Source organism: Bacteroidia bacterium (assembly GCA_037045145.1).
Classification (GTDB): Bacteria; Bacteroidota; Bacteroidia; order AKYH767-A; family OLB10; genus OLB10.
The window spans coordinates 749,731-807,401 of record JBAOIA010000011.1; the positions used below are offsets into that span (position 1 = coordinate 749,731).

A 57,671-nucleotide genomic window follows, 5' to 3' on the forward strand; every position below is an offset into this window, starting at 1 on the left:
CTGTTAGTTATGATACTAATCACCCCACACCAATTGCTAATTATGCACAGTTTTACAGCGATTCAATAATTTCCGATACACTAAATTGGGTGAAAATTGAAGGCGGCTTTGTTGCAGATTCCAATTATACATATTTATCCATTGGGAATTTTTTTGATGATGCTCATACTGATACAACATATATCGTACCTAGCTCTGTGGCTTACTATTACATTGACGGTATTACTGTGAAGCAGAATATTTCGAATGTGGTAATTGAGCCATTACAGAACAATGAAATTAAAGTTTATCCAAATCCATTTATAGAAGAAGTGAATATTCAATTTGATAGAGCTAAAACAAATTCAATTGCAATTTATGATTTAAAAGGGAAACAACTAGTTGATGTTGTGTATCCAATCAATTCTCAAAATTCAATAGCCACCATTGACCTAAGTTATTTACAGGTTGGTGTTTACTTGTTAAAATTAATTCGAAAAGATAATAGTTCAAAATTTTATAAACTTATAAAAATTATATAATATGAGAAATATAACATTTATAATAAATTTATTAGCTATAGTTATTTGTTCCAAATCTTTTGGACAAGCTACTGTGACTCCAAATAATTGGATTGCACAGACTGATTATTTAGGTTGGGATATTACACCCAATGGTCCCGATTTAAACATCAAACACGAACTAGACCAACCCATCCATTTTTACACCAATGCAGGGGCGGGTACTTTTAACAACAGAAAAATGAGCATCATGAGGCGCACTATTAATGGCATTGAGCGTGCAGGCGTAGCCATACATGAGCGTGGTACAAATCCCATAACCCTTCCTCGCAGCATACTGCATCTGGGCAATAATTATTTTACCTCAGGGGTAGCCGGCTGGCGCACCTGGATGGATATTGGCACATTCACCGGGCTGCAAACAGACTTTGCTTTTTTCGGAATCATTCCCTTAGATGGAGATACTACCGATAATCAACAAGATCATAATGATGCCGCAGTAGTGTGGGGCGATAATATTAACCCTGCTGCTGAAGGTGCAGATAATCTACGTTTTATTTTTTCAGGCCCCATGAATCAAACAGCCAATGACCAGTCAACACAATATTCAGCTTTGGAGGTGGGGCGGTTTGCACCAGAGGGAAGGTTAGGCATTGGCAATTTTACAGGTAATGCCTTTGGCGGTGGTTCAGGTATTCAGCCTATGAGAAGACTTGAAATTTATGATGAAAGTCTTAATGAAATGTTTCATCCCGCCCCGCAGCTTCGCCTAACTTTTACCCCCGATGGCAATGTAAATGCAGGCGTGAATACCGATTTTCAGTGCACCCACAGAGGTAATCTTATTATCAATACCCGATCCGATGGAGCGGTACGTTACACAGGTATAGGCAATTTTAATGTTTTGAATGTAGAGCCATCACGCAGGCTCGAAGTACTAGATATGGGTGAGCAGGAACCTCAATTGCGCCTCACCTACACCCCCGATGCCAATGTCAACAACGGCATCTGGACCGATTTTCAAACTACCGCTACTGGGGATTTGTTTATTCATCCTTGGAGAAATGGCAACAATCAATTTGTGGGTATAAATACAAGTAATCCGACCAATACACTGGAAATAAATTCAAACACACCTTATGTGGCAGGCGCTACAGGAAATAGCGGCTTACGTTTTACCAATTTGCGATTTGGATCTCTTGAAAATAGCAGCTATACAGGAAAAGTGTTAAGTGTTGATAATAATGGGAATGTCATTTTAGTTCGTGATATAGGTGGCGGTAGTGTCAACAGCACCTGTACCACACAGGATATTGTAGCCCGGTTTGACAATACGGGCAATGTTATTCAATGCAGCGATATTTACAACAATGCATCAGCCACACTCAATAACCGCATTGGATTGTTTACCACTACGCCACAGTATAAATTTCAGGTGGAAGGCACGGCACTGTTTACACGCAATCATATAACCACACCATTTGGATTAACGGTGCATGGTCAAAATAATCCACCTGCGGTGATGATAGAATCAAAGGACGATGAAGGACTTTCTATACTTCACAGCGCCACAACAAGTCCCAATGTAAAAGACCAAATGAAAATATATGGCGATGGCAACCGTCAATATCACCTGCGTATGGTAGGAACACCCACGGGCAATAGCACTCCCAACAGCATCACATTTGACCATGAGGACAATGGCGGCAGTGTGAACAGTTGGATGGGTTATAATACCTTATCAAGAATAACTGTAATGAAAGATGATTTTAATAGCAATCCTGTTCCTGCATCACCAGCGGGCATAGTTTTGGGATATGCGGTTTACGCAAGCAAATTATTTGTTGAAGCACAAACTCCTACCTATGCAGGAAACTATATGGTATATGGATTAACGGCAGGTAACACCAATTCAAACAGCGAAAAATACCATGCCGGAGTATTCGGCTACAGTAGTGGCAGCAGAATTGGACAAGTTTCCAACAAAGGAGCAATGTTTTATGCTACGGGAGCATCGGGCAGCAACACAAGCAGTTTGGGTTCTAATATAGGTGTAGAAGCAAGAGCAATATCAACCTCAACATTTACCGATAGCTATGGAGTATATACTACAGCCTTAGGAGGGCAACATACTAATTACGGTATCTATTCGCTGGTTAAAGGGAGTAGCTGTGCAAACGGCAACTGTACTTCAGCAGCAGGATTTTTTAATGGAGCAGTTTACACTACACAAAACACCTATTTTACCAGTGATTCATCGCTTAAGCAAAACATTACACCTATAGGTCTTAAAGACACATTGCTGAATCACATTCCGGTATATTCTTTTAACTATGATACGTTAAACAACTACGGTTTAAATCTTGAAACAGGAACACACTATGGAGTTTTGGCACATGAGGTTAAACAAGTGTTACCTCAAATGGTGAGAAACTTTATACAACCTGCGGAATATGATAGTTCAGGAACAATAGTATCACAACAAAAAAACATTCAGGCAGTAAACTACACGGAGTTTATACCACTGCTGATAGCAGGCTATAAAAGTCAGGCTAAGGAGATAGACACATTGACCAATCAATTAACCACACTGCAAAGCAGACTCGATTCGTTGGTGATGGCAGTAGCCTCATGCTGCAATGCACCCTTGTTAAATCAAAACAATAGCAGCAATCATCAAACCATAGAGCTGGATAACACTCCTGCCATCATATTGGGCAATGACCCCAATCCGTTTGCAGAAAACACCACCATCAACTGGAACATTCCACAACAGGATACAGAAACCCTAAATGCCATGCTTGTTTTTTACAATCAGAACGGCAGCATATTAAGGTCTGTTAAGATACATCAGGCAGGAGCAGGCTCGCTGTTGGTTTATGGCAACAAATTGTCGTCAGGCACCTACTCCTATTCGTTGGTGATAAACGGAAAAACCATTGAAACCAAACGCATGATGAAGGTGAAGTAGAGCAAAATCGTTTTTCGGCTATTGGGTAATGTCTCACACAAAATAATAAAGTGAATTTAAGTCAAGAGCATAAAAAAAACAGCCGGAATTTCCGGCTGTTTTTCATTAGTAGTATTAAATCTTATTTACTGTGCCAGCAGCTTTTCAATGGCTGCATCTAATGCCTGTCCTCGCAAGTTGCTTCCCACAATGTATCCGTTGCCATCAATAAGCCAGTTGGCAGGTATTGAGTTTACTCTGTAAATCTGTGCTGCTTTGCTGTTCCATCCGGCAAGGTCACTCACATGGCTTGGCCAATCTAATTTATCTTGTTTGATGGCATTCATCCAGCGGTTTTTATCCTGATCAAGCGATACTCCATAAACAGTAAAGCCTTTAGCACCTTTAAATTTTTTGTCTTTATATTTATTATAGGCAGCAACAACATTAGGATTTTCCATCCGGCAAGGGCCGCACCATGATGCCCAAAAATCTATCAATACAATTTTTCCTTTCAGTGATGAAAGTGCAATGGTTTTTCCTTCGGGTGACGTAAATGCCAGTTCAGGTGCTTTGTTACCTATGGCAATGCCTTCAATCGGCTTTTGAGCCTGTGAAAAAAATGCAGTGCCGATGATTGCCAGCGATAAGAATGTTGCTTTAAGTGTAGTTGTCATATTTTTAATTTTGTTTATGGCTGCCAACTATCATACCACAGTGACAAGCCTTCATTTGTTTTTTATTAAACGCTAAAATATTAAATTGTTTTAAATCCTTTTGATATGGGCACCAAGTTTTATCAATCTTTCATCTATTCTTTCATAACCACGGTCTATCTGTTCAATATTGTGGATGATACTTTTGCCTTTTGCAGAAAGTGCTGCTATGAGCAAGGCAACACCCGCTCTGATGTCAGGTGATGTCATTTCTATTCCTTTGAGTGAATGTTTGCGGTTAAGCCCTATGACTGTTGCACGGTGTGGGTCGCATAAAATAATCTGTGCCCCCATATCAATCAGTTTATCTACAAAGAACAAACGGCTTTCAAACATTTTTTGATGTATGAGTGCTGTGCCGTTTGCCTGTGTTGCTGTTACTAAAATTACACTCAGCAAATCAGGTGTCAATCCGGGCCAGATGGCATCTGCAATAGTCAGAATAGAACCATCAATAAAAGTATCTATTTCATAATTTTTTTGTGCAGGTACGTAAATATCATCCCCTTTAATTTCTAATTTTATTCCAAGGCGTTGAAATGTAGAAGGTATAATACCTAAATTGGCAACACTACAGTTTTTTATTGTTATTTCAGACTGAGTCATAGCAGCCAAACCAATAAAACTTCCTACCTCAATCATATCGGGCAACATGGTATGCGTGCATCCTGTCATTTTGGAAACACCTGTTATGCTCAATAGATTTGAGCCAATGCCTGAGATTTTTGCTCCCATACTGACAAGCATCTTGCAGAGTTGCTGTATGTAAGGTTCGCATGCTGCATTATAAATGGTTGTTGTTCCTTCAGCTAAGGCAGCAGCCATAATGATATTGGCTGTTCCGGTAACCGAAGCTTCGTCAAGGAGCATATATGCACCTTTTAGTTTTTTAGCCGAAACGCTGAATATTTTGGTATGAGAATCAAAATCAAATTTAGCACCCAGGTTCTGAAAACCTATGAAATGCGTATCTAAACGTCTGCGACCAATTTTGTCACCACCCGGTTTAGGTACACAGGCAATGCCAAAGCGTGACAGCAATGGACCTGCTATCATAATAGAACCTCTTAAAGATCCTGCCTGACGAATAAAATCATCTGTCTTTAAAAAATCGAGATTTATATTGTCTGACTGAAAAGTATAGCTACCGTGTTTGAGTTTTTCAATAAGCACACCCAAACTGCGTAGTAAGTCAATCAGTTTGTTTACATCTCTGATATCAGGAATGTTGTGAATGGTAACTTTCTCATCGGTCAGCAATACGGCACAAAGAATCTGTAATGCTTCGTTTTTTGCTCCCTGCGGTTCTATTTCACCTTGTAGCTGTTGCCCACCTGTAATTTCAAAACTGTTAGCCATTATTAATTAATGTTGTGACGATTTTTTCTTTTTCTTTTTCTTTTTTCCACCACCATTATTATTCATGGGTCGAACATCAGCAATATATCTTAATCTGACATCTTCTTTCAGCGAAAGTTTTCCATTGGAAATTTTACGAAGATGCTCAAATATTACTTCATCATTTACATTGTCGCGGTTGTAATTAACATACGACTGTTTCATAAAATTGGCAATCATCAAAATCACCTGCTCTTTCTGCGGACCATCTTCCATTTCGCAGGTTTTTTCTATCATGTTATAGATAATAGAGCCGTAGTGTTTGAATTTGATGCTGTAGGTAGGGTATGGAACTCTTTCAGGAGTAAGTTTTCTTTTTTCAGGCGAAGGCATAGGATAAGGAGAATCACATTGTAGCTTATAATCAGACATGATAAACAGATGATCCCAAAGTTTTATTTTGTAATCATTATATTCTCTGATTTGCGGATTCAGCACAACCATTGCATTAACAATTGCATTTGCTGCTTTTGTTCGTTCTTCCTGGCTTTCGAGTTGAATGGCATAGTCAATCATTCTTTGAATGTTGCGTCCATATTCCGAAATAATCAACTCAGGACGTTTGGTATTATACTCCATAAAAATTAAGGCTAATTACCGAAGTGTAAAATTTTCAATATAAAATTTTACTTAAAACTTCAATTTTAAAAATCAGGGTGAAAGATGGGGCTCGAACCCACGACCCTCAGAACCACAATCTGATGCTCTAACCAGCTGAGCTACATTCACCATTAGAAAACAAATGGGCTTAACACACATTTGTAACGAGGCGCAAAAGTAATGCAAAAAAACATTTAGACAAATGATATTTTAATTATGTTTCTTTTAATGAAGATTGTCTAATTAAAGTCATGTTCAGGAGATATTTTCAAAGAAAAACATTTTTAAATTTTTAAAACAAAAAAAGCTATTACCTTTGTCCGATTAATCATGTAAAAAATTAAATTAAATAAACAATGAAAAAAGGTTTACTCATTACACTTGCTTTAGGTGCAGCAGCTACGCTGAATGCTCAGGAAGCAACAAAAAAAACAAATAAGCTTGAAGCCATAGATAATGGCGTGAAGCTTAATGTTTCTCAGCGTGTGCATGGCATATCAGGTACAACATTTACTGCAGGATGTGAAACCACTTTAGGAAGTTCTGCCAACAGTTTTACTGCAATTAACGGTGGTCGCTCCAACCTGATTTATAATCCATCGCTTAATACCATCGCTTTCATTCACCGTGGTAACCCATCAGGTGGTGTAGGTACAAACTCAGGAGATCTTTTCTGGGATATCTCTACAGATGGTGGTGCAACATGGAACATCAATCAGGGGCCTGTATATCAACCTGTAAATTCAAATCTTGCTCGATATCCGATGGGGGCTATCTACAACCCTGCAGGAAACACAGATCCTGCCAATGCATGGGTTGCCGGTTTTGGTTCAAACACCGGTGGTAGCGGTTGGATCAGCCAATCGCACTGTACTTCTAAATTAGATGGTACCAATGCCAATCAAGAAGTTCAGGATTTTGTACAAGGTGGTTTCATGGGCGATATTCCAAGTAGCATGGAGAGTGATAACGTTGGTAACGTTTGGGTTGGCGATTTTCAGGATGATGCAGTAGGTTCTCAGGCTTATAGCAATATTAACCTGTGGCTTACTAAAGGTGTATGGAATGGTGCTGCCAACAAGTATGATTATACAAACATTGCAGTACCTTTTGTAGCGGATCTTGACCCTAATGACGGAACTGCATTGTTCCAAAATGAAGTAAGAAGTGTATGGTCTGCCAACAGTCAGACAGGTTATTTATTTACTATCTCTCATTATGGCGATCCAAACTTTACTTACAGCCAAAATGCCTACATGCCATGCTTCTTCAAAACAACTGATGGTGGTGCTACTTGGACAGGACCTACAATGGTAAGTCTAAACAATATGGACACTATATTGGGTACTCCGCAAACAGGTTATGTTTGGTCAATGTTGTTTGAATTTGATGTGGTATTAGATAATAACGACAATCCACACTTAATAAGCAATGTGTTTATGCTTGATCCTGTAGCCGGTCAATACCTTGCAGGAGCAGGAGCGTTTGGTGTGTGTGATATTTACTCTAATGACGGTGGTACCAGCTGGTTTGGTAAATTCCTTTCTACAACTCAGACTTATCAGGGTGTGTGGGATGACAATGCCGGTTCAACTGCTGCCGACAGAACACGTCCTGCCTTGAGCAGAAATGCTGCCGGTGATAAAATATTCTATGTGTATTTTGACACAGATACTATTGCCAATCCGGGTTCAGAAAACGTATTGCCTGATGCATGGTGTATAGGTTATGACTTGACAAGTGGTCTTGAAACACCATTGATGAACCTTACAGCCGGTTCATTGGCAGAGTCATCAGTAATCATAGGTAACGTTGCAATGATTTCTCAAACCAATGGAACAACTACATCTATTCCAATTACCTATCAGGAATTGTCAAACGGTACTGCCGGTACACCAAGCGTTGGAACACCTGTAACTCATAAATATGTTTGCGGACAGGTTGATGATGCAGCATTTACAGAAGTTATTGATCCATTAAGAATTACTCCACTTACAACAGTGACTGCTGTTAAAGAAATAAATAAAGTTGATGTTGGTGTTGCTTATCCAAATCCAACAAATGATGTTCTTAACATCCCAGCAAACTTCAACACTTCTTCAAATGTAACAGTAGAAGTAACTAACTTGATGGGACAGAATGTTGCCAGCTATAATTTTGGTAAATTAAGCGGAATCCAAACATTGAAACTTAACGTTTCAAATATTGCAGCCGGTACTTATCTATACACTATCACCACAGAAGGTGCAAGAGTTACCAAACTTTTCGTAGTGAAATAATAACTAAGTAAAATCATTGAAAAAGGCGACCGTTTGGTCGCCTTTTTTATTTGCATTGATCTGCTGAAAATTTTGGTTCTATATGTTCAAGAATCTTAAATCAGCGTTTTTAAATCATGAATACCGGTAATACGGCTGAACAAGAAGCCCTCTGCATAATCAACGCCAATTAACCTACCAAACTCTGCCGGACGTGATTTGAGAGAATCTATAAACTCAGGACTGGAAATGTAGGTCTGTGGTTCCTTAGAAGAAATATCGTGAAACTGCGACTTATAAGCAATTATGGCCTTCATCCTATCCTCAAAAAAATCTGAAATATCAACAACTATATCTGGTTTAAAGTAACGATCCTGAATGTAGTGGAGCACCAACTTGGGCCGCCAAGGCTGTTGTTCACGGTCTTCATAAGAAGTATTAATTTTTCTGAGCCCGGATAAAAAACAGGAGTCAGAAACCAAATTACAGCCACGACCATGATCCGGATGACGGTCTGACGGTGCATTGGTAATAACAATATCGGGCTGAAAATGACGTAAAATTTCAATAACTTTAATCCTGTGATGTTCGTCATTTTGAAAAAAACCATCTCTGAAACCAAAAAAATGACGCGTTTCAAGTCCCATAATTTCTGCCGCTTTCATTGCTTCAGAACGTCTTAATTCGGGGTTTCCACGTGTGCCTAACTCACCATCCGTAAGGTCTGCCACACCGGTTTTATGACCCATTTTTTTATGTTTTGCCAGTGTTCCGGAGCAGGCTAATTCTACATCGTCCGGATGGGCACCAAAGGCTAAAATATCGAGTTTCATTGATAAAAAATTTGCCCGAAATTAAGTTAAATAAGGTGTTCAATAACTTTTCAAAACTATAATTGCTTTTTAGGTATTCTTTTCTACTTTTGCAGCCGTTTTGAAAGGGGGCAATAAGCCTTAATGTTACAAATGAAAAATCTGAATATACGCATCCTCATATCCGCTATCCTGCTTTGGCTGGTTCCTTTTGTTTCTTTTGCTCAGGAAACACATGATTCATTGAGTACTGCAACAACTGAATCTGTAGAATCTGCAGAGTTTGATGCAGGAAAGATGATTATGAGTCACATTTCTGATGCACATGGCTGGCACTTGTGGGGTGAAACAGAAATTCCATTACCTATCATTATTTATTCGCCAGAAAGAGGTCTTTCTGTATTTTCTTCCGGTCGCTTTCATCACGGACACAGCACCTATAACGGTTATATGCTTAAAGAGCAAAAAATTGCCGCTGTTGACGAAATGGAAGAAACCGATGCTCACCATGCTACCCTTAACGAAGCACTCACCGCTAACCTGTATGATTTCTCTATCACAAAAAATGTTTTTGCTCTTTTCGTTAGTCTTATTTTGATGATATGGCTGTTTACTTCAATAGCCAAAGCATATAAGACCAGACCCAATCAGGCACCTAAAGGACTTCAGTCGCTTATTGAGCCTTTAATCATTTTTGTTCGTGACGATGTCGCTAAATCAGCCATCGGACCCAAGTATCAGAAGTATATGCCCTATTTGCTGACTGCGTTTTTCTTTATCTGGATAAATAACATGCTTGGTCTAATACCTTTAATTCCGGGAGGAGCTAACCTGACAGGCAATATAGCCATAACCATGTCGCTGGCAGTGATGACACTCATCATTACTGTTTTCAGTGCCAACAAAAATTATTGGGTACACATTTTTGCTATGCCCGGTGTGCCAACATGGGTTTTGTTTTTGCTCACACCTATTGAAATACTAGGATTGTTTCTGAGACCATTTGTATTGATGATTCGACTTTTTGCCAACATGGCTGCCGGACACATCATTGCACTTTCATTCATCAGTTTGATTTTTATTTTTGGTGAAATGAGTGCAGGTGCCGGAATGGGCGTTGGTGTGGTATCGTTAGCCTTTATGGTCTTCATGACGTTTCTGGAATTGTTAGTAGCATTTCTGCAAGCTTATGTCTTTACACTACTTTCTGCAATTTATATTGGTGCAGCTGTTGAAGAACATCATCATGATGCCGAACATCAGGATGCTAAGGTAGAGGAAGCTTTAATTATATAATTGATTTCTAAATTCTAAATAATAAATAACATGTTATCAACCATCTTATTAGAAGTAGCAGGCAACCTGGGAATAGGTTACGGTGTGGCTGCTTTGGGTGCCGGACTTGCAGCATTAGGTGCAGGTGTAGGTATTGGCCGTATTGGCGGCAGTGCTGTAGAAGCTATTGCTCGTCAGCCGGAAGCATCAGGCGACATTCGTGCCAACATGATCCTTACCGCTGCTCTCGTTGAAGGTGCTGCCTTCTTCGCAATGGTAGTTGGATTGCTTGTAGTATTCAAGTAATTCATTACAACATTTCCTGTGCAGGTAACGATTGGTTGTCTGTACAGGAAAATTTAAATTAAAATTAAAACAAAAAAGAAATATACATGGAACTGCTAAAGCCCGCATTTGGTTTAACATTTTGGATGGTACTGGGATTCCTTATCGTCCTGTTTCTGCTTACAAAATTTGCATGGAAGCCCATTCTTAATGCACTCAACGAACGGGATAAGTCTATCGAAGATGCTTTGAATGCTGCCATAAAAGCAAAAGATGAAATGGCAAACCTTAAAGCTGACAATGAAAAATTGTTGGCAGAAGCACGTCAGGAAAGAGATAAAATTCTTAAAGAAGCACGTGTAACCAAGGATAACATCATTAACGAAGCTCGTGACAAAGCAACCGCAGAAGCCGATCGTTTATTGACGCTTGCACGCGAAGGTATTCATAACGAAAAAATGGCTGCTATCACCGATTTAAAAAATCAGGTGGCTTTGCTTTCTGTTGAAATTGCAGAGAAAATAATGAAGCAGCAACTTGCAGACGATGGCAAACAAAAAGCCCTCGTTGCCGATTTGCTGAAGGATGTAAAAATGAATTAATCGAACAGCAATGGAAACAAAAGTTGCCGGACGTTATGCCAAATCACTACTTGGATTGGCAATAGAGCAAAAAACCGAGCAGAAAATTTATGCCGATATGGAGCTGGTGGTTTCGACAATTTCGTCAAGCCGCGAACTTGCCTTATTGCTCCGTAATCCAATTATCAACACAGACAAAAAGCAAAATATTCTCTCTTTGATTTTTAAAGGTAAAGTATCTGATGTTACCTATGCTTTTATGAACATCATCGTTGCAAAAAGAAGAGAAGGATATCTTGAAGATATTACACGCCAGTTTATCAGTCTTTACAAAGCGCATGTAGGAATAGCTACAGCAGTTGTTTCAACACCATTTAAATTAGATGACACATTGCGCGCAGAAATAATGAAAATAGTTTCTGCCGAGGCTAAAGGTAAAGTTGAATTGGTTGAAGAAATAGACAAGGATTTGATTGGAGGATTTGTGTTGAAGATGAATAATAAGCAGGTTGACACAAGCATAGAAACAAAACTACGTGAAATTCGCAGAGAATTAAAGATTAACCTTTACGAGAAAAATTATTAAAATATTCTATAAAATTTAAAATTCAAAAACAATGGTAGAGATAAGACCCGATGAGGTTTCAGCAATTTTGAGACAACAACTTTCTGGATTTAAAACTTCTTCCGACTTACAGGAAGTTGGTACCGTATTGCAGGTTGGTGATGGTATTGCACGTATATATGGACTAACCAATGTTCAGTCAGGTGAGCTGATTGAATTTGAAAACGGACTTAAAGGTGTAGTGCTTAACCTTGAAGAAGATAATGTAGGTGCCGTATTACTTGGTACTTCATCAGATATTAAAGAAGGTGATACAGCAAAACGTACAGGCCTGATTGCATCAATAAATGTTGGTGAAGGCATGCTTGGTCGCGTTGTTGATACCTTAGGTAATCCTATTGATGGTAAAGGACCTATTCAGGGCGAAACATTCGAAATGCCATTGGAGCGTAAAGCACCGGGCGTAATTTTCCGTCAGCCTGTAAACGAGCCATTACAAACAGGTATCAAAGCTATTGATGCTATGATTCCAATCGGACGTGGTCAACGTGAGTTGGTTATCGGTGACCGTCAGACAGGAAAAACAGCGGTGTGTATTGATACCATTATTAACCAAAAAGAATTTTATGAAGCAGGTAAACCGGTATATTGTATCTATGTAGCCATAGGACAAAAAGGTTCTACTGTTGCAAACATTGTAAAAACATTAGAAGAGCGTGGAGCCATGCCATATACTGTAATCGTATCGGCCTCTGCTTCTGAACCTGCACCTATGCAGTTTTATGCTCCGTTTGCCGGTGCTGCCATCGGAGAATATTTCCGCGACACAGGTCGTCCGGCTTTGATTATTTATGATGACTTATCTAAACAAGCTGTTGCATATCGTGAGGTATCTTTGTTGTTGAGAAGACCTCCGGGACGTGAAGCATACCCCGGTGACGTATTTTATTTACATAGCCGCTTACTTGAGCGTGCCGCAAAAATAAATGCATCAGACAGCATTGCTCAACAAATGAATGACCTTCCTGATTCATTAAAAGGAAAAGTGAAAGGCGGTGGATCGTTAACAGCACTTCCAATCATCGAAACACAGGCAGGTGACGTGTCAGCATATATTCCAACCAACGTAATTTCTATTACTGATGGTCAGATATTCCTTGAGGCAAACCTGTTTAATAGCGGTGTACGTCCTGCTATTAACGTGGGTATTTCTGTATCACGTGTTGGTGGTAATGCACAGATTAAATCAATGAAAAAAGTTGCAGGAACATTAAAACTCGATCAGGCTCAATATCGCGAGTTGGAAGCGTTTGCAAAATTCGGCTCTGACCTTGATGCTGCTACTAAAAACGTATTGGATAAAGGTGCCCGTAACGTAGAGATTCTTAAACAAGGACAGTACTCTCCATTGCGAGTTGAACAGCAGGTTGCCATAATTTATCTTGGAACAAAAGGTTTATTACGTAATGTTGATGTAAAGAAAGTAAGAGAGTTTGAAACCAATTATCTGAGCCTTCTTGAAGCAACACAAAAACCTATTCTCGATAGATTGAAGAAAGGTGAATTTGATGACAGTATCACCTCAGTATTAGAAAAAGTGGCTGCAGACTTAGCACCAAAATATTCGTAATAAAGTAAAACTAAGAAATCAATAATATTCTGAATTCTTAATTCTGAATTATATAAATGGCAAATTTAAAAGAAGTTCGACTGCGCATTGCTTCGGTAAATTCTACTCAGCAAATTACCAAAGCAATGAAAATGGTTTCTGCCGCAAAGTTGCGCAGAGCTCAGGATGCAATTTTGCAAATGCGTCCTTATGCTGCCAAACTGAGAGAGATACTTGAAAATCTTTCACAAAGTTTATCATCAGACGGAAGCCCATTTACCAAAGTTCGTGCTGCAAATAATATCCTCATCGTTTCAATTTCTTCAAACCGTGGTCTTGCAGGTGCATTTAACTCATCGGTAATAAAGGCAACATCAAGATTGCTTAATGAAACCTATCAGAAACAAACAAAAGAAGGAAAAGTAAAAGTTCTTGCCATTGGTAAAAAATCAGGAGACTTTTTTGCAAAGAATCAAAATGTTTATGCAGGCAATGAAAACAGTTTATACAGTGCATTGAATTTTGCAAACACTGCTCAAATTGCTGAACGTATTATGGATGAGTTTGCAAAAGAAAAATGGGATAGAGTGATTTTGGTTTATAATCAGTTTAAAAATGCAGCTGTACAGATATTGCAGACCGAACAATTATTGCCAATAATTCCTCCTGCTTCGCAAGAAAAAAGCAAAACTGTAAGCGATTATATCTTTGAACCCAATAAAGAATCTATCGTTAGCGAACTGTTACCTACAGCAGTAAAAACGCAGTTGTTTAAAGCTGTTCTTGATTCTCATGCAAGTGAGCATGGTGCCCGAATGACAGCTATGAACAAAGCCACCGACAATGCAGGTGAATTAATTAAAGACCTTCGTCTGCAATATAATAAAGCCAGACAGGCAGCTATCACCAATGAGATTCTTGAGATTGTGGCAGGTGCAGAAGCACTTAACGGATAAAATTCTTTTAAGAAATTTGAAAACCGCAGCAATGCGGTTTTTTTTTGCCTTTATCTTAAAGTGACGATTTAAATTTTCCTATCCTTACATTTGCCTATGCTTTTTTTGTTATTGATTCCTGCAATGTATTTTTTTCTGACCTTCAGATGGATGATTGGCTTTAATGTATTAGCAAATAAGCAACTTCCGGTTAATCAGAATCAAATCAATAATTTTTTTTCAATAATCATTGCTGTACGTAATGAACAAGCCAACATAAAACGATTACTGAATTCATTGGCAGAACAGAGTTATAATAAATCAAATTTTGAAATTATTATTGTTGACGATCATTCTGAAGATGAAACTGTAACAACTGCTAAACATTTGTTTGACTTGCTCAAGTTAAATGGTGCCGTATTTTCACTTCAGAATTCAAATGGAAAAAAAGCTGCTATTGCAGAAGGAGTTAAAGCAAGTAAAGCAGAAGTAATAATTACAACTGATGCCGATTGCGTTTTTAATCATGATTGGCTATTGACAATAAATAACGAATTTAATTTTTCGAAGCCCGATATGTTAATATTGCCTGTTGTTTTACAAGGCAAAGGGGAATTATCAAAAATTCAACAGACAGAATCATTAGGATTAGCTGCATTAACACTTGGGTCATTAGCTATTGGAAAACCATTAATGTGCAATGGTGCCAATTTGGTTTTTAAAAAGAATGCCTATCTGCAAATAAATAATGCTGAATTGCGGCATGATGTACCTTCAGGAGATGATACTTTTTTTATGTTGTCATTGTTTGCAAAGAACAAGCAAAGCATACAAGCTTTAGCTTCCGATAAAGTAGTTGTAACTTCTGATGCTCTTTCCGGTTTATCAGCATTGATAAATCAGCGAATAAGATGGGCATCAAAAGTGAAACATTACAAACAACAGTATATTAAAACAACCGGTTTGTTTGTTGCAATATTTTCTGTATTGCAATATGCTGCTGTTTTTGGTTTGATAATTTTGCCAACAGTGAGTCAGCTTTGGTTGGTGTCAGCAGTAACATTAGCAACAAAATGGATATGTGATTTTATTTTTATTCAGAATGTATCATCAAAGCTTAAACAGAAATTTTATCCCGGTGCTTACGTGTTAATGCAGTTGCTCTATCCTGTCTATACTTTTGTTGTTGGTGTTTTAAGCCTGTCAAATCATTATCAATGGAAGGGAAGGTCATACCCTAAAGATTAATTTTTTTTGTTGGCAGACAATTTCATTTTATTGAATGGTAGTTGTAGTTTTGAAGAAAAATATTTCATGGCACTGATAAAACCTGTTAATGGCATACTGCCGAAATTTGGGAAGAACTTTTATGCTGCTGAAAATGCCACAATAATTGGGCAGGTGGTGATGGGTGATGATTGCAGTGTTTGGTTTAATGCAGTAGTAAGAGGTGATGTACATTCAATTACAATTGGCAATAAAGTAAATATTCAGGATGGCGCTATTATTCACTGCACCTATCAGAAAGCACCAACTGTTGTGGGTAACAATGTTTCAATCGGTCATAATGCCATTGTTCATGGCTGTACACTTGAAGATAATGTGTTGATAGGTATGGGCGCAATAGTAATGGATCATGCCATCATTAAAACAAATGCAATAATTGCAGCAGGCTCTGTTGTGCTGGAAAATACTGTGGTAGAATCAGGTTGTATCTATGCAGGAGTTCCTGCAAAAAAGGTAAAAGAAGTGAGCCCTGAACATTTCAAAGATTTGAACGAGCGTATTGCCAATAACTATGTTATGTATTCCGGCTGGTTTAAAGAAGATGCTAATTAAAAATAAGTAATATGTTGTTGTTCCGGTTAGTTATTATCAGTTTTCTTTTTTCTTCTTGCACACCGTCAACAGAAAAAAAAGAAATTGCACAACAAGTGGATTCCTCAACTGTAGTACAGACGCATTTTACAAAGATAAAAGCAGAACCCGGGAAACTTCTTTCCAGCATCAAGGCAGAGAGTAACAGTAGTGTATTGTTTTCTGTATATACACCTTCTGAAAGTAACGATACAACACCACTTCCTGTAGTTTATTTTTTTGACCCTCATGCAGATGGAAATTTGCCATTAGAAAAATACAAATCAATTGCTGATGCTTTTAAGTTGATTATGATTGGCTGCAATAGTATTGAAAACGGAATGCCTTTTGATCAATCACAGCAAATCGCCAGTGCTCTTTTTTCTGATTGTCAAAACAGATTGCCTGTAAATACACAGCAACAAATTGTTGCAGGTTTTTCAGGAGGTAGTAAGGTTGCCTGTAATCTTGCAATGAGTCAACATTTTTTTTCAGGATTGATAGCTTGTTCAGGAGCCATGTTTGAGAATGGTAGGTTTGATAAAAATATGAGTGTGGTTTCAGTTGCAGGCATCAATGATTTTAATTATCATGAAATGGTTGCATTAGAAAAATCTGTTGATGTAACACACCATGCATTTATTGAAACAGATAGCTCGCATCAATGGCCTGGCATAAGTGATATGCATGATGCCATTCTCTTTACTATAATGAATATGGTGAAACAAAATAAGTTACAGATGCAGACATCTGTTGTAGAAGACTATTATCATAACTGGTTAAAGAAGATTAATAGTTCGGTAAACAAAGCATCACCGGGTAAGCGATTTGCGCAGCTGCAATTCGGAATTATGTGCTTTGAAGGTTTAACGGATGTAACAAACTTAAAAAGTAAACTTAAAGAAATTGAAAACTCGGATAACTTGCGTAAGTGGCGTATTCGAAGTCAGAATATGCTTTATCAGGAAAAGGAAATGCAAAAAATGTTGAGGGATGCTTTTTCAAATCAAAATCTGGCATGGTGGCAAAAAGAAATTACTGATTTGAAAATTGCAGCTTCAAATAGTCAAGACAAAATGATGGCAGCCATGAGTAACCGCCTATTGGGATTTATTGGTATTGCCTGTTATTCTTTTGCCAAGCAGTTAGTAGGTGAAAATGCTCCTGAATCAGATAAAGTTCTACAAATTTATCAGATAGCTGAACCGAATAATTCTGAGGCATGGTTTCTTTCGGCTGTTTATAAAGCCAACAATAAGCAACCCGAAAAAGCTTTGTCAGATTTTAATAAAGCTGTGCAGAATGGTTTTAACCAAACATCACGTATTAATGAGTATCCTGCACTGCAACAGATTGTAGCACCGTGATTTGAATTTTCATTTTGGAGTTATTCATATTGACATGTTTATAATTCAGAGAAAATAGAATTATAAAAGGATTTATTGGGAATAATTTTACGTCAAACAAAAACTGAAAAATAAAATGAAAAGACTAATGTTATTTGCAACAGGCATGTTCTTGTGTCTGACAGCCGTTGAGGCTCAACCGTACAAACAAGCAGGCGGAGAAAACAACCTCCAATTATTGTTTGCACCATTTGGAAGTACACCACTATCATTGAATGAAGGAATCACTTATCGCAGATTTCTAAAAGATGGAAAGCTTGCTGCCAGACTAAGTATTTCTATTAGCAGTTCAAAAAGCACAGATGTTATCATGCAGGCAGATGATACGCTTGCATTCCCGACAACAAAAACCGTGTTTCATGCTGAAGGCGGAGGTGGTTATATACAATTAACTACAGGAATGAATCCACAAGCAGATATGGTAAGTAAAACTTCTGGTTTTAGTTTCCGTCCGGGTATTGAAAAGCATTTTGAAGGTACAGACAGGTTATCACCATATATTGGTGCAGAGATTAGTTTCAGCAGTTCAAAAACAAAATTCACACGCGACACAATATTGCCAACAGATTATACGTCACCAACGTTTTATGATACTACATCAACAACAGTTATTGTTTCTGCACCTTGGACTACTAAGTCTTTAAGTGGTTCATCAGGCAGCAAAACTTTTGGTGTAAATCTGATTGCAGGTATGGATTACTATTTCAGTAAAAACCTTTCCTTAGGTGCTGAATTTGGCTTTGGTTTCTACAGCACTAAATATGATGATTTAAAATCTGATTACTTAGATGTAAAAACGCCATGGATAGAGTCTGAGCCAGATGTGAATAATGTTAGCACTATAACTGCAGCACAAACAACCACCACAAAAAGTAACCCATCATTAAAGCAAGGAAAAGATTCCGGCTTTGGACCAAACGTTACAGCTAAAATAAAATTAGGCTGGTTGTTCTGATAGGAGAACCACCCAAAAAAAAGGCTGCTCATTTGAGCAGCTTTTTTTGTTATAGTAATATTTTTTTACTTCAGCAATTCTCTTGCAATAACTAATTTTTGAATTTCGGAAGTGCCTTCTCCTATGGTGCAAAGTTTGCTGTCACGATAAAATTTCTCTACCGGAAAATCTTTGGTGTAACCGTAGCCACCAAAAATCTGCACAGCTTCTGTGCTAACATAAACTGCCACTTCCGAAGCATAATATTTTGCAAAAGCCGATTGACGGGTAACTTTTTCACCACGGTTTTTTAGATCAGCTGCTTGTAAAATTAAAAGCTCAGCTGCTTCAATCTTTGTTGCCATTTCGGCCAACTTAAAACCTATTGCCTGAAAGTTTGCAATGGGCTGCCCAAATTGTTGTCTTTCTTTTGCATATTTAACCGATGCATCAAATGCACCCTTTGCAATTCCTAATGATAGTGCGGCAATAGAAATGCGTCCACCATCCAATATTTTCATGGCTTGTTTAAAACCGTCACCTACTTTACCTAAAATATTGGAAGCCGGAATTCTACAATCCTCAAAAATCATTTCAGCAGTTTCGCTGCATCGCATTCCTAATTTATTTTCTTTCTTACCTGCTTTAAATCCTGGTGTTCCGCGCTCAACGACAAATGCTGTGATGCCATTGGAATCGAGCAATTCACCGGTGCGGGCAAGCACTACTGCCACATCGCCACTTTTGCCATGGGTAATCCAGTTTTTTGCTCCATTAATAACCCAACTGTCGCCATCTTGCTTTGCCACACATTGCATGCGCATGGCATCGCTGCCTGTATTAGCTTCTGTTAGCCCCCAAGCACCTATCCATTGTCCGGTAGCTAATTTAGGTAGCCATTTATTTTTCTGCTCTTCGTTTCCAAATGCTAAAATATGTCCTGTACATAATGAGTTATGCGCAGCCATTGACAAGCCTACAGATCCACACACTCTTGCCACTTCTACAATGGCAGTAACGTATTCAAAATAACCTAAACCAGCGCCTTGATATTGCTCCGGTACCAATATGCCCATTAGACCAATATCACCCATTTTTTTAAAAACATCAACAGGAAAATCCTGAGCTTCATCCCATGTCATCACATTGGGTCTGATATGTTTTTCGGCAAAATCTTTTACCGTTTGTGCAATCATTTGTTGATTTTCTGTAGCTGCAAATTCCATCCTCTAAGGTGTTTTTGTAAATTGAATTTTTTTTTCAGAAGTGTGCAAAGATAAAAAAACAAACCCATTGTCCGGATGATATTTTATTATCCCTGTAAATGAGTAAACTTGCATTGTTAACTCATATTTTCTGAATACTTTCGAAGCAAATTTTTGACTGAAATGATGCAAGCTACAATTGAAAAAGGGGCATATTCTGCTTCTGATATGGCCGAAACTTTAATTGGTTCGGAAATTATAAAACTCGCTGGCGAAGTAAACGAGCAAATTAAAAAAGGTAATAAAATTTTTAACCTGACCATTGGCGATTATGACCCAACCATTTTTCCAATTCCTGATGCGCTAAAAAATGAAATTATTAAAGCTTATAAGGAAGGTTACACCAATTACCCTGTTGCCAACGGTCAACCGGAGTTGCGCAATGCTGTTGCAGGCTATATTAATAAACTGCAAAAGTTACAATACAGCAGCAATGAGATTTTAATTTCCGGTGGTGCACGACCTCTCATTTATGCATTGTATAAAACAGTTGTAAACCCCGGAGAGAAAGTTGTTTTTCCGATTCCATCATGGAATAATAACCACTACTGCCATTTATCGCAGGCAGAAGCTATTGCTGTGGAAACATTGCCTCAGAATAATTTTATGCCTTTGGCATCGGAGCTCAAATCACATCTTTCATCGGCAGCATTGGTTGCGCTTTGTTCTCCATTAAATCCTACCGGAACAGTTTTTGGCGGTAAGCAATTGATGGAAATTTGTGAATTGATATTACAAGAAAATAAAAGAAGAGAAGGCAAGAAACCATTGTATCTGATGTACGATCAGATTTATATGGCTTTAACCTTTGGAAACACAAAACATGTTGATCCTGTTTCATTACTTCCTGAAATGCGGCCTTACACAATTTATATTGATGGACTTTCCAAAGCTTTTTCTGCAACAGGTCTGCGAGTAGGTTGGGCGTTTGGCCCGGCAGGAATTATTGATAAAATGAAATCTATTCTTTCGCATGTGGGAGCATGGTCACCTAAAGCCGAACAGGTAGCAACAGCACATTTTCTGACACAGGAGAAAGAGGTAGATGCATTTTTAAGTCATTACAAATCAAAAGTGGAAAAAAGACTGAGCGCATTTTATGATGGCTTTTTGAAAATGAAAAATGATGGATTACCTGTCAATGCCATTGATCCGCAAGCAGCCATTTACCTCACCGTTCAGTTTGATATTTTGAATAAGGTGATGCCGGATGGTAAGCGGATAAACAATTCAAATGATATAACATCTTTTCTCATTAACTATGCCAAGGTAGCCTTGGTGCCATTTTCCGCGTTTGGTGCAGCAACAACTTCAAATTGGTTTCGTCTCTCCATTGGAACTGCACATTTAGAAGATATTGAACAGATGTTTGTTTCTTTACGCAAAGCATTAGCCTTGCTCGGAGATTGATTTATCTCTGACCCTGTATTGCATCAGACTATGAATGAATACAGAACTGATGACAATGACTGCGCCAATGTAGAAACCGTTATTGAGCAATTCATTCTCTTTAAATAAAATTATTGCCAGAACAATACTGTAAAGCGGTTCAAGATTTACGGAGAGGTTCATGGTGAATGCACTTACTTTTTTTAGCGCCTCCAATGAAAGGGTGAATGCCACAGAAGTACAAACTACACTCAACAACAACAGCCATACCCAATCAATAGTAGAAGGTATTTGAAAGCTAACATTAAAAGCCGGTAAAATGAGTGGAAGAAGAATGGATAAAAACACAAACCCGCTGAGTAATTCTATGAATGTAACCGGTGCAGGCTCATCATTGCTTACAAATATTTTATTCAGAATAGTAAACAAGGCGCCCAACAGTGCACTGATTAATGCCAGAACAATACCCATAGCATATAACTGTTGAAAAGCAAAAATGATGTAGATGCCAACGAGTACAAACAATGCCAGGATGATGTTTTGCTTATTTATTTTTTTGCGATAAAATAATGGCTCAAGCAATGCAGAGAATAATGAAACAGAAGCAAAACAACTGAGCGCAATAGATACATTCGAAGCTTTTATTGAAGCATAGAAAGTGAGCCAGTGCAGACAAACTACAAAACCTGTGATGATAATGGACGCAAACCTTTTTTTATCAGGTAATATAAACTGTTTATGCTTTACCATGAACGGTATCAATGCCACTGCACTGATGATCATTCTATACCATACAATCATGATGGCATTCATCTCAATTGCCTTACCGAATATGCCGGTAAACCCCCACAACAAAATGGAAATGTGCATTTGCAGATAAGCCTTTCGCATGACTAAAAATTTATTAATTGCTGATAAACTTTTCTTGTTGGCAATCCCATAACATTATAAAAGCAACCGTTAATTTTTTCTATACATGTCAGGCCAAACCAATCCTGAATACCGTAAGACCCTGCTTTGTCATAAGGTTTAAAGTTGCTAATGTAATAGTGAATATCTTCAGTTGTGTAGTTGCGAAAATAAACTTCACTCTTGTCATAGAGCAATTCTTTTTTGTTGATGGAAGCAATGCAAACTCCGGTATAAACTTCATGCATGCTGCCTTTAAGAGCAGTGAGCATTTTAACAGCTTCATTATAGTCTGCCGGTTTATTCAGCACTTTATTCTGATGTACAACAATGGTGTCGGCACTGATGAGTAATTCGTTTTCTTTAATCTCATTTTCAAAGGCAATGGCTTTTTTTGAAGCGAGATATAAAACTATCTGTTCGTTCTGCAAATGGTCTGGATAATCTTCACCTGTTTCTTTAGTTCTTACTTCAAATTCAATACCCATCATTTGCAAAAGCTGTTGTCTGCGTGGTGAACGTGAAGCCAGAATTATTTTTTGTTTGAGTTGGTTCATTGCATCAGAATTGAGGTGCGAGAGAAAATAGTTTTAGCGTTATATCGTAATTTAATAATGTTGCTTTATAATGTTAGTGTAAAATTGAGTTTTAAAACGCTTATGTGTATTTATTTAATCAATAATTTTTTTAAATCTTTTTTATTACCATTAAACACATTGGCATCATAAAATGAGTTTGAACCCGGAATAGAAACACGGTCGGAGTGTTGCCAAAAAAGCCATTTTACCGTTTTCTCAATTTTTAATTCATCTTCATAATAGTGTGCAATCCAAAAATTGTAGTCAGGGAAATCATCAGCCAAATAGTCTTCAATAAAGCTAATATTGGAATAAAGAATAGGTTTAACTTTATATTGTTTTTCGATGATTACAATAAATTGTTTTAGTTTTTTTACCAATTCTTTTTTTGTAAGACTACCTTTTTCTTCTACATCAATTAAGGGAGGCATATCACCTTTTTTTAATTTTACACTTGAAATAAAATTTTTTGCTTGTAAAGAAACATCAGCATTGGGAAGGAAATAATGATAAGCTCCACGAATAATATTATTTTTTTGTGCACTCTCCCAGTTATCAATAAATGTAGGGTCTTCAAGCAATATTCCCTCGGTGGCTTTAATAAATGCAAAACTGAAATTAATGGTATCTCCATTTAGGTCAGCAGCTTTTAATTTACTCCAGTCAATGTCTGTCTGCCATCGTGAAACATCAATGCCATGTACTTCATAGCCTTTTGGAAAACGTATTTTTGTTGCAGAACCGGTATTTTTATCAAACAATCTTTTTTCAAGGCGCCAGGCTTTATAGCCATAACGGATTATTTGATTACGATAAAAAAATGCAAGAACTGCTATACCACAAAACAGCAGTGTAACTAAAACTATTCTTTTTCCTAATGATTGTTTCTTCGCCATTGTACCGTAACGAATAACGCAAATACTTTTTAATTGTGTAAATTATTTATACTTAAAAATAAAAAATCAGGTTCACTGAACCTGATTTTTTTAATTTAATGAAATTAAACGGAATTTATTTTATCACCTTAACAGTCATTCTAATATCTTGCAAAGGTCGGTTTTGAGCATTGGTAGCCTCTGCTGCAATCTTATCGAGCACATCCATGCCGGAAACCAATTCACCAAAAACAGTGTAGTCCATATCTAAAAACGGAGTGCCGCCAACGGTTGTGTATTCTTTGCGCTGCTCAGGAGTATATTTCATGTGCTTTGCATTTTCCATCATGGTAAGATCGTTGTCGGAAGCAGGTTTTCCTTGTACAATGTAAAACTGACTACCAGAAGATGCTTTTTGCGGATTTACCTGATCACCCAGACGTGCAGCTGCCAACGCACCTTTTTTATGGCATAATGCAGCATTAAATTCAGCAGGTATTGTATATCCGGGACCACCATTACCCAACATAGCTCCGGCAGCAGCATTTTTAGATTGTGGGTCACCACCCTGAATCATAAAACTTTTAATAACACGATGAAACAACGTGCTGTCGTAAAAACCTTCATTGGCAAGTTTAATAAAATTATCGCGGTGCAATGGTGTTTCATTGTAGAGTTTAAAGCGCATTGTACCTAAATTGGTTGTAATTTCTACCATAGTTTCTTTGTTTTGACTTTTTTCTGCCTGAAGTTTTGCCTGACTTTTATCGGTTTGTGACAGTGCCATCAGGGGAAGGAATGTTGCAATAATACAGATGATTTTTTTCATTTCTATTTTTAATTACTTTTGAGCTGATAAAACATTTTATAATACTGTTCGTAAAAACAGGTACAAGAATAATAAATTTCCATTCGCATGAAAAGTAGTTTTCACAAAACTCATTTAGTTTTAACTTCACTGATAGTAATGACTGTTCTTTTTACTTTTTCCTGTAAAAAAGAAGGACCTTGCGAAGCTATTATTACTATTACTGACAGTGCAGGAGTTGCTGTGAGAGGTGCAACTGTAATTTTAAGACAGGATGCTGTTGTAAATCCAACCACAGGTGTACAGGCCAATGTATATCAGGAAGGTGTTACTGATGGATATGGTAAAGCCTCTTTTGAGTTTAAGTTAGAAGCAGTTTTAAATATTGAAGCCAGCAAAGGCCCCAAAACAGGCAAAGATTACATCCGTTTGGAGCAATCAAAAACTGTTTACCGTACAGTAATCATCAAATAACCTCACTTTTTTCAAGTTCATAACCATCATCCTCAAAATAGCGGATAATATTGATTTTCAGTAATAAATCCTGCTCTTTTAGAGGCATTTGAGGTAATGTCTTTATTTTTTCATACTGTGGCCATCCATCGGAATCTACTCCTGTAAGCCGGTAATAACCATCATGGCTAAGCAGTTTGCAGGTGGCAATATGCATTAAGTCCTGTTTTTCTTCCTTGGTAAAGTTCTGATAGCCTTTTCCCAGTTCCTGTACTCCTATAAGGAAAATCATACCCTGCAAATCGGGCTTTTCACCAAAGGATACATCCATTTGCCGTAAAAGTTCGCCCCACTTATGCTTGATTTTCTGAATATTTGTTTCGTTCATAAACAATAAAGTGTTCAAAAGTACCAATATTAGAGACTAAACCACAAAACAATATAATATCTAATTTTGAAAAACCACAATAAATCCCCAAAAAACAATGAACCTGTTAAAATTAAAACCGGTAATTCTCGCTCTGACCATAGCGTGGATACTACCACAAACAAAAGCTTCCGCTAAAAGTCAACCCATTGACATAGTTTATACACTTGACCTGAGCGGCAGTACCAACGGATTGATAGATGATGTCCGCGACAACCTTTGGGGTATGAATAACGAGCTCAATCGTTTGTATCCCTCCAGCCAAATAAGGTTTGCTGTGGTGGGCTACTCGCGTCCAAGTTTTGGTAGTAAAAACCAATATGTAAAAGTGCTATCACCGTTTACTTCTGATATTGATAACATTGCAACGGAATTGTATAAACTCAAACCCAATATCGAAAAAGGCGATCAGTATGTGGGTGCTGCTATTCGTGCTTCGCTTGATATGTTGAGTTGGTCAAATGAAAAAAATGCAGTGAAACAAATTTTCCTTACCGGAAATGGTTCGGTATTCTTAGGTGCGTTTGATGTTGTAGAATCTTGTGATCTGGCAAAAGAAAAAGGTATATCTGTAAATGCATTGTATTGCTACAGTTCATTACGTGCAAAAGACATAAGCGGTTGGTATAAAATTTCTGAAATTACCGGTGGAAAATCAATAGATGTTAAAGTACATAAACGATTGCCTGACTATGCAACAGTTACTGATATTAGCCAACTGCAGAAACTTGCATCAGAGCTGAATAAGACCTATATCTACTATGGTAAAACCGGACGAGATAGTTATAAAGCAATGGTGAGCAATGAAAAAAATGCAATGAATGCGCGCCAGTCAACATTTGAAGATTTGTTGTACCACAAAATTTCCGATCGTTATCAAGGAAAACAAAATGAGTGGGATTTGGTAGATTATATCAAATCGCGCAACGGCAATCTTAAAAACATTGATGCAGCCTTTTTGCCGGATTCATTAAAAAAGATCAATCCCGAGCAGCTGCTAACCAAGTTGTTGATTTTAAAAGAAAGAAGAAACTATCTCATCAGTCAAATACGTCAGTTACTTCCCTTTGAACGTCAGGATAAATTAACGGCATATTTTAATTCAAAACAAGCCGACAGTGATATGATTTTTGACCGTCAGGTGATGAAGGTATTAAAAGATGAAATGCAGTCTGATTTAGCTGTAAACTAATAATCAGGAATTATAATTTTCAAGTGCTACATCCCAGTTTATCAGATTCCACCAGGCACTAACATAATCTGCTCTTTTGTTCTGATAATGCAAGTAGTAAGCATGCTCCCAAACATCAATTCCCAAAACAGGTGTGCCTTTAACTTCGGCAATGTCCATCAGCGTGTTGTCCTGATTTGGAGTAGATGTAACACTTAGTTTGCCATCGGTTGATTTAATAAGCCAAGCCCATCCGGAACCAAATCTGTTTTTTGCTGCATCAGAAAATGTTTTTTGCAAGTTGTCAATATTGCTAAAATCTTTTGTGATGGCTTCGGCCAAAGCATCGGTTGGTGTTTTAGATCCTCCCGGACGCATCAACTTCCAGAAAAAAGAATGATTATAATGTCCACCTGCATTGTTGCGAATTGCTGTTGAATGTTTCGAGACCTTAGCTAACAAATCATTTAAAGACTGACCTTGTAATTTTTCTGCAACAACTGCTTTGTTTAGATTGTTTACATATCCCTGATGATGCTTAGTGTAATGTATTTCCATCGTCAGTGCATCTATGTTTGGCTCTAATGCCTCAAAGCCATATTCCAAATCAGGCAACTTAAACAAATTGTCTTCGTTGGTTTCTGATGCGAAGGCAACCTTGCTGCCAATTCCGTACAATGCCAGCGTACCTGCTGCCATTGCAGATGTTTTTATGAAATCTCGTCTGTTTTTCATTTTCTTTATGATTAAGATAATTCTATTAAGACCGTGTTTTTTTCAACTTTATCACCCTTCGATACTTTTATTTTTTTTACAACAGCATCATTGGTGGCTTTCAGGTTGTTTTCCATTTTCATAGCTTCAAGTACCAAAAGGTTATCACCTTTTTGAATTGTCTGCCCTTCAGAAACTAAAATGTCCAGTACTAATCCGGGCATTGGTGCCTTTAGGTCGTTTACTTTTTGAGCAAACATTTTATCCATACCCAATTGCTGCAACAACTCATCATATTTATCTTTCAGTGCAACCTGATAAACATTACCGTTAACTCTTATTTTAAATTGCTTTTCGGTGTAATTTGCTTCCAACAATTCTGCTTTATACGATTTGTTTTGCAGCAGAATACTTAATGACGATTCTGAAATATTTTTAATGTCGGCCTCAATTTGCTGATTGTTTTTTGTTAAAACTTTTTTCTTAGAATCGAAGTGGAGATTAATTTCCTGACCTTTTATTGTTGCCTTCAAAATTTGTGTTTTGTTTCTGCAAATATAAAATTCTACTGCTAATCGGCATAATAAGATATAGTTGACCTTATGAAATGCCAAGTCATAATTCCAACACCAACTAATTTTATTCCTATTGAAAGAAATGTTCCGGCAACTGTTGCCAATCCCGAGCGCAAAGCATCTCTTGTGTTTTTCCCTGCAAGCAAATCGCCAATGATGGCGCCAATAATTGTTCCCATAATCATTCCTACCGGAGTCAGAAAAATTCCTAATATCATACCAATGACGCTACCAATTACACCGTATCGTGTAGCTCCAAATCTTTTAGCTGTCCAGATAGGTAAATAGTAGTCTAAGATAGAAATGATGATAACCATGGCAAAAATCATCCACAAAAAACGTCCTGTGTAAAAATTAAAATGCCAGTCGGCTAATAGTAGTCCTCCAAAAGCAATTGGAAGTCCCGGAAGAACAGGTAAGATACTTCCGGCAATGCCTGTCAATAGCAGTAAAGAAACAATGATTGTTATAGCTATATCCATAATCAAAATTTAGTTGGTTAAATTAAAACAAGTTTAATGAATAAAAGGTTAAAGAAAGTTAGTTGATTTTTATCATTTCAACAGTTTTTTTGAGTTTAATATTCTCTTAATAGATTTATATAATGCATTTTTGCCGTTGAATTATGACAGGCACAAAAATTAAAGTTTTTAAGTTTGGCGGAGCATCGGTTAAAGATGCGGCTTCTGTAAAAAATGCAATCGAAATTCTAAAAGGATTCAAAGGCGAAAAGTTACTTGTCGTTATTTCTGCAATGGGAAAAACTACCAATGCATTGGAAATAGTGGTGAATGATTATTTTTTTTCTAAAGGCAATGCCCATGCGGCACTAAAGGATGTAAGAGAATATCATCAACAAATTATGGAGGAATTGTTTTCAGGAAAAGCAAATCCTGTCTTTGATAAAGTAAACAACTTTTTTGTTGAAGCCGACTGGATGCTTGACGAAAAACCGCAGCATACTTATAATTTTGTTTATGATCAGATTGTTTCTCTGGGCGAATTGATTTCTACTTGCATTGTCGGTGCCTATTTAGAGCAACAAGGGTGCTCTAACATCTGGCTTGATGTGCGTGATGTTTTGATGACTGACAATACCTATCGTGAAGCAAAAGTTGACTGGCAAAAAAGTGAAATGCTGGTGCAAAAACAAGTAGTTCCTGCTTTTAGCGGGGTTGATGTTGTCATTACACAGGGATTTATTGGCGGTACATCAGAAAATTATACCACAACTTTAGGTCGTGAAGGCTCAGATTATTCAGCTGCAATTTTTGCTTACTTGCTGAATGCAGAAGCCATGTATATCTGGAAAGATGTTCCCGGTATATTGAATGCCGATCCAAAATTCTATAAAGACGCACAAAAGCTCGATCAAATAAGCTATCATGATGCTATTGAGCTTGCCTATTATGGAGCTACAGTCATTCACCCCAAGACAATAAAACCACTTGAAAATAAAAACATACCACTGTTTGTAAAGTCTTTTCTCAAGCCGGAGGCTAATGGCACAACTATCCGTACCAATGTTCAAACAAAGCCGATGATTCCTTCATATATTTTTAAAAAAAATCAGGTACTCATCAGTATTTCAGCCAAAGATTTTTCTTTTATTGCTGAAGATAATCTGTCGCGTATTTTTGCTTTGTTTGCTGGGCATGGTGTAAAAATTCACCTCATGCAGAACTCCGCCATCAGTTTTTCTGTTTGTGTTGATAACGATAATTTTAAAATTCCAGCTTTGATTGAAGCATTGCAGAAAGATTTTAAAATAAGATATAATGAAGACCTGATGCTTTATACCATAAGGCATTATTATCAAAATACAATTGATACCATAACATCAGGCAAAGAAATTTTGTTAGAGCAGAGAAGCCGCAATACTGCACAGTTTGTCTTAAGAGATAGTATAAAATGAGTATCGAAATTTATAATTTGAAATACAGAAAGGCAATTATCATTTGGTTATTGACAGGATGTTTGCTCATTGCTGCTATGGTAGTTATTGGAGGCATAACCAGACTAACAGGAAGTGGTTTGTCTATTACAGAATGGAAACTCATTCACGGAACCATACCGCCATTGAATGAGAAAGAGTGGATGGAAGAGTTTGACAGTTATAAAGCTATTCCACAGTATAAATTGCTTAACTATAATTTTAGCTTAGATGATTTCAAACAAATTTATTTCTGGGAATACTTTCATCGTTTGTTAGGAAGGTTTATCGGTATTGTTTTTTTATTTCCTTTTTTATTTTTCTGGATTAAGAAGCAATTCAGCAAATCTATGATGAAAAAAATGTTATTATTATTTTGCTTGGGTGGACTACAGGGATTTTTAGGATGGTTTATGGTTAAGAGTGGTCTCTCAGAGCGTACTTCTGTAAGCCACTACCGTTTAGCCATTCATTTGGTTTCTGCTTTCATAACCTTTGGCGCTACGTTTTATGTGGCTCTCGATTTTATTTTTCCTATGCGAAGAAGTTATGATATTCATTTGAAGAAACTTTATAAATTATCCTGGATAACAATGTCTGTACTTTTACTTCAGATTGTTTATGGTGCTTTTGTTGCAGGTCTCAAAGCAGGAAGAATTTTTAATTCTTTTCCTAAGATGGATGAGGACTGGATTTCTGCTTCTGTTTTTATGAGTATTCAAAAAAGCGGGATGATAGCTTTTGCCGATGCTATGCCGGTTATTCAGTTTGTACATCGTTATGTTGCCTATGCTGTAGTCATTATGTTTTTGATATTGTATGTAACAACAAAAAAAATGAATACGGCACGTTTGGGCAAGCTGCTTTACCCCGAAGTTGAAAAAACTTTATGGCTGTTGCCGTTTCTGGTGTTGGTACAGTTTCTATTGGGTGTATTTACCTTACTGTATGGAGTTCCTGTATGGTTGGGTGTTGTTCATCAGGCTATGGCATTTTTACTTTTCGGAATGATGGTTTTTATTATTCATCGCTTCAAGACGGGGAATGTTGCCGAAAGTAATGCATGATAGTTTTCAGAAGCGAAAACTTTTGGTAGTAATGACGATGACACCACCTGTGGCATCGCCATAGCAGGCAGGCAAGCTACTGTTGTAAATACTCATTTGTTCAATGGCGCATCCCGGTATTTTGGGTTCATTGTCTGCAATCACACCATCAATAATATATTTTACCGTTCCGTATCGCGAGCCTGACATACTGATAGGCTCTCCTGCATCAGATTGAAAAACTCTGGCAGTGGAGGCGGCCAGAGCGTTGATGTTTTTGTCCACAGCATATTTAATATCTTCCTGACCAACCACCAATGGTGTATTGGGATTACGGGGCATCAGCGGAATTCTATACTCTTCTTTTTTCACAACCGGTAGTGTATTGCTAAAGTTCAGAGATTTATTCAATACCACAGTCTCACCATCAGAAACACGAACTCCAGTGGCGCTTATTGCATCATAGCCTATCATGGAGTAGCGAATGTCATAGTTTCCGGGTGTAAGCGGTTTTATTTTATAGTTGCCACTTTCATCACTATATACTGCTTGTGTGAGACTGCCACTGCCATAGCCGATTAAAACTCCGGGTATGGGTTCGTGGGTATCACTATCGGTTATAGTGCCTGTTATTTGTGCAGCTTGTTGTGCATTGACTGTTATGGATAAAAGTAAAAGAGTACAAGTGAGCCTGAGCATAATTGTTGTTTTAAATCAGATGATAGCACAATTGATTTTCCATAATCACAACAAATGAAATACTACTTTGTTGTTACATCAGAATACCTGCTAATGTTGCAGACAGATAAGATGCCAGTGTACCACAGACCAATGCTTTTAGCCCAAGCTTGGCAAGATCGGCTCTGCGCGAAGGTGCGAGTTCACCAATGCCACCTACCTGAATAGCCACAGAGCTGAAGTTTGCAAATCCGCAAAGGGCAATACTTAAAATTGTTACTGCCTTAGGCGACATTGTTTTCATTGATGCAGTAAAATCAACATAGGCAACAAATTCATTGACGGCAAGCTTGGTGCCCAGTAACTGACCTGCTGTATGCACATCCTGCGAAGGTACACCCATCAGGTATGCAAAAATCGAAAACACAGCTCCCAGAATTTCTTTGAGACTAAGTTTGGCTAAATCAATGTTGATTGCACTCAGACTTAAACCCCAATCAGCAAGATGTCGCCCGCAGAAACCAAGTGTTGCGTCAATCAGCGCAATTAATGCAATGACACCAATGAGCATGGCAATTACATTCAATGAAACTTTTAGTCCATCGCTGGCACCATGAGAAATTGCATCCATCAGATTGCTGTGCGTCTTTTTTATTTCAAGCTTAACGGTGCCTTTTGTTTCTGACTCTTCTGTTTCGGGATAAACAATTTTAGAAATTACCAATGCTGCCGGTGCAGCCATAATACTTGCAGCAAGAAGATATTCTGCAGGTACACCCATAGAAATGTAAACAGCCATAACACCACCGGCAATGCAGGCCATACTGCCTGTCATTGAGGCAAGCAATTCGCTCATGGTCATTTTACTGATGTAGGGCTTTATTAAAATCTGTGCTTCAACCTGACCCACAAAGGCTGACGATACATTACTCAATGCCTCGGCACCACTCACATTCATTATTGCCTTCATGCCTTTGGCAAAAACAGAAACAATACGTTGCATCAAACCAATATGATAGGCAATGCTTACTAAAACGGCCACAAAAATTATGGTTGGCATTATCTGAAACATAAAGATAAAACTGCTGGCCGGTCCAAACACTTCCGCAAGAGTTTCTTTCTTGATTAATACACCAAATACAAATTCACCACCACTCAATGCATAGTCTAATATTTTAGTAATGAAATCGGCTATTTTGTGAAACAACATTTGTCCGATACTGGTCTTCAGAATAAAAAATGCCAGAAGCAATTGTAACCCCAATCCACTTAGTACCAATCGTAAATTAATTGCTTTTTTATTGTTAGACATCAGGTAGGCAATACCCAGAATAAAGAGGAAACCAAAAATTCCGAAAAAACGATCCATAATATTGAGGTTAAAAATGTAAACTGCCTTTGTTGAATTTTAAAGGGCTTTCAAAAATAGATAAATTTTATTTCTGTAAGGTGAATGTGATGTTGGCAATGTGCACTAAACCTATTCACGACTATTCTACGCAGTTTACTTAAGGGTCAAAAGCGTTTTTTTTACGATGAAAACAATGTAGATATCCTTCTTGTTGTGTCCAAACAAATTTATTATTTTATTTGTTGAAAGCAATATGAATTCTTGCAAGCGCATACTCATTGCCGGAGGCAGTGGTTTCATTGGCAAACAGCTCACACAGTTGTTCATTCAGAATGGAATGGAAGTGCACATATTAAGCAGGACCAAAAAAGCAGTTTCAGGGGCACAAACATTTTATTGGAGTACAGAGTCGAATTTGATTGATGATGCTTGTCTGGAAGGCGTAGATGCAATTATTAATCTGGCAGGTGATGGTATTGTAGATAGACCTTGGTCAGATAAACGTAAAACAGAAATTTACAACAGCAGGATAAATGCTACCAAACTATTGTTTGATTTAGTTTACAAGCACAAAAATCAGGTTTCGGCATATATTGGTGCATCTGTCATTGGTGTTTATCCCGAAGGCATTAATCTGACAGAAAACACCTTGCCTGCAGATACCTTCTTAGCAAAGCTATGTCATCAATGGGAACTAGAACACCTGATGTTTGAACAGAGAGGCATAAGAACCTGTATTGTAAGAATTGGTTTGGTGATGAATCCGCAGGGTGGTATGCTAAAAGAAATACTGAAATCTTTTAGGTTTTTTATAGCACCTGTTTTTGGAAACGGCAATCAGTGGCAGAGTTGGATTTCAATTAATGATTTGTGTGGTTTGTTTTTTTATTTACTTTCAAATAATCAGCTAAACGGCATCTATAATGGCGTAGCACCATGTCCATTGATGGCCAAAGATATGATACAACAAATTAGAAACTCACGGAAAATGCCAGGTGTTCTGGTGCATATTCCTTCAGGTGTTTTAAAATTGATGATGGGTGAGCGTGCAGAGATGTTATTAGCTAATCAGCAGGTAATGTCAGACAAAGTTCAGGCAATAGGATATAATTATATCCATCGGGATTTTAGTAGTATTTTTAAGCAGAAGTAACTGTTTAATTTTTTGATGTAACTTACTTCGGCAATGCCACAAGGGGTTGAATTGTTATGGCAGCATTTAATAAAAATTTCAGTTAATCCAACCTCATGATACAGTGTCGAAATTGTTCTACACTGTTAGTAATCAAATGGTTTGAGTTATAATAACAGGCATTGGTTAGGTTAAATTTACCCATATTATTTTGTCTTTCGCCCAAAACACGTGTTTTGGGGAAACGGGCTTTCCTAATTTGCATGAACTAATTTTTGAAAAACAATCAATAACAATTAAAAACAGTTACAAAATGAAAGGAATCGCAAACCTGATGAAGTTAACCTTCGTCACAGCATTAATGTTTACGGCAAGTGACATTAATGCACAAACAACAATTACTTATACTGCAAATGGAACATTTACTGTTCCTGCCGGGGTAACCACAGTGAAGGTAGAAGCCTGGGGCGGTGGTGGTGCAGGTGGTGGTGCTGCACCTGCACTTGGCAATGTAGCAGCAGGAGGTGGAGGCGGTGGTGCTTATGTAAAAAATATTTCAGTTGGGGTTACTCCCGGTGCTGCCATTTCTGTTACGGTAGGTGCCGGTGGCTTAGGAGTTTCTGTAGCTGATGGAAATAATGGGGGTAATTCCGATTTTGGTGGTTTGGTAACAGCCAATGGTGGCAAAGCTGGTAAAAAGGCACCGAATGGTGCGGGTGGTGGTATAACAACAGGTACTCAAAACGGAGGTTCCGGTGCAGCAGGTTCCGGTGGAAATTCAGGCGGAGGCGGTGGTGGTGCAGGAGCAACGGGCAATGGAGGTAATGCATCAGGTTCAACCGGTGGTTCCGGTGGTTCCGGTGGCGGAGGTACAGGTGCCAATGGAAGAAGTAGTAATGGAGATGGGCATGATGCTACAGGCCTATCTGCCGGTGGTGGCGGTGCAAAAAGTGGATTTTTTGGTGGTAACAGATCAGGTGGTGATGGTTATAGAGGTCAGGTAAAAGTGACATATACATGCGCTACCTTCAGCCTTACAGCCACTAATGGAACAAGTCCTATTTGTGTTTCATCTCCTACTTCAGTGATAACCTTAACCGGAACAGCAGCTTCGCTGCCTGTGGGCGATTATGTGGTTACCTACAACAGAAGTCTTCCTTCAGGTTCTAATCTTACCGCTTCTATGTCTGTACTTACAGCAGGTACAGGTTCGTTTACTGCAACCGGATTAACATCAGCAGGTAACAGCACAATTACAGTTACCAATTTAACTTCATCCTATTGCAGCAGCAATATTTCTACCAATCGTACTACTGTGATTAGTGTTGCAGGTAGTGCCCCTGCACAACCTGATGTTATTACAGGTGCTCCTGCCAATGTATGTCCTCCAACAGGTAGCTATACGTTAAGTACCAACAGTGCAGGTGCAGATTCATACAACTGGTATTTAGGTACAGGCATCAATGGTGTAACTTTTTTAAGTGCTAATGGAAGTAATACTATGGATGTTCAGTTTGGAACAACTTCAAACTCATCTTATATTATACGTGTAGAGGCTACCAATGCTTGTGGAACTTCGTCATACCGTCCTGTATTAATTAGAAGGGCAACTTCTGTTCCTTCGGCTGTTAGCGGACTAAAGACAGCCTGTGCCAGCACATCTGATACTTATATTGCAACCGCAGTAGATGGTGCTACAGAATATGTGTGGTCTATTAGTGGCGATGCTTCAGTAACAGGAAATACAAACAGTGTTACTGTAAACTTTGGCCCAACATGGACAGGCGGAACACTTTGTGTTGCTTCAAAAGTGGGATGTTTTACCAGTGCCACAAAATGTATGGCATTAACAACATCTGCAACTCCTTTAAGTACAGTTTTGGGTGGAACATTTAAAGCTTGCCCGAATGGGTCGCTTAATTTTAATGTAACAGCAACACCCGGTGTGGCAACCTACAACTGGACAGTGCCCACAAATGCTTCTATAAACAGTGGACAAGGTACAAATACTATTACCGTTGACTTTAATTCTAGTTATAACAACACAGGAAATATTTGTATGACAGCTACCAGCATCTGTGGAGTAGTTGCACCTACTAAATGTAAAAGTGTTTCTCCCGGATTGCCTGCAGTGCCTGCAACCATAACCGGTGGAACCAATGGTTTGTGTAATCAGACAGAACCATTTTCAACACCAATAATGGCAGGTGTAACAAGCTATAACTGGACGGCACCCGGAACAGTTAATGGCAATGGAAATAATGCTGTAACAATTGATTTTGGTGCTTTAACAACAGGACAGGTTTGTGTGAGTGCATCCAATGCATGCGGAACAAGCAATACACGTTGTACTGCAATTAAAGGTGCGCCAAATACTCCGGCTTCAATAACTGCAACACCCAATACATGGTGTCCAAATACAGCAGGAGTTGAGTTTAATGCCAATATTGCTAATGTAACCGGTGCTTATACTTTAAGTTGGACATATCCTGAAACATCTGCAAATTATGTTTCAGGTGGCGGTAACTCAAGCACATTAACACTTGACTGGACAACAGGAAATGGTGCTGTGATGCTGACGGCATCTAATTCATGCGGTTCAGGAACCAAGGTGTTCAATGTTGTTTTAGACAACTGCCGCGAAGCAGGCATTGATGCTACTCAACAGTTTGAAGTGTATCCTAATCCGGCAAATGATTTAGTCAATATTTCATATCAGTCAGATGCTAAGGAATTGATTAAAGTTTCACTGATGGATTATTCAGGTAAACTTGTTTATATTCAAAATATACAAGCAGGTTCAGGAATGAATAACTATTCTTTAGATGTTTCAAAATTTGCACCCGGAGTTTATATGTTAAACATACAATCAATAAACGGCAATATGCAACGTAAGTTGATAAAACAATAATAAAGATTTATTTAAAAAAGCGAGGCTGTTTCCATGCGGAAACAGCCTCGCTTTTTTTATGCCTGATTTTAAATCAGGAAAAAACAAAAATGATTAGACTGTTATTTTTTCAATAGCGTTTTTAACTTCTTTCATCAGCCAGAGTGGAGTTGAAGTAGCACCACAAATACCAACAGTATTAATGCCTTCAAACCATGAAGGATCTAATTCTTCTGCTGAAGAAATAAAATAGCTTTTATCATTGGTAGCCTTGCAGACACTGTACAGTGCTTTTCCGTTGGACGATTTTTTGCCACTGACAAAAACAACCACATCATGCAATGATGAAAACCTGCGCATCTGTGGTTCGCGGTTGCTTACCTGACGGCATAAAGTGTCGTTGGTAATAAAATCAGTTTCTTCAAGCGAGCCTTTTTGCTTTACTATGCGTTGCTGTATGGTTTTTTGCATCTGTTCAAAACCCAGCGTGCTTTTAGTTGTCTGTGAAAAGAAGTGTACAGGCTTGTTAAAATCTATCTGCTCCAGATCTTCTTCTGTTTTAACAACAATTGCTTTTCCACCTGTTTGTCCTACCAGACCATTCACTTCGGCATGACCTTTCTCACCATATATCACCACCTGACCATTTCCTGTATCTGAAATTTCGTCAAAGCTGCCTCTTACACGATTTTGTAACTTCAGCACAACAGGACAAGATGCATCTATAAGTTCAATATTGTTATTAATTGCTGTTTGATAAGTTGAAGGTGGTTCGCCATGTGCTCTGATAAGCACTTTGCAATCGTGCAATTGTTGTAATTGTTCGTGATTAATAATTTCCAAGCCTTTGCCTTTAAGTCTGTCAACCTCCATATTGTTATGTACAATATCGCCAAGACAGTATAAATGCCCGTTTACATCCAGCTCTTCTTCGGCCTGTTGAATGGCATATACCACACCAAAGCAAAATCCGGAATTAGAATCAATAGTAACCTGCATAAAGGAAAAATTATGTGCAAAAGTATGACAATAACGTTTTAATCGCCCAATGGTTTAATCTTATGACATTTCTATTTCAAATCCATCGTAGGCTAAAAACACATTTGGTGGTAATTCCTGTTCCACATCGCTGTGTTTTCCAAGCTGATGGCTGATGTGTGTAAGATAGGCTTTTTCGGGCTGCAATTCTTTAATCAACTCAAGTGCTTCTTGAAGATTAAAATGAGAAACATGTTTTTCACGTCTCAACGCATTGATAACTACAATTCTACTACCTTTTATTTTTTCTTTTTCTTTTTCGGAAATGAAGTTGGCGTCTGTTATGTAAGTAAAATCACCAAACCTATAGGCATTGACAGGTAATTTGTAATGCAACACTTCAATAGGAATAAACTCAAGCCCTTCAATGATAAATGGATGCTCATCAATAGTAATCATGTTTACCTCCGGCACACCGGGATATTTAAAGTCATGAAAAACATAGGGAAACTCTCTTACCAATGCTTCCTGAACACGCAAAGTAGCATAGATGTCTATTTTTTTTTGCAACACATAATTGAATGCCCTGATGTCGTCCATGCCTGCCACATGATCTTTATGCTCGTGAGTAAAAATCAATGCTGTGAGGTTTTTAATTTCTGCCCTCAGCATCTGTTGTCTGAAATCAGGGCCTGAGTCTATGACAAAACTGCTGTTGCCGTGTTGAATGTGAATGGAAGTGCGTAAACGCTTGTCACGCGGGTCATTACTTTGGCAAACAGCACATGAGCAGGCTATTACCGGAACGCCTTGCGAAGTGCCTGTGCCTAAGAATGTAACTTTCAATGATCAGCGTCTGTGGTATTAGGTAGTGTAACGGGCTGAAGTTCCTCATTTTCCATAGCTGCAAACAGTTCCTGTCTTTTAGTAGAAAGCAACTGTTGGGACTCCAGCAGATTAATGATTTCGAGCAAAGCACTGCAACGGGTTTCCATAGCAGAAAACTTGTTTACCATCACTAACTTTTTGGATTCCAGCAGACAATAACCGTTTTTGAAATTGCCTTTTTCGTAGCGTACTTCATATCCACTTTCCAGCAGATGTTCTTCTAACTTTTTTAAATACTGAGGGGTGAACTTAGCCATATTGTTTTTAGAGGTTCTGTAGTTACAAAATTAAAAAGAATAACAGGATAATACTGCTTATAGAAGATGTTTTATTAACAACAGAATAAGACCCACTGAAATTGCAGATAAGCTGAAAATTATTTTCTTTGCACCGCTTTCCGATAAATTGTTAATCAAAAAATTAGCTACATGATTTTAGGCGTACCCAAGGAGTTAAAAGACCGCGAAAGGCGGGTAGCACTGACCCCTGATGTTGTTAAAAGTTTAGTAGCCTCCGGCTACAATGTTGTTGTTGAAAATGGTGCCGGTGAGGCTTCTTTTTATACAAACGACCAATATAAAAATGCCGGAGCAACACTTGGTGATAAAACACAGGTTTACAACAGCGATGTTGTGTTGAAAGTTAATGCACCACAACCGGCAGAAATTGCGCAGATGAAAAGAGGTGCAGCACTTATTTCTTTTATGTGGGCTGCTACAAATACAGAATTGGTTGAAGCCTGCAAACAAGCCGGAGTTAATGCGTTTTCAATGGATGCCATTCCACGTATTTCCAGAGCACAAAAAATGGATGCACTTAGTTCGCAGGCCAATCTTGCAGGATATAAAGCTGTTATTTTATGTGCAGACACGTTGGGAAAAATTCTTCCAATGATGACTACTGCTGCAGGAACCATCCGTCCTTCTAAAGTAGTGATATTTGGTGCAGGAGTAGCCGGGTTGCAGGCAATTGCCACCGCTAAACGCCTTGGCGCAGTAGTGGAGGTGAGCGACATCAGACCTGAAACAAAAGAACAAGTTCAGTCACTCGGTGGAAAGTTTATTGAAGTAAAAGGTGATGATAGTATAAAAATTGAAGGTGGTTATGTGAAAGGTGTTTCAGAAGAATTTTTGAAGAGACAGCAGGAATTAGTAGCAAAACATATCAAAGAAGCAGACATTGTAATTACAACAGCATTAATTCCCGGAAAGAAAGCACCGTTGTTAGTGACAGAGGAGATGGTTAAGAGTATGAAAAACGGCTCAGTTATTTTAGACATGGCAGTAGAGCAAGGTGGGAACGTAGTTGGAAGCGAACTGAATAAAACGGTACAGAAGAATGGTGTAACCATTATTGGCGAAAGCAATATCCCCAGTTTATTACCGATGAATGCCAGCGACCTTTATGCAAAGAATATTCAAACTTTTTTACTGCACCTTACCACCAAAGATGGATTTAAATGGGAAATGGAAGAAGAAATAACCAAAGGAAGTTTAATAGTGAAATCTTGAATCAATTTAAGTATAAAAAATTATGACTGAAATTATCAATTTTATCGGAACGCATCAGGAGATTATTTTCTTTATCATCCTATCAGTATTTGTTGGAATAGAAGTTATTGGTGGCGTACCTACTGTATTGCACACTCCACTGATGTCGGGTGCCAACGCCATACATGGTGTGGTTATAGTGGGCGCCATTATAGTGATGCTCAATGTTGATGCTAACGATTATTTAGCGCTTGCATTAGGCTTTCTTGCAGTAGTGCTCGGTACACTCAATGTGGTAGGTGGATTTGTAGTTACCGACCGCATGTTGGAAATGTTTAAGAAAAAATAAGAGTACCGAAAAAAAATTAAAGAAATCAGCACATGACACCTGAAGTACTATATAATATCAGAACCATTAGTTACATCATAGCTTCTGCAACATTTATCATTGGTTTAAAACGTATGGGTAATGCCAAAACTGCACGTAACGGTAACCTTATTGCCGCAGTAGGGATGACCTTGGCCATTATTGCATCAATATTTATTCATGTCAACAAAACACAAACAGCAATAGGTGATGAATTTGTAAAAGTTGAAACACCGGGGTTCATTTACGCATTAATTTTTGCAGCCATCATTATCGGAACTATTATTGGATGGCTGACAGCTAAGAAAGTGCAGATGACAAAAATGCCAGAACTGGTTTCTATGTTCAATGGTATGGGTGGTGCCTGTGCAGCACTTATAGGATTAATGGAATTTCATCACAACACCGGCAATACAGGCGCATTGATTGCAATTGTTCTGGGCTTGATTATAGGTAGTGTTTCTTTTTCAGGAAGTATCATTGCATTTTTGAAATTGAACGGCACCATGAACAAGCCGGTGAGATTACCTTCTTACAATATCATCAATACGTTGGTGATGATGGGTGTATTTTCATTTGGTGCTTATATGATTTTCAGTGGAACAGAAAGTACAATGTTGCTGTATTTATTATTTGCCGCTGCTTTGGTTTATGGAATTTTGTTTACCATACCAATTGGTGGTGCCGATATGCCTGTAGTAATTTCATTACTCAACTCCTTTACCGGACTTGCAGCAGCTTTCGGTGGTTTCTTGTACGACAACAAAGTGATGCTCACAGGTGGTATTCTGGTGGGCTCTGCGGGCACACTGCTGACACTGGTGATGTGCAAAGCAATGAACCGTCCGTTGAGCAATGTAATTTTTGGTGCCTTTGGTGGAGGCAATACCACTGCCGGTGATGGTCCCGATGTTAAAGGAAGTATTAAAGATATGTCTGTTGCCGATGCTGCTGTTTTGTTGAATTATTCAAAGAAAGTTGTGATTGTTCCCGGTTATGGATTGGCAGTAGCGCAGGCTCAACATGTCATTCACGAATTGGAAATGTTACTTGAAGAAAGAGGTGTGGAAGTCAAGTACGCCATCCATCCTGTAGCTGGTCGTATGCCCGGACACATGAATGTGTTGCTGGCAGAAAGTAATGTGGACTACGGCAAGTTGGTAGAGATGGAAGAGATAAACCCTGAATTGGAACAAACCGATGTGGTGTTGGTAGTTGGTGCCAATGATGTAGTGAATCCTGCTGCAAAAACAGATCCATCATCACCAATCTACGGTATGCCTATTCTGGAAGTTGATAAAGCAAAACATATTATCGTAAACAAGCGCTCCATGAATGCAGGTTATGCCGGTATTGACAATCTGCTGTTTTACGATCCGAAAACAAGCATGCTGTTTGGTGATGCGAAAAAAGCATTGACAGAACTGGTAGCAGAATTAAAAACTATGTAAGATCTGTTTTTCCTGGTATAGGTACTTTTATACTCGGATACCGATTATCAAAACATCATCAACCTGCTCGTTGTCTCCTTTCCACTCATTGAAGTAGTTCTGTAAATAAACTTTCTGTTCACTCATGCCAAGGTGTTGAATAGAAACTAAAATGTCTTTTAGTTTTTTAGTCATTAATTTTTTGCCATAGTCACCACCAAACTGATCGGCATAGCCATCAGAAAAAAGATAAATGGTGTCGTTTTGCTGTAAATTGATTTTGTGATTGGTGAACTGATTGTTGTGTTTAATCTGTAGTCCTCCAATGGGAAATTTGTCTGCTGCATAAACAAAAAGTTCGTTGTTTCTGATTAGCCATAATGGTCTGTTGGCACCGGCAAATTCTAAACTCATTTTTTCTGCATTAAAAGAGCAGATAGAAATATCCATACCATCATGAGTTTCGCTTTCATGTTGTTTTAGCGAATTGATTATACCTTCGTTCAAAGCATCTAAAACCTCTGAAGGAGTGGTAATATTTTTTTCATTGATTATAGATTTGAGTAAAGAACTTCCGATGATACTCATAAATGCACCTGCTACACCATGACCGGTACAATCTGCAGCAGCTATTATATGTTTGTTGTCTTTTTCTGTAAACTCATAAAAATCACCACTGACAATATCTTTTGGCAGATAAAGAATGAATGATTTGTCAAGTGTTTTGTAAATGGTATTTAAGTTAGGCAGAACAGCGGACTGAATTCGTTTTGCATAAATGAGGCTGTCAGTGATTTCTTTATTCTTGTTCAGGATTTCGTTGTTTTTCTCTTCAAGCTCCAATGTTCTTTCTGTTACTTTGTTTTCCAGCAAAATATTTTGTTGAGCAAGAATATTTTTCTTCTCTGTTTCCTGCAATAAATTTTCTTCGCCAAGTCTTTTAATGGTTTGAACCTGTTCTATCAATTGAGTTTGATTCTTTCCATAACGTCTTGCCAATACAATAGCAACTGTAATTGGATAAACACCTGCACTGATTGTAAAAAGTGTATTTAAGATGTTGTCTGAAATATTTTGTTGATCAAAACTTTTAATTATTGAATACCCAATAGGAAGTAAAAAAAGCAAAATCCCTACTCCTGTACCATAAGTTAAAAGTTTTGCATCCCATTTTTTTTGCCCAAAACCTTGTACCCAATGATAGGCAATGGAGAATATAGAGTAAGAAAAAAAGATTATGGTGCTCAGGACTTTAATAACCGGCACTTCAAAGGTGCGAACAAAATTTATTGTAAGCGAGATGTCGTTGGGAATAATCAAAGCAATTAACATCACCATACACATGATGAAGAGTGGAGTTTTTGTTTTATGAATATTGTTTATTGCTAATGCCATGAAAATAGCCAGCAATTCCAGCGAAATCAAAAAAGAATAAGTAGAAATTACATTAACAACAGGAGTTTGTGGCAGAACATTGGAAAGGTATTGAATAGCTGTGGCTAAACAATATAAGCCAAAGAATAAATATTCTTTATTTCTGATAAAGAAATAAAACAAAATTAGCACTAAGGCAAATGAAAAATAAAATGTGGCAACAGCGTTGTGTCTGACTTTGTCGTTTTGTTCTGCCTTTTGATTTTCAAGTGCCCATTTTTCTTCTCCTAACCTTAAATGAAGTGAAAAAGTTTTTACATTCGGATCTGGCAGATAGAGAACCTGCAAAAGATTTTTTTGTTGCGACAATACAAAGCTTTTGTAATTTTCTTTTAAAGCCTGAAGGTCTGTATATTTTACAGAATTATTAAAAACACCATCTGAAGTAAGTGTGGTAGTATTCAACAAAACTTTTACCGAACCGGTGGTACTGTAAAAAAGATATTTCACTCTATTGAGCATATTGCTATCAACCAAAAATGTAGTAGAAAGTAAAAATGCTTCAGGTTCGTGCCTGCGGAAAAAGAAAGTGTCAATGGAAGATGTATTAAAGGAGTTTACATTACCATCTTTATTATAAACTGTAATGTGCCAATTAAAGTTTCTTAATGCATTCAGGCTATAAAGGGTATCTTGTTTGGCAGGCTTTGATCCAAAAAAATTAAGGGTATCGGTTCTTGTGTTTGCATACCCTGAAAAGTAACTGAGACTTAGGAGTATAAATAGAAAATAGCGATGAGAAAAAGATGAGTCATTAAAGTTTATGAGCATACATATCTTATTGCAGGGCTAATTTAACGTAAATTAGCAACATGAGAATAGCAAAGGAATGATAAATGAGCAGTAATGGTGATAAACTAAATTGATATTTTATATGTTTAGATAAGATGATTACTGTAATTATACCATCTCTTAATGAAGAAGAGAATATTGGAAGTGTAGTATTGTTTGCAAAGGAAAACCCATTGGTAACAGAGGTTTTGGTTGTAGATGATAAATCAATTGATAGTACCGTTCGGATTGCTCAGGATAGTGGTGCACGTGTCATTACAAGTACTCGAATTGGGAAAGGGGGCTCTATGCGTGAAGGGGTGATGTTTGCTACCAATGAAGTGGTTGTTTTTTTAGATGCAGACATTAATCCTTACCCTCATTTTACAATTAAACTGTTAACAGAACCAATTTTACAAGGTGGTGCTGATTTTGTGAAATCTTCTTTTAACAGAAATGCAGGACGTGTAACAGAACTTGTAGCAAAACCAATGTTGAGTATTTTTTTTCCTGAACTGTTGCAATTTCAACAGCCTTTGAGTGGAATGATAGCCAGTAAGAAATCATTGCTTCAAAAGTTAGACTTCAGAGAAGACTATGGTGTAGATATTGGGATACTCATTGATATGCACTTAATGCATGCTAATATTCAGGAGGTAGATATTGGGTATATTGAGAATAAAAGTAAACCATGGCAGGCTTTGGGAAAAATGAGCAAAGAAGTTGCACAAACGATCATCTTAAAAGCCTCATCATCCAACAGTCCGCACTATAATTTTGAAGAGTTTGGCGTGTTAAATGAAATTAGGTCACAAATGGATTTTGCATTGGCAAGTCAACAGGAGTCCCTCAACAAACTGATTGTTTTTGACATGGATAATACAATATTGCGAGGACGGTTTATTGATACCTGTGCTGATAAATTTAATTTTAAGACACAGTTAATGGATATTCGCTCGTCTGAAACAGATAGTACCATCCTGACCAAAAGAATTGCCAAGCTTTTAAAGAATAGAACTATTGATGAACTGATTGATGTTGCAGACAGCATAGATATTGTTGCAGACACCGAGAAGATTATTGATAATTTAAAGATTCGGGGTTATGTTGTAGGTATTATTTCTGATAGTTATGATTGCATCACCAATCATGTCAAAAATAAATTAAGGATGGATTTTTCACTATCAAACGAATTGGAGTTTTCCAAAAGCATTTGTACAGGAGAGGTAAAAATCCCATCTTTCTTTGTAAGCAATGAAAACAGCTCATGTAAGCATGTATTATGCAAAACCAATGCCCTCCATAAACTATTAGAGAAGTATAATATTAAGAAAGAAAACAGTGTAGCGATTGGAGATAGTATGAATGATCTTTGCATGATTAAGGAGGCTGGCTTAGGCATTGCATTTTGCTCTAAAGATGAGCTACTCAACCACCATGCAGATTTGATTATTCGGAAACCGGAATTTAGCGAATTGTTGAACCTTGCAAAATAGGTTGAACTAAAAAATGTAGTTGTGAAAAACGGGGGTTAAGAAATCAACAGCCTTGTTGATTTTAAAAACGATATCCCATAGCAAAGCTGAATTTCACGCTTGGAGAAACCGGAGTAGTGTCAAAACTATCATTGTCATTTTCTTCATCTTCAATGGCAGAATCAAAATAGTTTATACCAATGCCCAGATCCATTCCTAAATACAGGGTTTTAGCAATTGTAACATTTAAGCTGTTGTTGATCATAAAGCCTAATTGTGTATGGTTGTCGGAATGCTTATATCTTGTGTAGATATATTGATTTCCATTCCAAACACTTTCCGTACGGCTGTGTTCAATTTGTCCACCTGCAAAGTAGAACTGAGGCCCCACAGCATAGCGTACCACACCTTGCCTTGTTGGATACAGTTTTATGGCAGGCATAAAATAAAAAAATCCGGGATTGCGCAGTGACAAATTCACAGGAAGTTGAATGCCAATTAATCCATCGGAAACAATTCTTTCATAATTAATGCCTACTGCAACATCCGTATTGTTGTCCATAGGCTCGTTAGAAATAATTGTCATGGGTGTAATGGTGAAAATATTATTACCCAACTCCGGTTTATCCTGTGCCATTAACATAGTGGAAGTCAGCAGGAGTAATGATGCAAGTATTGTTCTCATAGATTATTTTTTAAAACGCTGTTTTATTGATGATGTTATTTGTCTGGGCAAAAATAATAGAGTTTAGCATTAAAATGCGCTTTATTGCATTTTAAGATTTTAAGGGTAATTCATACCTTTGTAAAGAACTAAAAGTGAAATTATGGCCGATCAGACAGTTATTACAGAAAACAAAGAGCTTTCATTTGGAGATTTCAGACAGGCGGTTCTAAACGATTATCGTTTAGGTCGCATTAGCCGCGAAACAAGCTTGCTGGGCCGAAGGGAGGTGCTTACAGGAAAAGCCAAATTTGGCATTTTTTCAATAAAAGAATTTAATTAGTATTTATTATATTTGCAGTTACTTAAAGTTTAAAGTAAAAATGATTTAAGAATCGTACACGTATATTTAACCTCACCCCATTATGGAACCTCTCAACAAGAAGGAAATCAATACATCATTCATTCAGTTTATTGTAATGTTTTTGCTGGCAGTTTTATTTGCAATAATTTGTGTGTTTTTTGATATAAAATTTTTCAACAAAGATTACAGTGTTTTGAAAAATAAGCTAAAAGAAAAGGAAAGTGAAATTAGTTATTTGCATTCAGTTGAAAATAAGATTGATTCAGTTAAAAAAGTTGTCTCTGAGTTAAAAGAACAGGATCCTAAAGAGTTTGATATTATGAAAGAAAATCTTTTCAACAATTTGTTGGTAATAGATTTGAGAGACACAACACTTACTACAAAAATTGATAATAGCATTCATGATATGGGGCGTCAATGGTTAAATGATAAACAAAGGCTTTTAAAAAATGCTGATTTGGAGATGGTATTACAAAGGAAGAATAAACTAATTCAAACATATGCAAATAGGCTGATGAATGATTGTGGACTTTCAAAAGATCAAATTAATTTATTAAATAATACAATCGGTGATTAAATCAAGTGTTTTTTCGCAAGCAAACAAGGTTAGATCCGCGACTAATAAAAGTGTACGGCAAGTTGCTGCTAAAACACAATTTAAGTACGTCTTGGTTTTTTGTATTATTTTAGTTTTACCAGCAGGAATACTATATCTGAATAAAGTAATTCCAACCCACATTTTTTGGGGGATGCAAATTTTTGCACTATTAATTGGATTTATACATGTATGGCAAATGGGTAAACGCTTTGATTGGAGAAATCAATATTCCTTACAAAACAAATTGATATTATCCATTTTAATTATCTTTTTTACCATGGTTTTACAAAGTGTAGTAGTCTATTTCTGTAAACCTGCCCAAGAATTATTTATTCTATTTCCTACCGGTATATTAACTTTCCTGTTTCCATTATTGATGTTTTCTGTATATGATTTTTCTACTGCAATCCCATCAGAGATTTATAAAACATGGAAGTATTCTTTGAATATTAATATGCAAGATATGGAATTAATTGATTTTAGTAATAGTTATATTGTTACTTTTCAGTTAAGAAAAACACCGGTTGACTTTAATGATGCCTATATGAAATTTAAAGCACCACTTGACCGTCTGCCTTTCGGTGATTTATTCGCACTTTACATGAATGAGTATAGTGAAAAACATAGAGAATCACCTATTCAATACCTTAACTCTTCCAACCAGCCATATGATTGGATCTTCTATCGAAAACCAACAAGGTGGTGGAATAAAAGGAAGCTAATAGATCCATCTTTAACTGTCAGGGAAAATAAAATAAAGGAGAATGATATAATTGTTTCAGAACGCGTTGAATACTAAACTAATATCTTAAATAGGCTTTCTTATGCTACCTTTCTTAAAGATTCAATCTATCAATTGGATAGATGGAATGAAAATTAACAAAGATCATTTTATATATACCGATCAGCATTTCATGGAATTAGTGAGGGATAGCCGTTCGGTTAGCCACAATTCTTTTAATTATGGTTTGGTTTATCCGAATAGTGATTATTCTTCAGGATTTAAATTAGTTCAGTCTGTTGATGGAAGTAAAATTTTACGTGCTGTATTACATACATGTCGGGCTGTTACATCTGGTGGAAATCGAATAGAAATAGCTAGCTCACAAGGTATAAAATCAAATGTATCAACAGATATATTGGAATCTGTTTTTAATGCTGAAAATAGTAAGGAACCATATTTTAGTGTTGTGGTAATAGTGGTTGAAAGTAGTAGAGTGCCAATAGGAGATCCTGATCAAGATGAAGTGCCACCAAGGATTCCTTATATTATACCACAGTATAGTTTGCAAATTTTACCTGAATCGCAATTTTCTAATAGTAACAATATTTCCAATGGACTGTTGATTGGTCGCTTTAGGAATAGTAGTGGAAAAATTAGTGTTGATGAAACTTTTATTCCGCCTTCAATGTTTGTTAAAAGTTCAAACAAATTGGAAGACGTTTATTTTAGCATAGGTAACTTATTGGGTGAAACTATAAGAAATATTTCTACCATACTTTCTAAAGTACAAGAAAAGAGTCAATCAACCAGTTTGGTTAAAAGTTGTAATAGTTTATGTGTCGAAACATCATTATTTATAACCTCTAAAATCGGAAATTTCAGATGGATTTTTTCTGAAGCACCTCCAATATATTTTTTAACTGAGATATTGAATCTCGCTTATTGCATTCAAACTTCATTAAGTCATTTATCAATTAAAGATAGAGAAGAGTTGCTTAACTACATCTGTGAATGGATAGAAGAAGGAACTGCAGAAATTAGCGAGGTGATTAATAAAATGATTAAATCAGAATATAATCATAACAACATTGCTGAAACTATTGGCAATGCTTTTGTATTTGTACAATTGATGCATAAAATATTTTTGAAATTATCACAACTTGATTTTATAGGAAAACGTAAAGGTGAAGGCGCTTTTGTACAAGAAAGAATTACACCTGTTGAAGAAGAAACCCCTAAGACACAGAAAAATAAAGGATGGAGCTTTTTGGCTGATTAGTTTGCGGTCAGGTTATAATTAGTTAATCCTTAACAACAGTCAATTTCAGATTAAAACAAACAAAAGTTATCAAAATTTGGATTTTAAATTTGATTTTACAAAAGGCAAAAGAAAATTTTGGTTTGATTTTGTTCATCCAGCTTTTAAAATTGAAGGCGGCTGCGCTCATCATTAAGTTAATGGCATCACCGGCAATGCCTTTAAAGTAATTTTTAAGCATTCGGTACTGATGTTTCATGTGTGAGATTATGGGTTCGATGGAAGCTCTGCGTCTGAATCGGTTTCTCATTTTTTGTTTTTGGTATGGTGAAGTGTTTTTTCTTGTATCGGGTGCAATGATTTGTGTGCTGTAAATTATTTTTGCGCCCCTATAGCCTCTATCCCCCAGATTATAGATTTGTTTTAATATCAACAAACCACACAATAAACGCACAGGCTTGGCTGGTGTGCCTGTGTTGGAGTATAAAGAAGAAAAACCTTCTTCCAGCTCTTTCCAGTTTATTTCCTGTGACAATAAAACCAATTCATGATTCATGTCTATAAATTCTCTCAGCAACGGCTGAAATAAATCTTTTAGTCCTTGAATAGGGGATTTTCCTATCATTTTTCTGCAACCTTTTTCTGCAAATCTCTTTTATTCTTGCAGATTTTTTTACCCTTTTCTCTAAAGTTTTTAACTTTTTTGAGAAAGTGTGATGGTGTTGTTAAGGGTTAACTAAATAATTAAAAGTACAGACATTGACGTAATTCTTGTTTTAAAATTCAACCAATAAATACCAAAATGAATTATTCAGGATTTTATTCCTATATAGTAAAAAATAAGTTGTCAGCGAAAATCAAGCGTATGATTTAAACTCCGTATAACGGTGCTATTACTGAAACAAAAGTGCAAATCGATTCGTCATAGAAGTGATGGTTTTATTTTTAAGCTATGGAACTACATTAAATCTTATTTTTAATTGTTTTTAATATCTGAAGAAACCATAATTATATTGGCTTCCTTCTTTCTTCTGTGAACATATTCCTTTTGCTGTAACAAAATTTCTTTTACTTTTTGCCAGTTGTCTATTCTTCCTGCAGAAAAAATGTCATGAATCCATTTGATTTTTGTATTAACCCCATATTGCCAAAGAACGGATACTAAAACAGACTGATTTGACTGTGGCAGATCTGCAAATGTTTTAGCTTTTGATTGGGTGTTTTCAACTGGTGTGTTGTCAAACTTTGCCGCTGTTTTATCAATATAATATGCCATGTATTTTGCTTCAAACTCTTTCAGTACATCAGGAGGAATGGTTACAGGTTGCTTGCCGAGTACATTTTTCAATTCGATGACGGAGGTTGTTTTTAAATAAGGGTGAACCACTTTAATGGCTCGGTCGCTTATTCCATACGTTTTTCGCAGAGTGCTTTCATCAACTTGTCCTAAGTCAATACCAAAACTGAAAGTTACACCACTTTTACCTATGGGAAGAAATTGGTGGTTCAATGCAAGGCACAACGATTCAGTGCTTCGTAATGCTTTTAGTTTATTTTTTTCTTTTTCGTCCTTTTCATTTTTTAGTAAAATGTTCCAGTCTTTTTTCAATTGATCCTGTTTGAAACGAACTTTTTTAGTTTCGTCAGCATAGCATCCCATAGGAACATAAGGAACAGAACGGTAGCCTTCAATGTCGGCACTGCTTATGAAGTTCTGAATGCCGTCTAAGTTATCTAAGTTTGTTGCCATATTTTTATATTTTATAATTCAGTCGGGTATCTGAGAAAGTGAGGATTATCAAAAGGGTCAAATTCGTGTTCAATCGTTTCGGATGTTACAATAAAATTTTTTTGAAACACTTCTTGTTCGCACTTATAAAATGCAATATTTCCAACAGATAATTTCCATGCCCAAAATGCTTGCCCAAGTCTGATGTCCATAAGAAAGCCTATTGAAGCATCGTCAGTAAAACTGTATTTGCGGTTCCATTCATTGTCACGCGGTGTTAGTTTAGGATACATAGTTTTTTATTTTTTAAATTAATGGTGTTATAATGTTAGTGAATAACCAAGCCGGCTGGAGTTTTTGTCAGTCTCGCTGAGTATAAAAGGGTTTTGTTTTGCAAGTATTGAAATCTCTGTTTCACAAAAAAACGGAACAAAATAATCATTCAGTTTATTCAGAATTTTGAGATTGGTAGAGCCAGGAAGATATTCAGTGATTTTTTCGGGTAAAACATTTAAAACACGTATGACAATTGTATCTAAGAAGTTATCATACCCGCCACTAAGGCAACTATCTGCCGAGAGGCGCATATTACCCAAGCCGGAAATGTGTTTATTAAATTCTAATTTGCCGAAATGTGTTTTTTCAATACTAATATTCTGGTTTAATATCATTTCATACACCTGCTGCATATAAGGTATTACACCTCTTATTTTATGAAAAACAGGAAACAGATAAAAGAGAATTCCCTTTTGGCGGTTGTTAAAAATTTTCGGCAGTCCCCAGTATGAAAGAAATTCTGCATTGTCCATTTTAAAAGAAATGGAATCTATAAGTTTCTGTTCATAGATAGCATTTGAAATACGCTGTTTGTAAAATTCTATTTCATAAGCGGAAAAAAAACGTCTTGCTTCTTTTTCTTCCAGCACCCGTTTTTTGTAATCCTCAATCATGGACGAGGCTGATTTGAGAGCAAGTGAATTTCTGGATGGCGGATTATGAAACAAAACTTGTGGCAGCATATCATATATACTCTCACGTGGAGTTTTAACAAATACAGCCTGCTGATGGTTGTTGAACTCTACCACTTCTGCTGATTCAATGTCCTTATTAAACCTGCGTTTAAATATTCCAATTGGGCAGACCAGAATATCTGTAGTTTCAAATCCCGATTGCAATAAATCAGCCACTACTACTTCCACTCGCAAGTCAATTGGAATTCCATTAATGATTTCAGCAATCTCGTATTCGTTCTGCATAGTTTACGACAGTAAAAATTTTACCTGTACAGGCATTAGCCCATTTGAAGCCGACTCTATTTTGTGTTGCAATTCCGTGGCAAGATCTTTCCATTCCTGCTCTGAAATGTGCTGTTTGTTTTTGGGAGTAATAAAAACTTCCAGTATCCTTAAAAACGATTGTTTGTGATGCAATGTTGCTTTCCAACCTTTTTTGATTTCAATTTTGCTTATCATGTTTCCTATTTCATGGTAGCAAAACATTTCTATGTCCTGACGGGTAACAATTCGGTCATGCGATAATATGGAGCGTTTGAAAGCAGTGATTTTTTCACCTTCTTCCATCGGCATTTTTCCTCCTGTGGAAGTGGTCATCAATAGGGCTGTATCTGGAAGCACCGAACTACCTGATTCTAATGTAAGCCGTGATCCTGCTTTTACCGAATTTCCTGAAGTACCATTGGTTGACCAAAATTTGATAAATACATTTTCGTTCGGTTTTTGCTGGTTTAGGATGACAAAATGTGAGGGGCGTGTATGCTCGCCTTTGGTTGAAAGGCGGTTTTCAATCATGGCAATAGCCTGATTTATCTGATTAATATGCAAATTTATAAAATCTTTTCCCATAGAACTGAATGCAGCATTTTCATCCCGCAACAAATTAATGGTAGAGTTTAAAAACTCTGTTGCTTGTCTTCTGTCAAAACGTTCTATGCCTCCCGAACGTAGTGTATAATAACCTGCTTGGTTATTAAAGCCGCTTTCTAACGGATTGGATTTAAAGTAATACCCATCTGAATTTTGTACATTAATCATGTCAAAAAACAAATCATCTGTCTTGAGGGGCGTTATGTTGAGATTATTTCGAAGCTGATAGGTTATTTTATTCACCTTACGGTTTATTACCGGAAAGGTGTTCATGGATAAATACAAATCGTTTAATGCGGCCGGTTTCATGGCTCCCGGAAAAACCAGTTTTAACCATATGTATTTGGAACTGAATTTAGCCAGTATGCTTTCAGAAAACACACCTTTAATTTCTTCCGGTATTTCCAATTTCATTTCTGCTAATGGTTTATTCAAACTCAGCGTAATAAAATTTTTTTCAAAAATTCCGTTTACAACATTTTCAATACGGTACGACACATTGTAATGGTCGGAAAGCGTAAACTTATCCGACAATTCTTTTGAAGAATTTATTCCGGCTGCGGCTGTCATTGCAGTATCTCCTGCATACCATTTTATTAACGGTATAAGGCTCAGGTAATATTCTTTTTCAGGGTCGTTTTTCCAGTCAAAATATACCGGTAAGCGATCAATGGATTTTATTTTAGGATTCAGTTCAAGTGCTATGTAAACATGTTGATGAGGAAGATATGCTCCTGATCGCTCTTCGCCCAACGGAACTTTAGAATACGAATTTTTGTATTCATATATTGTTTTTCCAGCAACCATGTACTTAATGTCGCCATCAAAAATTTTTACTCGCATGGCAGGTGAAAAATAAATATCCTTAACCACTTCTTTTTGTTCTTCGTTCAGTATTTTTTGCTGAGCATAAAACTGTGTTTCTTTAACAAGAACTGTTTCCGGTTCTGATGAGCGTGCATGAGCAATGGCGTAAGAAGGTTTTGCCACGGTGTAAGCATCGGGCGACAAAAGGCGAGCAAGCCTTTCCAAAATACGGGTTTGAGAATCAAGAATTTCGTTATTGACTTTGTACAACTCAAAAGCGCAAGCCTCAATGAGCATGGCAACAAGTGGGTCAAAGGTGGACTCTATGTCTTCGCCTTCAACACCCCATATACGAGCAGCATTTTTGATCATGCGGCTGCGTATACTCTCTTTGCTTAGCTCGTTCAAGTATTCGTCCTGCATATTTTTTTAGTTTAATCAATCCAGAGAGGGCTTACATACAGCGTTTCCTGAAAATAAAATTGTTCGTTGGTTTTTTTAAGGTTAGCCTGTATGTGTATGTCCACTCTTTTTTTATGCGTTTAAGCGTTTGCTTTTCTTTATTTATCAGTTCCTCTTCGGTAACATCCAATACCGCCTTAACATTATTCAAACGTGGCTCATAGTTGCCAACGGCTTCTTTTATAGCTTTTGACATGGTGTCTTTCCATGCGGTAATATTGGGTATGTTTTCAAAGTCTAGCTCCCACAGTAAGTTTCCGAATTCGGGGTCATAACGGCATTCATTCAGGTTGGTAATTAAAATGAGATGCAGCCTTTGGGCAACAGAATCTTTTAGCGTACACGAAGGGTGTTCCTTACCCTGCATAAGCAGGGACGGATTAAGAGGCTGGGTGTAATATTTTTGCATTTTATCTCACAAACATAAAAAATTATATTGTTTCAATTACATAATAATTCTCTGCACGATTTACGTATTTTCTCATCATTTTTAAATCAGAATAAATGGTTCTTGCTTTAACCATTCCCTGACCATTCCACTGATCGTAAACCCGAATACCGTCCTTCCCATGAGATAAGTAAACAGCAGCGTGCCGCTTACCGGATTCCAATGGATATTTGCCGGTTGAGTCAAAAGTTGCAATAGCCGTTCCTTTAGGAATAGATCCGACAGGAGCATCCATTACTTTGATTCCTTTTTTCCAACTCGCAGTGTTTGTGGCGCCTGTCGCCTGTTGTACAAATACAGCACATTCATGATTTCCTTCATCGTTTTTAAAAGAAGCATTGCCTTCAAGTTCTTCGGTAATATTTAAATAGAATGACATAAGAAATATAATTTTAGTGATACATAACTACTTTAATCAGGATTTCTGGTTTCAAGTTTTGAGCAAAAATCAGGTATTGTTCCCACGCAATCTACATCGTATTGCATGTGGAAGTTAAACTTTGTTTGGTAAGCATTAAACTCAGAAAAAAAACCAAACACGGCTTTTTCAACATCTGCCTTTAACATGCCTTTTGTAAGGTTCAATTCCGGTACTGCGTTACTATTTAAAAAACGAAGGGAAAAACCACTATGCTGTGATTCATGAAACCGTAATGACTTATTACCTGCTGAAACATCATCAATTGTTGTTCCTCTGCCGTAATTTTGATCAAGCATATCAATGGTAGAGCCTTTACTTATTTTATAGGAGGTATAAATTTTTAAGGCATACAAAACTGAAGGAAAAGATTCCAGTTTGTTTTTTTTATCCGCCTTGTCCAATTTATAAACCATTAACCTGTTTAGTTTGGATGTATGATTCAGTTTCATTTTCCTTTGTTTTGAATCCATTGCATACATATATAAGTCGCAATGCGTAACGCCTTTTCCGCTGTAATAGGTAACACCTTTTTTTACAACTGTGGGTTTTAAGCTAACCTTATCATTGCTTACGGTAACATTAATTAATTTTTTGCCCGATTCAATATCAAAACTGACTCCCTTGGCAGAATTAACAATATTTTTAGCAAATGAAGGGACATCGGTAGAAATGGACATGCCTGAAAAGATTTATATTTGTTAAAATCAAAAATATATTTTAAATCCTTTGATACAAATGGTAAGTATATGCCGGTGTATTTTTTATCATTTGGGCATAATTGAATGAACGAACCGAGCCGCTGCCAACAGGCCAAGGATCATTTACACGTACAGTAGTTCCATTAGCCTCGCCATTCCCTCTTATCCCGGTAATAACTACCATGTGCCCGCTACTTCCAACTCCTCGTGTGTATGAATCAGTGTCCCACAGAATATTAGCCATTGCAGGTTTTCGTTTGAGCAAATCATATAAGCCGTCAGGCAAATAGGACTGAGGAGGATGCCATTTTAATCTGAAATGATTGCAGTAAACCATCATGTTTTGAGGATTATCCAATTTACTGTCATTTAATAAACCACCTTCGGAAACTAACGATTCTTTCAAATGCTCCGGTAATACTACAGGAGAAGGCTGCCCCAGCAGCATGGCTGTTGCTGCCGCCCAGCAAGTTGATGAAGTGGGCTGCGGCACTAAGCCGATAGGGTGAAACACTGCATATTTTTCATTGCCTGTAATGCAATTCCATGTACAGGGACCTACTATGCCATCACCGACAAGCCAGTTGTTAAGTTGAAACTGGACAACAGCTTTTTTTGTCTTTTGACCAAAATCACCATCAGTGGCTAACCTTGTGCCTCCTGTCAACTTTTTATTAAGTAGGTTTTGCAAATCAGTAACCGATTTGCCTTTTGATCCGATGCGTAAGGTTGGGTAACTCATAGTTTATTTTGTTTAATGTTTCTTTTTTATGTTATACCTTTTGTTTAGATTGCTTTTACTTTATGCTGTTTTATTGATAGTCTGGAGCAAGTCCGATTGCTATCGGACTTGCTCCAGAGGGTGTTCGCTATATTAAAGTATCAAGCGGATCGCTGATTTTACCTTTAAAAATTTTCATTTAAATAATTTTCAAAATTATTCTTCTGCTTTAACTATCTTTTCCATTCTACCTTAAAAGGCATTTTTTTTAACTCTTCATCGTGATAAGGCCTTAATGCTGGAGCACCGCCACGCCAGACAATCGTCAATTTATTTTCTTCAGTTTCAATAATTACGGTGTGTATTACCGGATTGGCTTCCTTTAATTTGCCATTGCGACCGTCAACCCAAATCCGGGGTATGTCATTTGGTAATTCTAATAGAAAAATTCTTTTTTGAGGATGTATATTCACCAACCGGATAGATTCGTTACCTGCCAAGTATGGATACTGTAAACCCGGTGGAGCCCCGTTCGCTAACCGCATATTAAGTTTTTCCTCCATAGGTTTTTCACTCAATACATCGGTATCTGCCCATTTTCTCTGTATTTCAGTCAACTCATTCTTAACTGCTGATCTTACAAATAAAGGTAAAATTCCCCAGTAAGCTATGCGTGGAAACCAAGCCATATTTACCCAATCGGTGGCTATTGGGACAGGTTGGTTTATCCAGTTTTCAGGCAATCTTACAATTAAATTATCTGGTGTAAGGCGAATGAATGGGTCTTCTAAATTGGGAAGCTCAAAATTTTCAAAAGCCTCATTATTATTCTCAACAATATAACCTTTGCCACAAGGGTTGCGGGGATAACGATAAATGCTGGAATAATCCCAATCTACATCCGGAAAAGCTTTCACATATTCTTTTGGAACCGGGCTTAATTTTTTTTCTGCAACAGAATCAAACCCACCATACGCCATGTCATATCGCAATGGAATTATATCAATAGCTTCGGGCTTTGTAAATAAAATTTTACCCGTTGTGTCCTTGTATGCAAGGCGTTTACCAAATACAGAAATCTCAAATTTTTTATGCTCACCCACCTCAACGCTTGCATTCATCTGACCCAATCCATTTATACCCTGCACATTTCCTTTAACAATGACATCAGTATAAGGCTTGTAAG

The 57,671-nt window shown here is 37.3% G+C and carries 58 protein-coding genes and 1 tRNA gene (2 of these 59 only partly in view); 28 read left to right on the forward strand and 31 right to left on the reverse strand.

Annotated elements, in window-relative coordinates; all coding sequences use genetic code 11:
* Positions 1–521: the 3' portion of a T9SS type A sorting domain-containing protein gene (locus V9G42_04320; protein ID MEI2758646.1), read on the forward strand. The gene continues 427 nt to the left of window position 1, outside the view; 521 of the gene's 948 nt are visible here — the last part of the coding sequence; its start codon lies beyond the left edge, outside the window; the stop codon is at positions 519–521.
* A gap of 1 nt (position 522) precedes the next feature.
* Positions 523–3,471, forward strand: a complete 2,949-nt coding sequence (locus V9G42_04325; GenBank protein MEI2758647.1) for a tail fiber domain-containing protein — start codon at positions 523–525, stop codon at positions 3,469–3,471.
* Between the two features lie 125 nt (positions 3,472–3,596).
* On the opposite strand, the gene V9G42_04330 is transcribed toward V9G42_04325, so the two are convergent.
* The 4 genes from V9G42_04330 to V9G42_04345 all read right to left on the reverse strand — a co-directional run bounded on the left by V9G42_04330 (position 3,597) and on the right by V9G42_04345 (position 6,294).
* Positions 3,597–4,127, reverse strand: coding sequence for a TlpA disulfide reductase family protein (locus V9G42_04330; protein ID MEI2758648.1), 531 nt, complete (start codon positions 4,125–4,127; stop codon positions 3,597–3,599).
* 90 nt (positions 4,128–4,217) lie between these two features.
* Positions 4,218–5,525, reverse strand: coding sequence for a UDP-N-acetylglucosamine 1-carboxyvinyltransferase (murA, locus tag V9G42_04335; GenBank protein MEI2758649.1), 1,308 nt, complete (start codon positions 5,523–5,525; stop codon positions 4,218–4,220).
* Between the two features lie 6 nt (positions 5,526–5,531).
* Positions 5,532–6,143: a DUF4290 domain-containing protein gene (locus V9G42_04340; GenBank protein MEI2758650.1), complete on the reverse strand. Its 612-nt coding sequence runs from the start codon at positions 6,141–6,143 to the stop codon at positions 5,532–5,534.
* A 75-nt stretch (positions 6,144–6,218) separates the two neighbouring features.
* A tRNA-His gene (locus V9G42_04345) sits at positions 6,219–6,294 on the reverse strand.
* Between the two features lie 226 nt (positions 6,295–6,520).
* Here V9G42_04345 and V9G42_04350 point away from each other — a divergent pair.
* Positions 6,521–8,443: a T9SS type A sorting domain-containing protein gene (locus V9G42_04350; GenBank protein ID MEI2758651.1), complete on the forward strand. Its 1,923-nt coding sequence runs from the start codon at positions 6,521–6,523 to the stop codon at positions 8,441–8,443.
* Between the two features lie 95 nt (positions 8,444–8,538).
* Here V9G42_04350 and bshB1 read toward each other — a convergent pair whose 3' ends face one another.
* Positions 8,539–9,255 (reverse strand): bacillithiol biosynthesis deacetylase BshB1, encoded by a 717-nt coding sequence (bshB1, locus tag V9G42_04355; GenBank protein ID MEI2758652.1) that lies wholly within the window; start codon positions 9,253–9,255, stop codon positions 8,539–8,541.
* A gap of 132 nt (positions 9,256–9,387) precedes the next feature.
* Here bshB1 and atpB point away from each other — a divergent pair, with 132 nt between their 5' ends.
* From atpB to V9G42_04405, 10 genes are all read left to right on the forward strand, one after another.
* Positions 9,388–10,530: a F0F1 ATP synthase subunit A gene (gene atpB / locus V9G42_04360; GenBank protein MEI2758653.1), complete on the forward strand. Its 1,143-nt coding sequence runs from the start codon at positions 9,388–9,390 to the stop codon at positions 10,528–10,530.
* Between the two features lie 30 nt (positions 10,531–10,560).
* A complete protein-coding gene (gene atpE, locus V9G42_04365) occupies positions 10,561–10,815 on the forward strand; it encodes an ATP synthase F0 subunit C (GenBank protein ID MEI2758654.1) in 255 nt (84 codons plus the stop codon).
* 86 nt (positions 10,816–10,901) lie between these two features.
* Complete coding sequence (locus V9G42_04370) at positions 10,902–11,396, forward strand: F0F1 ATP synthase subunit B (protein ID MEI2758655.1); 495 nt, start codon at positions 10,902–10,904, stop codon at positions 11,394–11,396.
* A gap of 10 nt (positions 11,397–11,406) precedes the next feature.
* On the forward strand, positions 11,407–11,961 hold the full coding sequence (gene atpH / locus V9G42_04375) for an ATP synthase F1 subunit delta (GenBank protein ID MEI2758656.1): 555 nt from the start codon (positions 11,407–11,409) through the stop codon (positions 11,959–11,961).
* Between the two features lie 31 nt (positions 11,962–11,992).
* Positions 11,993–13,570 carry a F0F1 ATP synthase subunit alpha gene (gene atpA / locus V9G42_04380; protein MEI2758657.1) on the forward strand — a complete coding sequence of 526 codons (1,578 nt, stop codon included), beginning with the start codon at positions 11,993–11,995 and terminating at the stop codon, positions 13,568–13,570.
* 56 nt (positions 13,571–13,626) lie between these two features.
* Positions 13,627–14,505, forward strand: a complete 879-nt coding sequence (gene atpG / locus V9G42_04385; protein ID MEI2758658.1) for an ATP synthase F1 subunit gamma — start codon at positions 13,627–13,629, stop codon at positions 14,503–14,505.
* A gap of 96 nt (positions 14,506–14,601) precedes the next feature.
* Positions 14,602–15,732 carry a glycosyltransferase gene (locus V9G42_04390; protein MEI2758659.1) on the forward strand — a complete coding sequence of 377 codons (1,131 nt, stop codon included), beginning with the start codon at positions 14,602–14,604 and terminating at the stop codon, positions 15,730–15,732.
* Positions 15,733–15,798: 66 nt separating this feature from the next.
* Positions 15,799–16,323 (forward strand): gamma carbonic anhydrase family protein, encoded by a 525-nt coding sequence (locus tag V9G42_04395; GenBank protein MEI2758660.1) that lies wholly within the window; start codon positions 15,799–15,801, stop codon positions 16,321–16,323.
* A gap of 11 nt (positions 16,324–16,334) precedes the next feature.
* Positions 16,335–17,708, forward strand: a complete 1,374-nt coding sequence (locus V9G42_04400; GenBank protein MEI2758661.1) for a hypothetical protein — start codon at positions 16,335–16,337, stop codon at positions 17,706–17,708.
* 115 nt (positions 17,709–17,823) lie between these two features.
* Positions 17,824–18,702 carry a hypothetical protein gene (locus V9G42_04405; protein MEI2758662.1) on the forward strand — a complete coding sequence of 293 codons (879 nt, stop codon included), beginning with the start codon at positions 17,824–17,826 and terminating at the stop codon, positions 18,700–18,702.
* 65 nt (positions 18,703–18,767) lie between these two features.
* Here the strand turns inward: V9G42_04405 and V9G42_04410 are convergent, their stop codons facing one another.
* Entirely contained in the window at positions 18,768–19,907 is a 1,140-nt protein-coding gene (locus V9G42_04410) for an acyl-CoA dehydrogenase family protein (protein ID MEI2758663.1), read from the reverse strand.
* A gap of 162 nt (positions 19,908–20,069) precedes the next feature.
* Between V9G42_04410 and V9G42_04415 the strand changes: the two genes are divergently transcribed.
* A complete protein-coding gene (locus tag V9G42_04415) occupies positions 20,070–21,356 on the forward strand; it encodes an aminotransferase class I/II-fold pyridoxal phosphate-dependent enzyme (GenBank protein ID MEI2758664.1) in 1,287 nt (428 codons plus the stop codon).
* On the opposite strand, the gene V9G42_04420 is transcribed toward V9G42_04415, so the two are convergent.
* From V9G42_04420 to V9G42_04435, 4 genes are all read right to left on the reverse strand, one after another.
* Positions 21,336–22,205, reverse strand: a complete 870-nt coding sequence (locus tag V9G42_04420) for a DMT family transporter (protein ID MEI2758665.1) — start codon at positions 22,203–22,205, stop codon at positions 21,336–21,338. The two genes, V9G42_04415 and V9G42_04420, sit on opposite strands and share 21 nt — an antisense overlap.
* A gap of 23 nt (positions 22,206–22,228) precedes the next feature.
* The gene (locus V9G42_04425; GenBank protein MEI2758666.1) at positions 22,229–22,801 is read right to left on the reverse strand and encodes a Maf family nucleotide pyrophosphatase; all 573 of its coding nucleotides are present in this window, start codon (positions 22,799–22,801) and stop codon (positions 22,229–22,231) included.
* 110 nt (positions 22,802–22,911) lie between these two features.
* Positions 22,912–23,718, reverse strand: coding sequence for a GH25 family lysozyme (locus V9G42_04430; protein ID MEI2758667.1), 807 nt, complete (start codon positions 23,716–23,718; stop codon positions 22,912–22,914).
* A 115-nt stretch (positions 23,719–23,833) separates the two neighbouring features.
* Positions 23,834–24,484 (reverse strand): peptidylprolyl isomerase, encoded by a 651-nt coding sequence (locus V9G42_04435; GenBank protein ID MEI2758668.1) that lies wholly within the window; start codon positions 24,482–24,484, stop codon positions 23,834–23,836.
* A gap of 180 nt (positions 24,485–24,664) precedes the next feature.
* Between V9G42_04435 and V9G42_04440 the strand changes: the two genes are divergently transcribed.
* Positions 24,665–24,979 (forward strand): hypothetical protein, encoded by a 315-nt coding sequence (locus V9G42_04440; protein ID MEI2758669.1) that lies wholly within the window; start codon positions 24,665–24,667, stop codon positions 24,977–24,979.
* Here V9G42_04440 and V9G42_04445 read toward each other — a convergent pair.
* Entirely contained in the window at positions 24,972–25,346 is a 375-nt protein-coding gene (locus V9G42_04445; protein MEI2758670.1) for a hypothetical protein, read from the reverse strand. The two genes, V9G42_04440 and V9G42_04445, sit on opposite strands and share 8 nt — an antisense overlap.
* A 97-nt stretch (positions 25,347–25,443) precedes the next feature.
* On the opposite strand from V9G42_04445, the gene V9G42_04450 reads away from it, so the two are divergent.
* On the forward strand, positions 25,444–26,577 hold the full coding sequence (locus V9G42_04450) for a hypothetical protein (protein MEI2758671.1): 1,134 nt from the start codon (positions 25,444–25,446) through the stop codon (positions 26,575–26,577).
* A gap of 3 nt (positions 26,578–26,580) precedes the next feature.
* Here V9G42_04450 and V9G42_04455 read toward each other — a convergent pair whose 3' ends face one another.
* Genes V9G42_04455 through V9G42_04465 form a run of 3 tightly spaced genes read right to left on the reverse strand, consistent with a single transcriptional unit; the run spans position 26,581 to position 28,327 of the window.
* Entirely contained in the window at positions 26,581–27,291 is a 711-nt protein-coding gene (locus tag V9G42_04455) for a Fe-Mn family superoxide dismutase (protein MEI2758672.1), read from the reverse strand.
* Positions 27,292–27,302: 11 nt separating this feature from the next.
* Complete coding sequence (locus V9G42_04460) at positions 27,303–27,803, reverse strand: acetyl-CoA carboxylase biotin carboxyl carrier protein subunit (protein ID MEI2758673.1); 501 nt, start codon at positions 27,801–27,803, stop codon at positions 27,303–27,305.
* 38 nt (positions 27,804–27,841) lie between these two features.
* A complete protein-coding gene (locus tag V9G42_04465) occupies positions 27,842–28,327 on the reverse strand; it encodes a DUF456 domain-containing protein (protein ID MEI2758674.1) in 486 nt (161 codons plus the stop codon).
* A 143-nt stretch (positions 28,328–28,470) separates the two neighbouring features.
* On the opposite strand from V9G42_04465, the gene V9G42_04470 reads away from it, so the two are divergent.
* Together V9G42_04470 and V9G42_04475 are read left to right on the forward strand one after the other, a co-directional pair.
* Positions 28,471–29,760 carry an aspartate kinase gene (locus V9G42_04470; protein MEI2758675.1) on the forward strand — a complete coding sequence of 430 codons (1,290 nt, stop codon included), beginning with the start codon at positions 28,471–28,473 and terminating at the stop codon, positions 29,758–29,760.
* Positions 29,757–30,845, forward strand: a complete 1,089-nt coding sequence (locus V9G42_04475) for a COX15/CtaA family protein (GenBank protein ID MEI2758676.1) — start codon at positions 29,757–29,759, stop codon at positions 30,843–30,845. Before V9G42_04470 ends, V9G42_04475 begins: the two co-directional genes overlap by 4 nt.
* Positions 30,846–30,851: 6 nt before the next feature.
* Here V9G42_04475 and V9G42_04480 read toward each other — a convergent pair whose 3' ends face one another.
* Entirely contained in the window at positions 30,852–31,523 is a 672-nt protein-coding gene (locus V9G42_04480; GenBank protein ID MEI2758677.1) for a carboxypeptidase regulatory-like domain-containing protein, read from the reverse strand.
* A gap of 73 nt (positions 31,524–31,596) precedes the next feature.
* Positions 31,597–32,871, reverse strand: a complete 1,275-nt coding sequence (locus V9G42_04485) for a nucleoside transporter C-terminal domain-containing protein (protein MEI2758678.1) — start codon at positions 32,869–32,871, stop codon at positions 31,597–31,599.
* A gap of 235 nt (positions 32,872–33,106) precedes the next feature.
* Here V9G42_04485 and V9G42_04490 point away from each other — a divergent pair, with 235 nt between their 5' ends.
* Together V9G42_04490 and V9G42_04495 are read left to right on the forward strand one after the other, a co-directional pair.
* The gene (locus V9G42_04490) at positions 33,107–34,006 is read left to right on the forward strand and encodes a TIGR01777 family oxidoreductase (protein MEI2758679.1); all 900 of its coding nucleotides are present in this window, start codon (positions 33,107–33,109) and stop codon (positions 34,004–34,006) included.
* Between the two features lie 292 nt (positions 34,007–34,298).
* The gene (locus V9G42_04495) at positions 34,299–36,896 is read left to right on the forward strand and encodes a T9SS type A sorting domain-containing protein (protein MEI2758680.1); all 2,598 of its coding nucleotides are present in this window, start codon (positions 34,299–34,301) and stop codon (positions 36,894–36,896) included.
* A gap of 93 nt (positions 36,897–36,989) precedes the next feature.
* On the opposite strand, the gene V9G42_04500 is transcribed toward V9G42_04495, so the two are convergent.
* Genes V9G42_04500 through V9G42_04510 form a run of 3 tightly spaced genes read right to left on the reverse strand, consistent with a single transcriptional unit; the run spans position 36,990 to position 38,998 of the window.
* Complete coding sequence (locus V9G42_04500) at positions 36,990–37,874, reverse strand: 4-hydroxy-3-methylbut-2-enyl diphosphate reductase (protein ID MEI2758681.1); 885 nt, start codon at positions 37,872–37,874, stop codon at positions 36,990–36,992.
* A 60-nt stretch (positions 37,875–37,934) separates the two neighbouring features.
* Entirely contained in the window at positions 37,935–38,699 is a 765-nt protein-coding gene (locus V9G42_04505; protein MEI2758682.1) for an MBL fold metallo-hydrolase, read from the reverse strand.
* The gene (locus tag V9G42_04510; protein MEI2758683.1) at positions 38,696–38,998 is read right to left on the reverse strand and encodes a hypothetical protein; all 303 of its coding nucleotides are present in this window, start codon (positions 38,996–38,998) and stop codon (positions 38,696–38,698) included. Before V9G42_04510 ends, V9G42_04505 begins: the two co-directional genes overlap by 4 nt.
* Before the next feature lie 171 nt (positions 38,999–39,169).
* On the opposite strand from V9G42_04510, the gene V9G42_04515 reads away from it, so the two are divergent.
* The 3 genes from V9G42_04515 to V9G42_04525 are packed head-to-tail and all read left to right on the forward strand — an operon-like array spanning position 39,170 to position 42,049.
* Positions 39,170–40,252, forward strand: a complete 1,083-nt coding sequence (locus V9G42_04515) for a Re/Si-specific NAD(P)(+) transhydrogenase subunit alpha (protein ID MEI2758684.1) — start codon at positions 39,170–39,172, stop codon at positions 40,250–40,252.
* Positions 40,253–40,274: 22 nt separating this feature from the next.
* Positions 40,275–40,580, forward strand: coding sequence for an NAD(P) transhydrogenase subunit alpha (locus V9G42_04520; GenBank protein MEI2758685.1), 306 nt, complete (start codon positions 40,275–40,277; stop codon positions 40,578–40,580).
* A 32-nt stretch (positions 40,581–40,612) separates the two neighbouring features.
* Positions 40,613–42,049, forward strand: a complete 1,437-nt coding sequence (locus V9G42_04525; protein ID MEI2758686.1) for an NAD(P)(+) transhydrogenase (Re/Si-specific) subunit beta — start codon at positions 40,613–40,615, stop codon at positions 42,047–42,049.
* Between the two features lie 27 nt (positions 42,050–42,076).
* Here the strand turns inward: V9G42_04525 and V9G42_04530 are convergent, their stop codons facing one another.
* Positions 42,077–44,233, reverse strand: coding sequence for a SpoIIE family protein phosphatase (locus V9G42_04530; GenBank protein ID MEI2758687.1), 2,157 nt, complete (start codon positions 44,231–44,233; stop codon positions 42,077–42,079).
* A gap of 116 nt (positions 44,234–44,349) precedes the next feature.
* Between V9G42_04530 and V9G42_04535 the strand changes: the two genes are divergently transcribed.
* Complete coding sequence (locus V9G42_04535; GenBank protein ID MEI2758688.1) at positions 44,350–45,729, forward strand: HAD-IB family phosphatase; 1,380 nt, start codon at positions 44,350–44,352, stop codon at positions 45,727–45,729.
* 61 nt (positions 45,730–45,790) lie between these two features.
* Here V9G42_04535 and V9G42_04540 read toward each other — a convergent pair whose 3' ends face one another.
* Entirely contained in the window at positions 45,791–46,393 is a 603-nt protein-coding gene (locus V9G42_04540) for a hypothetical protein (protein ID MEI2758689.1), read from the reverse strand.
* A gap of 142 nt (positions 46,394–46,535) precedes the next feature.
* Here V9G42_04540 and V9G42_04545 point away from each other — a divergent pair, with 142 nt between their 5' ends.
* The 4 genes from V9G42_04545 to V9G42_04560 all read left to right on the forward strand — a co-directional run bounded on the left by V9G42_04545 (position 46,536) and on the right by V9G42_04560 (position 49,337).
* Positions 46,536–46,715, forward strand: a complete 180-nt coding sequence (locus V9G42_04545) for a hypothetical protein (protein ID MEI2758690.1) — start codon at positions 46,536–46,538, stop codon at positions 46,713–46,715.
* A gap of 82 nt (positions 46,716–46,797) precedes the next feature.
* Positions 46,798–47,313: a type VI secretion system TssO gene (gene tssO, locus V9G42_04550; GenBank protein MEI2758691.1), complete on the forward strand. Its 516-nt coding sequence runs from the start codon at positions 46,798–46,800 to the stop codon at positions 47,311–47,313.
* Complete coding sequence (locus V9G42_04555; GenBank protein ID MEI2758692.1) at positions 47,306–48,133, forward strand: TssN family type VI secretion system protein; 828 nt, start codon at positions 47,306–47,308, stop codon at positions 48,131–48,133. The genes tssO and V9G42_04555 overlap by 8 nt, the downstream gene beginning before the upstream one ends.
* Positions 48,134–48,203: 70 nt before the next feature.
* Complete coding sequence (locus V9G42_04560; protein ID MEI2758693.1) at positions 48,204–49,337, forward strand: hypothetical protein; 1,134 nt, start codon at positions 48,204–48,206, stop codon at positions 49,335–49,337.
* Positions 49,338–49,359: 22 nt separating this feature from the next.
* Here V9G42_04560 and V9G42_04565 read toward each other — a convergent pair whose 3' ends face one another.
* The 10 genes from V9G42_04565 to V9G42_04610 form a co-directional block, all read right to left on the reverse strand.
* Positions 49,360–49,941, reverse strand: a complete 582-nt coding sequence (locus tag V9G42_04565) for a transposase (GenBank protein ID MEI2758694.1) — start codon at positions 49,939–49,941, stop codon at positions 49,360–49,362.
* Between the two features lie 351 nt (positions 49,942–50,292).
* Entirely contained in the window at positions 50,293–51,066 is a 774-nt protein-coding gene (locus tag V9G42_04570; GenBank protein ID MEI2758695.1) for a pesticin C-terminus-like muramidase, read from the reverse strand.
* Between the two features lie 11 nt (positions 51,067–51,077).
* Positions 51,078–51,338: a hypothetical protein gene (locus V9G42_04575; protein MEI2758696.1), complete on the reverse strand. Its 261-nt coding sequence runs from the start codon at positions 51,336–51,338 to the stop codon at positions 51,078–51,080.
* A 27-nt stretch (positions 51,339–51,365) separates the two neighbouring features.
* Positions 51,366–52,301, reverse strand: a complete 936-nt coding sequence (locus tag V9G42_04580; GenBank protein ID MEI2758697.1) for a hypothetical protein — start codon at positions 52,299–52,301, stop codon at positions 51,366–51,368.
* Between the two features lie 3 nt (positions 52,302–52,304).
* Complete coding sequence (locus V9G42_04585) at positions 52,305–54,158, reverse strand: type VI secretion system baseplate subunit TssF (GenBank protein ID MEI2758698.1); 1,854 nt, start codon at positions 54,156–54,158, stop codon at positions 52,305–52,307.
* A gap of 31 nt (positions 54,159–54,189) precedes the next feature.
* On the reverse strand, positions 54,190–54,564 hold the full coding sequence (locus tag V9G42_04590; protein ID MEI2758699.1) for a GPW/gp25 family protein: 375 nt from the start codon (positions 54,562–54,564) through the stop codon (positions 54,190–54,192).
* A gap of 64 nt (positions 54,565–54,628) precedes the next feature.
* The gene (locus V9G42_04595; GenBank protein MEI2758700.1) at positions 54,629–55,024 is read right to left on the reverse strand and encodes a BPSL0067 family protein; all 396 of its coding nucleotides are present in this window, start codon (positions 55,022–55,024) and stop codon (positions 54,629–54,631) included.
* 32 nt (positions 55,025–55,056) lie between these two features.
* A complete protein-coding gene (locus V9G42_04600; GenBank protein ID MEI2758701.1) occupies positions 55,057–55,743 on the reverse strand; it encodes a hypothetical protein in 687 nt (228 codons plus the stop codon).
* 40 nt (positions 55,744–55,783) lie between these two features.
* Positions 55,784–56,506 carry a peptidoglycan-binding protein gene (locus V9G42_04605; GenBank protein ID MEI2758702.1) on the reverse strand — a complete coding sequence of 241 codons (723 nt, stop codon included), beginning with the start codon at positions 56,504–56,506 and terminating at the stop codon, positions 55,784–55,786.
* Between the two features lie 212 nt (positions 56,507–56,718).
* Positions 56,719–57,671, reverse strand: the 3' portion of a protein-coding gene (locus V9G42_04610) for a DUF2169 domain-containing protein (GenBank protein ID MEI2758703.1). Its footprint extends 232 nt past the window's final position; only the last 953 of its 1,185 coding nucleotides appear in the window; the start codon falls outside the window, past its right edge — the gene reads right to left on this strand; it ends in the stop codon at positions 56,719–56,721.

What these genes read in the sequence shown, in the direction of transcription:
- V9G42_04465 (MEI2758674.1), bottom strand. Translation starts at nt 28,327, where the DNA reads ATGGATATAGCTATAACAATCATTGTTTCTTTACTGCTATTGACAGGC.
- V9G42_04430 (MEI2758667.1), bottom strand. Translation starts at nt 23,718, where the DNA reads ATGGCGAAGAAACAATCATTAGGAAAAAGAATAGTTTTAGTTACACTG.
- V9G42_04330 (MEI2758648.1), bottom strand. Translation starts at nt 4,127, where the DNA reads ATGACAACTACACTTAAAGCAACATTCTTATCGCTGGCAATCATCGGC.
- atpA (MEI2758657.1), top strand. Translation starts at nt 11,993, where the DNA reads ATGGTAGAGATAAGACCCGATGAGGTTTCAGCAATTTTGAGACAACAA.
- V9G42_04390 (MEI2758659.1), top strand. Translation starts at nt 14,602, where the DNA reads ATGCTTTTTTTGTTATTGATTCCTGCAATGTATTTTTTTCTGACCTTC.
- V9G42_04425 (MEI2758666.1), bottom strand. Translation starts at nt 22,801, where the DNA reads ATGAACCAACTCAAACAAAAAATAATTCTGGCTTCACGTTCACCACGC.
- V9G42_04485 (MEI2758678.1), bottom strand. Translation starts at nt 32,871, where the DNA reads ATGGATCGTTTTTTCGGAATTTTTGGTTTCCTCTTTATTCTGGGTATT.
- tssO (MEI2758691.1), top strand. Translation starts at nt 46,798, where the DNA reads ATGGAACCTCTCAACAAGAAGGAAATCAATACATCATTCATTCAGTTT.
- V9G42_04520 (MEI2758685.1), top strand. Translation starts at nt 40,275, where the DNA reads ATGACTGAAATTATCAATTTTATCGGAACGCATCAGGAGATTATTTTC.
- V9G42_04350 (MEI2758651.1), top strand. Translation starts at nt 6,521, where the DNA reads ATGAAAAAAGGTTTACTCATTACACTTGCTTTAGGTGCAGCAGCTACG.
- V9G42_04470 (MEI2758675.1), top strand. Translation starts at nt 28,471, where the DNA reads ATGACAGGCACAAAAATTAAAGTTTTTAAGTTTGGCGGAGCATCGGTT.
- atpH (MEI2758656.1), top strand. Translation starts at nt 11,407, where the DNA reads ATGGAAACAAAAGTTGCCGGACGTTATGCCAAATCACTACTTGGATTG.
- V9G42_04410 (MEI2758663.1), bottom strand. Translation starts at nt 19,907, where the DNA reads ATGGAATTTGCAGCTACAGAAAATCAACAAATGATTGCACAAACGGTA.
- V9G42_04450 (MEI2758671.1), top strand. Translation starts at nt 25,444, where the DNA reads ATGAACCTGTTAAAATTAAAACCGGTAATTCTCGCTCTGACCATAGCG.
- V9G42_04535 (MEI2758688.1), top strand. Translation starts at nt 44,350, where the DNA reads ATGATTACTGTAATTATACCATCTCTTAATGAAGAAGAGAATATTGGA.
- V9G42_04605 (MEI2758702.1), bottom strand. Translation starts at nt 56,506, where the DNA reads ATGAGTTACCCAACCTTACGCATCGGATCAAAAGGCAAATCGGTTACT.
- V9G42_04600 (MEI2758701.1), bottom strand. Translation starts at nt 55,743, where the DNA reads ATGTCCATTTCTACCGATGTCCCTTCATTTGCTAAAAATATTGTTAAT.
- V9G42_04445 (MEI2758670.1), bottom strand. Translation starts at nt 25,346, where the DNA reads ATGAACGAAACAAATATTCAGAAAATCAAGCATAAGTGGGGCGAACTT.
- V9G42_04510 (MEI2758683.1), bottom strand. Translation starts at nt 38,998, where the DNA reads ATGGCTAAGTTCACCCCTCAGTATTTAAAAAAGTTAGAAGAACATCTG.
- V9G42_04515 (MEI2758684.1), top strand. Translation starts at nt 39,170, where the DNA reads ATGATTTTAGGCGTACCCAAGGAGTTAAAAGACCGCGAAAGGCGGGTA.
- V9G42_04420 (MEI2758665.1), bottom strand. Translation starts at nt 22,205, where the DNA reads ATGCACATTTCCATTTTGTTGTGGGGGTTTACCGGCATATTCGGTAAG.
- V9G42_04400 (MEI2758661.1), top strand. Translation starts at nt 16,335, where the DNA reads ATGTTGTTGTTCCGGTTAGTTATTATCAGTTTTCTTTTTTCTTCTTGC.
- V9G42_04340 (MEI2758650.1), bottom strand. Translation starts at nt 6,143, where the DNA reads ATGGAGTATAATACCAAACGTCCTGAGTTGATTATTTCGGAATATGGA.
- V9G42_04580 (MEI2758697.1), bottom strand. Translation starts at nt 52,301, where the DNA reads ATGCAGAACGAATACGAGATTGCTGAAATCATTAATGGAATTCCAATT.
- atpE (MEI2758654.1), top strand. Translation starts at nt 10,561, where the DNA reads ATGTTATCAACCATCTTATTAGAAGTAGCAGGCAACCTGGGAATAGGT.
- V9G42_04525 (MEI2758686.1), top strand. Translation starts at nt 40,613, where the DNA reads ATGACACCTGAAGTACTATATAATATCAGAACCATTAGTTACATCATA.
- V9G42_04455 (MEI2758672.1), bottom strand. Translation starts at nt 27,291, where the DNA reads ATGAAAAACAGACGAGATTTCATAAAAACATCTGCAATGGCAGCAGGT.
- V9G42_04395 (MEI2758660.1), top strand. Translation starts at nt 15,799, where the DNA reads ATGGCACTGATAAAACCTGTTAATGGCATACTGCCGAAATTTGGGAAG.
- V9G42_04325 (MEI2758647.1), top strand. Translation starts at nt 523, where the DNA reads ATGAGAAATATAACATTTATAATAAATTTATTAGCTATAGTTATTTGT.
- V9G42_04575 (MEI2758696.1), bottom strand. Translation starts at nt 51,338, where the DNA reads ATGTATCCTAAACTAACACCGCGTGACAATGAATGGAACCGCAAATAC.
- V9G42_04440 (MEI2758669.1), top strand. Translation starts at nt 24,665, where the DNA reads ATGACTGTTCTTTTTACTTTTTCCTGTAAAAAAGAAGGACCTTGCGAA.
- V9G42_04565 (MEI2758694.1), bottom strand. Translation starts at nt 49,941, where the DNA reads ATGATAGGAAAATCCCCTATTCAAGGACTAAAAGATTTATTTCAGCCG.
- V9G42_04590 (MEI2758699.1), bottom strand. Translation starts at nt 54,564, where the DNA reads ATGCAGGGTAAGGAACACCCTTCGTGTACGCTAAAAGATTCTGTTGCC.
- V9G42_04435 (MEI2758668.1), bottom strand. Translation starts at nt 24,484, where the DNA reads ATGGCACTGTCACAAACCGATAAAAGTCAGGCAAAACTTCAGGCAGAA.
- V9G42_04500 (MEI2758681.1), bottom strand. Translation starts at nt 37,874, where the DNA reads ATGCAGGTTACTATTGATTCTAATTCCGGATTTTGCTTTGGTGTGGTA.
- murA (MEI2758649.1), bottom strand. Translation starts at nt 5,525, where the DNA reads ATGGCTAACAGTTTTGAAATTACAGGTGGGCAACAGCTACAAGGTGAA.
- V9G42_04595 (MEI2758700.1), bottom strand. Translation starts at nt 55,024, where the DNA reads ATGTCATTCTATTTAAATATTACCGAAGAACTTGAAGGCAATGCTTCT.
- atpB (MEI2758653.1), top strand. Translation starts at nt 9,388, where the DNA reads ATGAAAAATCTGAATATACGCATCCTCATATCCGCTATCCTGCTTTGG.
- bshB1 (MEI2758652.1), bottom strand. Translation starts at nt 9,255, where the DNA reads ATGAAACTCGATATTTTAGCCTTTGGTGCCCATCCGGACGATGTAGAA.
- V9G42_04570 (MEI2758695.1), bottom strand. Translation starts at nt 51,066, where the DNA reads ATGGCAACAAACTTAGATAACTTAGACGGCATTCAGAACTTCATAAGC.
- V9G42_04490 (MEI2758679.1), top strand. Translation starts at nt 33,107, where the DNA reads ATGAATTCTTGCAAGCGCATACTCATTGCCGGAGGCAGTGGTTTCATT.
- V9G42_04540 (MEI2758689.1), bottom strand. Translation starts at nt 46,393, where the DNA reads ATGAGAACAATACTTGCATCATTACTCCTGCTGACTTCCACTATGTTA.
- V9G42_04495 (MEI2758680.1), top strand. Translation starts at nt 34,299, where the DNA reads ATGAAAGGAATCGCAAACCTGATGAAGTTAACCTTCGTCACAGCATTA.
- V9G42_04530 (MEI2758687.1), bottom strand. Translation starts at nt 44,233, where the DNA reads ATGCTCATAAACTTTAATGACTCATCTTTTTCTCATCGCTATTTTCTA.
- V9G42_04415 (MEI2758664.1), top strand. Translation starts at nt 20,070, where the DNA reads ATGATGCAAGCTACAATTGAAAAAGGGGCATATTCTGCTTCTGATATG.
- atpG (MEI2758658.1), top strand. Translation starts at nt 13,627, where the DNA reads ATGGCAAATTTAAAAGAAGTTCGACTGCGCATTGCTTCGGTAAATTCT.
- V9G42_04475 (MEI2758676.1), top strand. Translation starts at nt 29,757, where the DNA reads ATGAGTATCGAAATTTATAATTTGAAATACAGAAAGGCAATTATCATT.
- V9G42_04405 (MEI2758662.1), top strand. Translation starts at nt 17,824, where the DNA reads ATGAAAAGACTAATGTTATTTGCAACAGGCATGTTCTTGTGTCTGACA.
- V9G42_04545 (MEI2758690.1), top strand. Translation starts at nt 46,536, where the DNA reads ATGGCCGATCAGACAGTTATTACAGAAAACAAAGAGCTTTCATTTGGA.
- V9G42_04560 (MEI2758693.1), top strand. Translation starts at nt 48,204, where the DNA reads ATGAAAATTAACAAAGATCATTTTATATATACCGATCAGCATTTCATG.
- V9G42_04585 (MEI2758698.1), bottom strand. Translation starts at nt 54,158, where the DNA reads ATGCAGGACGAATACTTGAACGAGCTAAGCAAAGAGAGTATACGCAGC.
- V9G42_04370 (MEI2758655.1), top strand. Translation starts at nt 10,902, where the DNA reads ATGGAACTGCTAAAGCCCGCATTTGGTTTAACATTTTGGATGGTACTG.
- V9G42_04480 (MEI2758677.1), bottom strand. Translation starts at nt 31,523, where the DNA reads ATGCTCAGGCTCACTTGTACTCTTTTACTTTTATCCATAACAGTCAAT.